At 42.1% G+C, this 57,671-nt stretch carries 49 protein-coding genes, 1 pseudogene and 1 riboswitch; of the genes and pseudogenes, 16 read left to right on the top strand and 34 right to left on the bottom strand.

The genetic code is table 11. From position 1 onward, the window contains the following. The first annotated feature begins 147 nt into the window (after positions 1-147). Positions 148-558: a lactoylglutathione lyase gene (gloA, locus tag L884_RS0118050; RefSeq protein WP_028768805.1), complete on the top strand. Its 411-nt coding sequence runs from the start codon at positions 148-150 to the stop codon at positions 556-558. Positions 559-640: 82 nt separating this feature from the next. Here the strand turns inward: gloA and L884_RS0118045 are convergent, their stop codons facing one another. From L884_RS0118045 to L884_RS0118025, 5 genes are all read right to left on the bottom strand, one after another. Further along, entirely contained in the window at positions 641-3,157 is a 2,517-nt protein-coding gene (locus L884_RS0118045) for a TonB-dependent receptor (protein WP_028768804.1), read from the bottom strand. Positions 3,158-3,735: 578 nt separating this feature from the next. Then, positions 3,736-4,155, bottom strand: coding sequence for a hypothetical protein (locus L884_RS0118040; RefSeq protein WP_028768803.1), 420 nt, complete (start codon positions 4,153-4,155; stop codon positions 3,736-3,738). 125 nt (positions 4,156-4,280) lie between these two features. Then, on the bottom strand, positions 4,281-7,325 hold the full coding sequence (locus tag L884_RS22370) for a hypothetical protein (RefSeq protein ID WP_051435689.1): 3,045 nt from the start codon (positions 7,323-7,325) through the stop codon (positions 4,281-4,283). 6 nt (positions 7,326-7,331) lie between these two features. Continuing rightward, entirely contained in the window at positions 7,332-8,111 is a 780-nt protein-coding gene (locus tag L884_RS0118030) for a fimbrial biogenesis chaperone (protein WP_028768802.1), read from the bottom strand. Positions 8,112-8,237: 126 nt separating this feature from the next. Next, positions 8,238-8,705: a hypothetical protein gene (locus tag L884_RS0118025; protein WP_028768801.1), complete on the bottom strand. Its 468-nt coding sequence runs from the start codon at positions 8,703-8,705 to the stop codon at positions 8,238-8,240. Between the two features lie 587 nt (positions 8,706-9,292). Between L884_RS0118025 and L884_RS22365 the strand changes: the two genes are divergently transcribed. Next, complete coding sequence (locus tag L884_RS22365) at positions 9,293-9,817, top strand: hypothetical protein (RefSeq protein ID WP_051435688.1); 525 nt, start codon at positions 9,293-9,295, stop codon at positions 9,815-9,817. 48 nt (positions 9,818-9,865) lie between these two features. Here the strand turns inward: L884_RS22365 and ruvB are convergent, their stop codons facing one another. The 6 genes from ruvB to L884_RS0117990 form a co-directional block, all read right to left on the bottom strand. Then, entirely contained in the window at positions 9,866-10,879 is a 1,014-nt protein-coding gene (ruvB, locus tag L884_RS0118015) for a Holliday junction branch migration DNA helicase RuvB (RefSeq protein WP_028768800.1), read from the bottom strand. A 9-nt stretch (positions 10,880-10,888) separates the two neighbouring features. Beyond that, positions 10,889-11,506: a Holliday junction branch migration protein RuvA gene (gene ruvA, locus L884_RS0118010; protein WP_028768799.1), complete on the bottom strand. Its 618-nt coding sequence runs from the start codon at positions 11,504-11,506 to the stop codon at positions 10,889-10,891. Then, positions 11,503-12,024: a crossover junction endodeoxyribonuclease RuvC gene (gene ruvC / locus L884_RS0118005; RefSeq protein WP_028768798.1), complete on the bottom strand. Its 522-nt coding sequence runs from the start codon at positions 12,022-12,024 to the stop codon at positions 11,503-11,505. The genes ruvA and ruvC overlap by 4 nt, the downstream gene beginning before the upstream one ends. 7 nt (positions 12,025-12,031) lie before the next feature. Beyond that, a complete protein-coding gene (locus tag L884_RS0118000; protein ID WP_028768797.1) occupies positions 12,032-12,775 on the bottom strand; it encodes a YebC/PmpR family DNA-binding transcriptional regulator in 744 nt (247 codons plus the stop codon). A gap of 111 nt (positions 12,776-12,886) precedes the next feature. Then, positions 12,887-14,668 (bottom strand): aspartate--tRNA ligase, encoded by a 1,782-nt coding sequence (gene aspS, locus L884_RS0117995; protein WP_028768796.1) that lies wholly within the window; start codon positions 14,666-14,668, stop codon positions 12,887-12,889. 270 nt (positions 14,669-14,938) lie between these two features. Beyond that, on the bottom strand, positions 14,939-17,749 hold the full coding sequence (locus L884_RS0117990) for a diguanylate cyclase domain-containing protein (protein WP_028768795.1): 2,811 nt from the start codon (positions 17,747-17,749) through the stop codon (positions 14,939-14,941). A 150-nt stretch (positions 17,750-17,899) separates the two neighbouring features. Between L884_RS0117990 and cmoA the strand changes: the two genes are divergently transcribed. The 8 genes from cmoA (at position 17,900) to L884_RS0117950 (ending at position 26,594) form a co-directional block, all read left to right on the top strand. Next, positions 17,900-18,631 (top strand): carboxy-S-adenosyl-L-methionine synthase CmoA, encoded by a 732-nt coding sequence (cmoA, locus tag L884_RS0117985; RefSeq protein ID WP_028768794.1) that lies wholly within the window; start codon positions 17,900-17,902, stop codon positions 18,629-18,631. Continuing rightward, positions 18,628-19,620, top strand: coding sequence for a tRNA 5-methoxyuridine(34)/uridine 5-oxyacetic acid(34) synthase CmoB (gene cmoB, locus L884_RS0117980; RefSeq protein WP_028768793.1), 993 nt, complete (start codon positions 18,628-18,630; stop codon positions 19,618-19,620). Before cmoA ends, cmoB begins: the two co-directional genes overlap by 4 nt. Positions 19,621-19,642: 22 nt before the next feature. After that, entirely contained in the window at positions 19,643-20,398 is a 756-nt protein-coding gene (locus L884_RS0117975; RefSeq protein WP_028768792.1) for an ATP-dependent zinc protease family protein, read from the top strand. Between the two features lie 11 nt (positions 20,399-20,409). Next, entirely contained in the window at positions 20,410-21,918 is a 1,509-nt protein-coding gene (locus L884_RS0117970; RefSeq protein WP_028768791.1) for a UUP1 family membrane protein, read from the top strand. Next, positions 21,918-22,868: an alpha-L-glutamate ligase-like protein gene (locus L884_RS0117965; protein ID WP_028768790.1), complete on the top strand. Its 951-nt coding sequence runs from the start codon at positions 21,918-21,920 to the stop codon at positions 22,866-22,868. Before L884_RS0117970 ends, L884_RS0117965 begins: the two co-directional genes overlap by 1 nt. Further along, the gene (locus L884_RS0117960; protein WP_245603164.1) at positions 22,855-24,594 is read left to right on the top strand and encodes a M3 family metallopeptidase; all 1,740 of its coding nucleotides are present in this window, start codon (positions 22,855-22,857) and stop codon (positions 24,592-24,594) included. Before L884_RS0117965 ends, L884_RS0117960 begins: the two co-directional genes overlap by 14 nt. Next, positions 24,539-25,624, top strand: a complete 1,086-nt coding sequence (locus tag L884_RS0117955) for a DUF3541 domain-containing protein (protein ID WP_028768788.1) — start codon at positions 24,539-24,541, stop codon at positions 25,622-25,624. The genes L884_RS0117960 and L884_RS0117955 overlap by 56 nt, the downstream gene beginning before the upstream one ends. A 76-nt stretch (positions 25,625-25,700) precedes the next feature. Beyond that, entirely contained in the window at positions 25,701-26,594 is an 894-nt protein-coding gene (locus L884_RS0117950) for a LysR family transcriptional regulator (protein WP_028768787.1), read from the top strand. A 3-nt stretch (positions 26,595-26,597) separates the two neighbouring features. Here the strand turns inward: L884_RS0117950 and L884_RS0117945 are convergent, their stop codons facing one another. Beyond that, positions 26,598-29,036 carry an ATP-binding protein gene (locus tag L884_RS0117945; protein ID WP_028768786.1) on the bottom strand — a complete coding sequence of 813 codons (2,439 nt, stop codon included), beginning with the start codon at positions 29,034-29,036 and terminating at the stop codon, positions 26,598-26,600. A 151-nt stretch (positions 29,037-29,187) separates the two neighbouring features. Beyond that, positions 29,188-29,439 carry a hypothetical protein gene (locus L884_RS0117940; RefSeq protein WP_028768785.1) on the bottom strand — a complete coding sequence of 84 codons (252 nt, stop codon included), beginning with the start codon at positions 29,437-29,439 and terminating at the stop codon, positions 29,188-29,190. 215 nt (positions 29,440-29,654) lie between these two features. On the opposite strand from L884_RS0117940, the gene L884_RS0117935 reads away from it, so the two are divergent. Next, the gene (locus L884_RS0117935) at positions 29,655-30,017 is read left to right on the top strand and encodes a response regulator (RefSeq protein ID WP_028768784.1); all 363 of its coding nucleotides are present in this window, start codon (positions 29,655-29,657) and stop codon (positions 30,015-30,017) included. Between the two features lie 44 nt (positions 30,018-30,061). Here L884_RS0117935 and thiH read toward each other — a convergent pair whose 3' ends face one another. The 7 genes from thiH to L884_RS22670 all read right to left on the bottom strand — a co-directional run bounded on the left by thiH (position 30,062) and on the right by L884_RS22670 (position 38,379). Continuing rightward, positions 30,062-31,213, bottom strand: a complete 1,152-nt coding sequence (gene thiH, locus L884_RS0117930; RefSeq protein WP_051435686.1) for a 2-iminoacetate synthase ThiH — start codon at positions 31,211-31,213, stop codon at positions 30,062-30,064. Continuing rightward, positions 31,206-31,970, bottom strand: coding sequence for a thiazole synthase (locus tag L884_RS0117925; RefSeq protein WP_028768782.1), 765 nt, complete (start codon positions 31,968-31,970; stop codon positions 31,206-31,208). The genes thiH and L884_RS0117925 overlap by 8 nt, the downstream gene beginning before the upstream one ends. A gap of 1 nt (position 31,971) precedes the next feature. After that, positions 31,972-32,187 (bottom strand): sulfur carrier protein ThiS, encoded by a 216-nt coding sequence (gene thiS, locus L884_RS0117920; protein ID WP_028768781.1) that lies wholly within the window; start codon positions 32,185-32,187, stop codon positions 31,972-31,974. 9 nt (positions 32,188-32,196) lie between these two features. Continuing rightward, on the bottom strand, positions 32,197-33,075 hold the full coding sequence (locus tag L884_RS22360; protein ID WP_051435685.1) for a HesA/MoeB/ThiF family protein: 879 nt from the start codon (positions 33,073-33,075) through the stop codon (positions 32,197-32,199). A gap of 2 nt (positions 33,076-33,077) precedes the next feature. Next, the gene (gene thiE / locus L884_RS0117910) at positions 33,078-34,667 is read right to left on the bottom strand and encodes a thiamine phosphate synthase (RefSeq protein WP_028768780.1); all 1,590 of its coding nucleotides are present in this window, start codon (positions 34,665-34,667) and stop codon (positions 33,078-33,080) included. 2 nt (positions 34,668-34,669) lie between these two features. Next, positions 34,670-36,667: a phosphomethylpyrimidine synthase ThiC gene (gene thiC, locus L884_RS0117905; RefSeq protein ID WP_028768779.1), complete on the bottom strand. Its 1,998-nt coding sequence runs from the start codon at positions 36,665-36,667 to the stop codon at positions 34,670-34,672. A 145-nt stretch (positions 36,668-36,812) separates the two neighbouring features. Continuing rightward, a riboswitch (TPP riboswitch) is annotated at positions 36,813-36,911 on the bottom strand. Positions 36,912-37,116: 205 nt separating this feature from the next. Next, positions 37,117-38,379, bottom strand: coding sequence for a hypothetical protein (locus L884_RS22670; RefSeq protein WP_028768778.1), 1,263 nt, complete (start codon positions 38,377-38,379; stop codon positions 37,117-37,119). Between the two features lie 258 nt (positions 38,380-38,637). Between L884_RS22670 and trhA the strand changes: the two genes are divergently transcribed. Beyond that, positions 38,638-39,333 (top strand): PAQR family membrane homeostasis protein TrhA, encoded by a 696-nt coding sequence (trhA, locus tag L884_RS0117895; RefSeq protein ID WP_028768777.1) that lies wholly within the window; start codon positions 38,638-38,640, stop codon positions 39,331-39,333. An 18-nt stretch (positions 39,334-39,351) separates the two neighbouring features. On the opposite strand, the pseudogene L884_RS0117890 reads toward trhA, so the two are convergent. Together L884_RS0117890 and def are read right to left on the bottom strand one after the other, a co-directional pair. Further along, a pseudogene (locus L884_RS0117890) lies at positions 39,352-39,900 on the bottom strand (tRNA-uridine aminocarboxypropyltransferase); the annotation flags it as partial. Positions 39,901-40,246: 346 nt separating this feature from the next. Then, entirely contained in the window at positions 40,247-40,738 is a 492-nt protein-coding gene (def, locus tag L884_RS0117885) for a peptide deformylase (protein ID WP_028768775.1), read from the bottom strand. A gap of 254 nt (positions 40,739-40,992) precedes the next feature. Between def and L884_RS0117880 the strand changes: the two genes are divergently transcribed. Then, positions 40,993-42,711, top strand: a complete 1,719-nt coding sequence (locus L884_RS0117880; RefSeq protein WP_028768774.1) for an MFS transporter — start codon at positions 40,993-40,995, stop codon at positions 42,709-42,711. 63 nt (positions 42,712-42,774) lie between these two features. Here L884_RS0117880 and L884_RS0117875 read toward each other — a convergent pair whose 3' ends face one another. Continuing rightward, entirely contained in the window at positions 42,775-43,446 is a 672-nt protein-coding gene (locus tag L884_RS0117875) for a hypothetical protein (protein ID WP_028768773.1), read from the bottom strand. Positions 43,447-43,658: 212 nt separating this feature from the next. On the opposite strand from L884_RS0117875, the gene L884_RS0117870 reads away from it, so the two are divergent. Both L884_RS0117870 and L884_RS0117865 read left to right on the top strand, forming a co-directional pair. Further along, a complete protein-coding gene (locus L884_RS0117870; protein WP_037411189.1) occupies positions 43,659-44,012 on the top strand; it encodes an MGMT family protein in 354 nt (117 codons plus the stop codon). A gap of 114 nt (positions 44,013-44,126) precedes the next feature. Continuing rightward, the gene (locus L884_RS0117865) at positions 44,127-44,867 is read left to right on the top strand and encodes a DUF3108 domain-containing protein (RefSeq protein ID WP_037411229.1); all 741 of its coding nucleotides are present in this window, start codon (positions 44,127-44,129) and stop codon (positions 44,865-44,867) included. A gap of 66 nt (positions 44,868-44,933) precedes the next feature. On the opposite strand, the gene L884_RS0117860 is transcribed toward L884_RS0117865, so the two are convergent. Then, entirely contained in the window at positions 44,934-45,710 is a 777-nt protein-coding gene (locus L884_RS0117860) for a class II glutamine amidotransferase (RefSeq protein ID WP_028768770.1), read from the bottom strand. Positions 45,711-45,950: 240 nt separating this feature from the next. On the opposite strand from L884_RS0117860, the gene fadE reads away from it, so the two are divergent. Further along, positions 45,951-48,398, top strand: a complete 2,448-nt coding sequence (gene fadE / locus L884_RS0117855) for an acyl-CoA dehydrogenase FadE (RefSeq protein WP_028768769.1) — start codon at positions 45,951-45,953, stop codon at positions 48,396-48,398. Positions 48,399-48,469: 71 nt separating this feature from the next. On the opposite strand, the gene L884_RS0117850 is transcribed toward fadE, so the two are convergent. The 10 genes from L884_RS0117850 to L884_RS0117805 form a co-directional block, all read right to left on the bottom strand. Then, positions 48,470-48,754, bottom strand: a complete 285-nt coding sequence (locus L884_RS0117850; RefSeq protein WP_028768768.1) for a DUF3861 domain-containing protein — start codon at positions 48,752-48,754, stop codon at positions 48,470-48,472. Between the two features lie 42 nt (positions 48,755-48,796). Continuing rightward, on the bottom strand, positions 48,797-49,237 hold the full coding sequence (locus L884_RS0117845) for a GNAT family N-acetyltransferase (protein WP_211239213.1): 441 nt from the start codon (positions 49,235-49,237) through the stop codon (positions 48,797-48,799). Between the two features lie 81 nt (positions 49,238-49,318). Then, entirely contained in the window at positions 49,319-50,617 is a 1,299-nt protein-coding gene (locus tag L884_RS0117840; RefSeq protein WP_028768766.1) for a coproporphyrinogen III oxidase family protein, read from the bottom strand. A gap of 345 nt (positions 50,618-50,962) precedes the next feature. After that, positions 50,963-51,433, bottom strand: coding sequence for a GNAT family N-acetyltransferase (locus L884_RS0117835; RefSeq protein WP_028768765.1), 471 nt, complete (start codon positions 51,431-51,433; stop codon positions 50,963-50,965). Further along, complete coding sequence (locus L884_RS22350; protein ID WP_051435683.1) at positions 51,426-52,064, bottom strand: dienelactone hydrolase family protein; 639 nt, start codon at positions 52,062-52,064, stop codon at positions 51,426-51,428. The genes L884_RS0117835 and L884_RS22350 overlap by 8 nt, the downstream gene beginning before the upstream one ends. After that, complete coding sequence (locus tag L884_RS22345; RefSeq protein ID WP_037411187.1) at positions 52,039-52,905, bottom strand: DUF6999 family protein; 867 nt, start codon at positions 52,903-52,905, stop codon at positions 52,039-52,041. Before L884_RS22345 ends, L884_RS22350 begins: the two co-directional genes overlap by 26 nt. After that, positions 52,895-53,581, bottom strand: a complete 687-nt coding sequence (locus L884_RS0117820) for an iron-containing redox enzyme family protein (RefSeq protein WP_028768764.1) — start codon at positions 53,579-53,581, stop codon at positions 52,895-52,897. Before L884_RS0117820 ends, L884_RS22345 begins: the two co-directional genes overlap by 11 nt. A gap of 3 nt (positions 53,582-53,584) precedes the next feature. Next, the gene (locus L884_RS0117815; protein ID WP_028768763.1) at positions 53,585-54,691 is read right to left on the bottom strand and encodes a beta-ketoacyl-ACP synthase III; all 1,107 of its coding nucleotides are present in this window, start codon (positions 54,689-54,691) and stop codon (positions 53,585-53,587) included. Beyond that, complete coding sequence (locus tag L884_RS0117810; protein WP_028768762.1) at positions 54,688-55,254, bottom strand: hypothetical protein; 567 nt, start codon at positions 55,252-55,254, stop codon at positions 54,688-54,690. Before L884_RS0117810 ends, L884_RS0117815 begins: the two co-directional genes overlap by 4 nt. A gap of 269 nt (positions 55,255-55,523) precedes the next feature. Further along, positions 55,524-57,368 (bottom strand): cation:proton antiporter, encoded by a 1,845-nt coding sequence (locus L884_RS0117805; RefSeq protein WP_028768761.1) that lies wholly within the window; start codon positions 57,366-57,368, stop codon positions 55,524-55,526. Between the last annotated feature and the right edge of the window lie 303 nt (positions 57,369-57,671).

The raw sequence follows: 57,671 nt of genomic DNA, 5'->3' as shown, positions 1-57,671 counted from the left end.
AATGCGACTTTCTCAGCCGATTTTAGAGCTTTTGTGATCTAGTGCTTACTAATAAAATTGATCTAGCGCAATTTTTACAAAATGTATCCAGCAATCAGAAAATAGTTATAATTCAATTATAAATAACCACAATAAATAGGAAGCAAAATGGCCCAGTTACTCCACACTATGTTAAGAGTCGGCAATTTAGAGCGCAGTATCGAGTTTTACACTAACGTCTTAGGCATGAAGCTACTAAGACAAAGTGAAAATGCGGAATACAAATACACATTAGCCTTTGTAGGTTATGGCGAAGAATCAAGCGGCAGTGCTGTGATCGAACTGACTTACAACTGGGGTACAGAGTCATATGATCACGGTAATGCCTTTGGCCATATAGCCATTGGCGAAGAAGACATCTACGCCCGTTGTGAAGCTATTGCCGCAGCCGGTGGCAAAGTTATTCGCCCTGCAGGTCCTGTTGCAGGTGGCACAACTGAAATTGCGTTTGTTGAAGATCCTGACGGCTATAAAATTGAGTTCATTCAAATGAGCTCTGCTGAAAACGGTTTAGGTTAATACCAATTAGTATACCTCCCCGTTTTAAGCCCAATAAAAAAGCGCCTTACGGCGCTTTTGTTTTAGCTAAATAGCATAGCTATTAGAACTTCATTGTCACACCAGCGAAGTATGTGCGACCAATTACGTCGTAAACTTCTGGTACGGTACCACCGTCACTACCGTTAGACACTTTTGATGGCTCTTCATCAGTAAAGTTCTTAACACCAGCACTTAGCATCCAAGCATCATTGATGAAGTAAGATGCTGATAGGTTGTGGTAAAGAACTGAATCTACAGTATCACCTGTTGCTAAGTCATCCATTTCGCCGATGTAACGGTTGAAGTACATAACACTCCAATCATCTTGACCAGCTTTAATGCTAAAGTTGTTACGAACTTCTGCGTAAGCACCGAAGTTACCGTCGATAGTACCAGTGTACTCTTTACCGTCTTGCTCAAAGTTCAACAAGTAAGTGGTATCGTTACTCACAGTCCAGTCAAGGTTTAGTGCTTCAAACTTATACGCTAAGTTGAAATCAATACCGCTTGTATCTTGGAAACCAACGTTAGTTAGCGAGTTAGTCAAGTTAGACAGATCACCATCAGGCCCAATGTTGAATGTTTCACAAGCCGATGCATCACCCGCAAAACATGCATCTAAACCAGCTTGAGTATCAAGACGCGTGATTGCGTTCTTCACTTTAAAGCGCCAGTAATCGACTGTTAGCGACATACCATCAATGTAGCTTGGTGAGTAAACCAAACCGGCTGTATAAGACTCTGACTCTTCAGGCTTAAGATCTTCGTCTGATGAGTAGTTAACTAAGATCTGAGGATCTTTCTCATTACCCCATGGATCCACTAGGTAATCGTACGAGCCTGAGTTACCACCGTATAGCTCACTTACACTAGGTGCACGGAAGCCTGTTGCAGCTACTGTACGAAGCATTAACTCATCAGTCGCTTCATAAGTAAGACCAATCTTCCAAGTTGATGCGTTACCGAATGTTGAGTAGTCATCAAAACGTAGTGCAAATTCACCGGTTAGCTTATCTGTAAACGGTACGCTCACTTCTTGGAATACAGAAATAACATTGTAGCTACCATCAGTTGGATCTTGCTGCGCCGCAGTACTTTCACCCGCTACAACAATCGGATCTGGATTGTAGTAACCACTTTCATAACGGTATTCTGCACCAATTGCGAATGCTACTGCACCTGCGTCTAAGTCAAATAGCTCACCATTTAAACCAGCAGAGAATACATGCTGCTCGTTACCACCATCAGCTTGCTCATCATAAGATACGCTATCAAGCAGATCTTGATCTGTCATAGGTTGACCTGTTAGCCACGGATCCTGATCAGCATAAATAGCTTCTGCCATTAGGTTTGCATTAATTGAGTTTTCTACACCTGTTTTAGCTTTGTTGTTGCCGTAGGTATATGACATATCCCAGTTCATGCCAGTATTGATATCTAAAGAACCTTCAAGGCCAGCAGAAACACGCCAAGTATCAGTATCTTGAGTATAGATACGTGGACCAACGTCATTCATACGTTTTCTGTAATTAACTTGGCCGTTTTTATCCGGTGTAATACCCGCATCGATCATGTCTTGATCAAGCTCAAAACAGGTCGCAGGATCATCACCAGCTTCACAAACATCAAGCATGATATTAGCTGGCTGAGGAGCTAGCTGCTGGTTTGACTTACGCTTAGTATATAAAATGTCACCAGTCATCACGATGTCATCACCAAGCTCTTGCGTCATGTTTGCAAATAAACTGTAACGCTTACTTGGCGTTTGATAAAAACTGTCTTGAGTAAAGTCGTAACCTTCTTCACGGTCTACCCAGTTACCATTTTCATCTTTAACTTTGCCGCCTAAAGAGCCATTCGGAATGAATGAGCTGCTACCTGGATCAGTCCAATCACGATCCGATTGGATTACACCTTTACGCTCTGAGTACGCGGCACCGAAAGTGAAGTTACCCGTATCAGTGTTAAAGCCATATAGCGCACTAACTTCAACGTTTTCACCATCGCTTTGGTCGGTCATGCCGCCTTGAACATCAACTTGGAAACCTTCGAAATCTTTCTTGGTGATAATGTTCACTACACCAGCAATAGCATCAGAACCATATACTGCAGAGGCACCATCTTTTAGAATTTCAACGCGAGCGATCATAGCTACAGGAATTGAGTTTAGATCCACAGCACTATCTGCGCCCGAGCCTGAGTTCACCATACGGCGACCATTTAACAGTACTAAGGTGCGTTGTGAGCCCATACCACGTAGGTCAACTTGCGCTACACCGTCTGAACCATTGTTTGTGCTTGAACCAACTGCCTTACCACCCATTGATGTTTGAGCTTGTAGCAATTCATCTACAGTGGTAAAACCTTCAGCGCGGATCTCTTCTGCACCAATAACGGTAACTGGAGAAGCTGTTTCCATATCTTGACGCTGGATACGGGAGCCGGTAACAGCGATGCGTTCTACATCTGCGCCTACTTCTTCTGCAAAAGCGGTATTAGATGCTGTGAATGCCGTGGTTGAAACCGAAGCGATCAAGCCAAACTTGATCGCAGAGGCCAATTTAGATGGTCTGTTCATTATGTTGTACTCCCTAACCTAATTATTTTTATATACGTCATTTGTTATGCCTGACGTTGGTATCGATACTGCAATTTCACGTTTAAAGCGTCAATCGAGCAATTCTTTAACCATCAAGCCATTCCTGTTAATAGGCAGTAAACAAAAAGAAAACTAACATGAACTGATTACGTGCAATTAATGTGAGCAATATCACGCACCAGTGTTTTCCACTAAAATTCACCAAAGGAGTAGCTTTTTAAACCAGAACTGATGCAACCTTTTATTAACGCGCAAGAAGTTAATAAATGTGACGCACATCACAAAACGCACATCAAAAATCTAGTAAAGGCTTAAAGTTTGCAGCTGATTATTTGAGATTGCTCATGTTTTTATAGACAAAATTAGGCTAGCAGTAAGCTGGGGTTAAGCTAAAAAATGCAGGGAGTCGCATATTTGTGAATAAATGTTACAGTGAGATTGTTTAGTTGCTGTCAAATTCGCAATCATAAAAACCAACGACATATTGATAACAATAATCATTAACAATAAATGATTGTTGAGATTTCATTATGGTCGTCAGATATAACCGGGCAGGTTTATTGATAATTAACTTCAATTAAATAGCTAATTGATTGAGGGCCCAAATCGGCGCTTTCTGCTACTGTGATTGAACCTCCAATGGATATTTCTGTCGCTCTGGACGACAGGGAAACTGATAAGGTTTGCTTGCCATTGTCGAAAATGGGGGTAAAAGATACGCTATTGTTTGTAACTGGAGTCACCGTAATAAGCACTTGCTCAGCTTCATTACCTCTGAGCATTAGCTTGCCGAGCGAGGTATTGGAACTGGCACACCCTTCTCCTTGGCTGCCCTGAGCAGTTAACTCACAATGAATGTTGGCAATATTATATATATCCCCCATTTCGATAGGCTTTGTTTGCTCGATAGATAAAGGCACCACTAAATTAAAGTGTGCCTGTGCAATCGCGGTTGCGAGGCCAAAGAGTAACTTCATATCAATTTCACAAAGCCAAGTTAAGTTATTGCTTTAGTTTAGTTGCCTAAAACAGATAAACAAAATTGCCAAAGCTTAAAACTCGATACAAGTCAGTGAAATGCGACTTTTGAATGACGACAAGCTTAATTACTAACTATCAGTTGCGGTAATTGTAGGAACTCGCCAGGCATTAACTTAATGCTGCGGATCAGCTCTGCGTCCAAAAATAGCTGATATTCACCTGGACGGATTTGCTCAAAAATAAATACACCATCATATTCCACTCGTGTTTGATAGGTTAAAGCAGACGTTACTGATCGCAGTTCCAATAACTTGCCAGTTGCCGCGATGCCACTATCGAAGTAAACCACTTCCCCCTCTAGCTCTGATGTAAACATGACTGGAAACAAAATGGGTTGAATATGCCCGGGATGGGGGTTAACACTGATGATATGCGCTGCCGGAATTAAAAAGGGATCTTTTAAGCTGTTTTCATTAAGGACCAACTTTTGCTGTCTATTGGTTTGTAACTGAGTAATTAGCAGCTCGCCATTTTCATCGGTTTGTTTGTTTGACTGACTGTGGCCAGAAAATCTCAACCCCGAAATCGCTAGCTCATCTTCTTCAAACAAGCCATTAGCATTATCGTCTTGAAAAGCGATAATCTTTACGGCTCCGGTATTGATATAGCTCATTCGGTCAACTAGCCAACGATCAGGTTTAGTATCCCACAATATGGCGCTATTCCACTTCATTTGTGCAAACCAATCACCGTTAGAAGCATTATCAATATCTAGCCGTAGACTTCCGAAATCAAAGAAATAAGCGATGGAGTTGCGCATACTAAATTCAGTATCGCTATTAGGCTGATATCGTAACTCAAGTTGATAGTTTGCATCATCGTTAATCGCAGTATTAATATTCGATACCCACTGATTTAACATTACATCTGGCACAAGCTCTAAATCAACATAACTGCGCAACTGCCAGTTATTTAACCTACCAGATAATGCAATTCTATCGCGCCATTGTTCACGCTTGTTTAAACTCGACCAGCGCAGTTCATTACTGACTGTTAAAGTATTAACCCGCCCAGATAAAAGAAAATTCATCTGCGCATTATCACTGCCAATATTTAATGCTTGCCAACGTCCATTCAGCCCCCAATTAATCCCGAGCTCATTGAATCCGCCACTTAGACTGACAAACGCTTGCTCATTGATACGCCCATCAACATTATCCCATGTTGAGTAATTGCTATACTTTTGCCATTCTGCTTGCCAGTCGATATAACTTTGACTTCCCTGTATAGCTGCACTGGTTGCATAGCCTTGTTGGCTTTGAACATAGTTAAGTTCAACAAGTTGAGCATCGCCAACAAAGTTAACCGCTAAACGAGGTAAAAATTGCCATTGCTTTTGCTCATCTTGTTGTTGCACCAATGCCATACCTAGAGTCATATCCTCTCTTACCGCCCAATTAATATCGGCGTAGTACTGCTTTAAATCATCCTGCTCTCGAGTAATGGCACCGACATTAACGCCAACACTGCCCTTTTCTAAGACTGAGTTATCAAGTAACTTACTGAAGGATTCGATTCGGCTTTCACCATTGGGGCCGAAAAATCGCAACTGATATTGGTTTAAACCTATGTAATAAGGCACATCACTAAATCGATATAGGCCATCGGACTGCACTCGCTGAACACCAATAAGGGTATTATTACGATATAACTCTACATCCCAACCGGGTTCCAATTCACCATCAACAACTATCGTACGCAAATCGGCATTAAATCCATCGCCGGCGCTAACAACAGCCCCCGTTCCTCGAGTTGAGTCAGCAACCAAAGATAAGTTATGAGAATCAACATCACCTAAACGGTAAAAATTAAACCACTGATCAGTTAAAATTCGCTCTAGATAACCATTGAATGTCGTTCCATTAGCAGTGTGAGAGTATGCTACATAGCTATTGTGACTAAAAATGTCTGTTCTTGCCTGAACATAACTGTCCGTTTCAGTTTTAACATCATCTTTAATCGATTGCGTTCTCACTCCTACATCGATATTCAGTGCTAAATCCCCCACAAGGGCATATTGTTTATTAATCTCTTTAATCGGGCGTTTATCTGCACTGTTTTTTTGTGCATTAAATAACTGATATTTTTTCTGCCTTTCTATTAGTTGGCTAAGTGGAATATTATCGGAGGCCGCAATATCAAACTTTTGCCTTGCGGGATCAAATGTGACCTCAACGCCAAATAACTGCTGTAAGATCTTAGTGTCTAAATAGAGATCCCAACTATCATGGAAGATAACCGATGCTGTTGTGCTGCAATCAACACCTTGGTTCCAAAACAGCATCAACTGCTGATCAATTTGTATTGTTTTAGCTTCATCAACAAACCAGCCATGGGCAGAGAAAGTGTCGATATCAACTTGTAGCGGCAATAACAGCTGCTCAACAATAAACTCTAGCGGTAAATAAAAACGGCCATCAACGTGATATGCAAACATCTCATTGCTTAACAGCATGTCTGCATAGAAAAGCTGGGTAACGAGAAATAACGCTTCATCAGCCACCTCTCTTGTATAGGGAATAGCCAGTTGATGATCACAAGCGCCTATGTTGCTTTGAGAGGCCTGCAAGGGTTGAACTGGCAACGACTGGTTTTGGCCTGTTTTATAAACCGATCCATCGGCTGTTTTTAGTTCATCTTCAGAAGCTGTTTTTGACAGCCCTGCTATCGGCTGAGATGACATTCTACTTTTATTAGCTTTAGGGGGCTCAATAGTACTTTCAAGAGCAACACCCGTTGCTGCCACACTAACAATTGATTGAATTGCTTTCTCTTTTGTTACCTCAGCATTTTTATGGGAAAGCTGCTGCTCTAAAATAGCATTATCAGGCTCATTCAGTGTCACCTCAGTCCGCAGGGCTTGAGATAATTGCTCTACTTGAGAGTCACGCGGTTTTTCACGCTCTAGCTGATGAGTTATAGTCGCTATCTTGGGAGCATTTACTGTGAGTGCTAGTGCAGAATATGGGTTAAGCGTACCCTCGAGATCAGGCGAGTCAATTGAGGATACTTTTGATGCAGGCTTCGATGCTAATAGCGCGATCAGAAATATCGCTGCTAAAGTAAGCCAGCGACAAAACTGTAATAGTCGAAGTAACGCGTTCAAAGTCGGCTAGAGTATTAAACTAGCCTCTACGGTTTGCGCTTGAAACAGCGAATCATTTTCTTGATAACGAACAAGTAACTCAGTCCCGGCGGCAACCGGTTGATTCAGAGGAATGGAAAGCTGTCGCTGATTAACCTCAGTGTATATAGCAATATTTTTCATCGCCCCGATGACTTGCTTGGTTACTGGGTTAATAACCTCTATATCACCAATGCTGCTGCGCTCTCCTGTGCGTTGCAGTGTCACTTCAATTGATTGCCTACTATCATTCGCATTGCTATCAATTTTGAGCTCACTCGTTAAATCGCCGACTCGCATCAATACTGGAATTGCCACTTTCATAAAGGCAGAAATAGATAAACTGAATGTATCGGCATCCTGCTCAGTGCTATTTGTTTGCGTTGTTGGCGTTAAAGGTATTTGATGAAAAACCATATAACTACGATATTCACCATTAGCGATATCACGGGGTAACCTTGCCGCCAAACGAACTCGAACCCCTTGCTCTGGCTCAATATTAACCCTGCGTGGTGAATAGCGTACAAAACTTGCTAACGAGTGAGTCGCTTCTTGCTTTGATAAGGTTACATACTCACCATTAGCCAGCATCTTTTTATCTTCAAAATAGATATTGTAACGAGCTGGGGTACTTCCTTTATTAACTAAAGAGAAAACAGCGCTAGTATTTTTGCGATCAAGCTCTACGCGAGTGGGGTTCACAAGTAGATTGGCAGAAGCATTAAATGCTAAAAGTGCTGCAATACAGCCAAGTAGAAATTTTTTCATATCGTCGCCTAGCTAATGTGCGAGGTTTACCCTCTTTTATTATTTTGAATAGCTTACTTCGGCATCGACTCTCGTCGATTAAAGCAGGGGCTATGAATTCATCTTATTCATAGCCCCTTAATAGATTTAGTAAGTCACGCTCAATGTATAAGATAACGCGTGAGTACCTGCCGTCGCGTTTGCAGCAGTAATAGCAAGGTTACCAGCAACATTAATCGATGCTGTGTTACCTGCAATTGTTTCAGACGCATTAGCAACACTAGGAGTAAATTCAACGCCAGGTATACTAGTATCTGCGCCAGATACAGATACGTTAACTAGACCATTAGCACCAGAAACGGTAAAAGCACCTGCTGCAGAAGTCGCCCCACCAGCAACACAAGCTGAACCTGTAGTTGCTCCGGCAAAATCAACAGCACAGTTAGCGTCAGCAGCAATAGAAACGTCACCAAACTCCATCGCTGTCGTTTCAGTTACAGTCAGTGGATATACTAAATTAAAGTTAGCTGTACCTGTTGCGTCTTCTGCAATGGCGCTAGTAGAAAGTAGTAGAGAAGATGCAACAAGAGTAGAAAGTAGTATTTTATTTGTCATTATCCAGTTCCTATAGGGTATCGATTATTTTTATATTTTCGCTGCACCAATAAAAGATTCATTAAACCACTGTTCTACAGGGGTAATTCTCTTTAACGTGAAGCTTGGAATTGAACTTATAACAATTTTGTTACATTTAGCAACATGCTTATTTATCAATTCATAAAACTGTCATCTAAGCAAAAACAGTAAAAATTAACCCTTTAGTTTTTTACGACTTGGCAGACCGCTACAAAAAAGATAAAAACGCCACAATTAACACTCAATAAAAACTAATCAACCAAGTTAATCATAAATCACAGTGTAAATAATCACTTATTCTTGTTGTGGTTAAACAGATATATATAACAAAAAGGGATAGTTTATAACCACTATGAATAACCCTTTAGTCTAGAGTGAATGCTCAAAACTAGACTTTATTACTACAAAAAAATCAGCAAAGCCCTGCATATGTACTGCTATCAAAATTCGAGTTATTACAAAATCCATCAAATTCAGCGCAGTGCTACTTCCGCAACAGCATCATATTCAGTAATCTAAATAATACTAATTGCTATACCCCCCAAAGAATAATAAAAGGGAAAATAATGCTTTTTCATCAACTTACTTTTATAAATAACAGCGTGCAGCTTGCTTTACTTCAAGCGATGTTAATTATAGCCATCGTTTTTGGGGTCAGTTCTCTAGGCATATCAAACGCATCGGCCGCGATTTTTATTACTGAAATTCAGCCACTAAAGTACCCAACCACAGTTAAAAACCTAAATAAGTCGACTGTGGTGATCGTTAATTGGAAAGGAAACTTAGGTGGTGGCACTAACGCAACTTTGCTCGATAACGATTATTACCAAGGTAAATATCTAGTGCGTTCGGATAGCAACAGACCCATTACCATTGAGTTTTTTCAGCTTGCAAACGAAACCAAGGTCAATTTAAAAACACTGCGAGTAAGGTACAAAAACAAAACTTATAAAAATTTCCCAACGGTTGCACTGGATAACCCTGGAGTTGATGGTGAAGTGATTTCAATTGGTGCTAAGGTCGTGGCTGGGAAAAAAGCCACTGCTGGAGAGAAGTTTCCGCAATATGTATTAAGAATAATTGAGCAGTAATTATAATTAAAAATAGCCCATGTTAACTGGGCTATTTTTATCTCTTACTTAAGCTTCAGGCTTTATCAAGTTAAAGTGGCTGTATGCCCTATTCGTAGCTATACGTCCCCGCGGAGTGCGCTGGATAAAACCTTGCTGAATTAAAAACGGCTCAAGTACGTCTTCAATGGTTTCCCGCTCTTCGCCAATGGCTGCGGCCAAGTTATCTAAACCTACTGGACCACCCATAAATTTATCAATAATGGCCAACAATAGCTTCCGATCCATATAGTCGAAACCCTCAGCATCAACATCCAGCATGTCTAATGCTTCATCAGCTATCATTTTAGTGACCGCGCCACTATGCTTAACTTCAGCAAAATCTCTGACACGCCTGAGTAACCGGTTAGCAATACGTGGTGTACCACGAGAACGACGAGCCACTTCAATAGCGCCGTCCTCATCGATTTCAAGCCCCATAACTTTGGCGCTACGCGTCACGATACTTGCAAGATCTTTAACGTTATAAAACTCAAGTCTTAGTGGAATACCAAAGCGAGCACGTAAAGGTGAAGTTAACGCCCCTGCACGAGTCGTTGCACCAACAAGGGTAAAAGGAGGCAAATCCAATTTAATCGAACGTGCTGCAGGCCCCTCTCCTATCATAATATCCAGCTGATAATCTTCCATTGCTGGATATAAGATCTCCTCAACAACAGGACTTAAACGATGAATTTCATCGATAAACAGCACATCGTTAGGCTCAAGATTAGTCAGCAAGGCAGCCAAATCACCCGCTTTTTCAAGTACAGGACCTGAGGTAGACTTAATATTAACGCCCATTTCATTGGCAACGATCATAGCTAATGTGGTTTTACCTAAGCCTGGTGGCCCGTAAATCAACATATGATCTAAGGCTTCACTGCGCTTTTGCGCCGCTTCAATAAATATTTTTAACTGCGCACGAGTATCATCTTGACCGGTATATTCATCAAGTAGTTTTGGTCGCATCGCACGATCAACCGCTTCGACTTCATCTCGGTCTAATATGTGCGGTTGTATTAATCGGTCGGCTTCAATCATCTACATTCCTTAAAGCATCGATTTTAGAGCAGATTTAATCAGCATCTCTGATGTCATATCAACCGTATAAACTGAGGACACAGCTTTACTCGCTTGAGCAGGCTTGTATCCCAATGCTAATAATGCCGCTATTGCATCTTCTTCTGCAGTATTTACGACTTCAGGCGCTTTATAGTTAGATTGAAGTACAAATTCACGCTCAGAACCGACCGATGTTTCCATTAGGCTCTTTAGCTTGTCACGCATCTCTACTAACAAACGCTCTGCAGTTTTTTTACCTACACCGGGTAACTTTACTAATGTTGCAATATCATCGCGCTCAACACAGGCAACAAACTCACCTGCAGTCATGCCAGAAAGAATAGTTAGCCCCAGCTTTGGCCCAACACCATTAGCTTTAATCAATAATCTGAATAAGCTGCGCTCTTGCTTTGAAATAAAACCATAGAGCAGTTGAGCATCTTCTCTGACAACAAAATGAGTAAAGATAACAGCTTCTTGGCCAAGATCCGGTAGTTCATAAAAGCTGGTTAATGGCATTTGAATTTCGTAGCCAACACCTGCAACGTCAACTAAGACTTCTGGTGCTTGTTTTTCTACTAATACACCACGAATACGACCTATCATTTATATCGTCCATATGTTCTTACATTGGCTCGTCCGCCCAAGGCGACTAAGCTTTGGCAAGTATGATAATGACACACTGCAACCCCCAAAGCATCCGCTGCGTCAGCTTGTGGTGCACTTGGTAATTTAAGCAATTGCTGGATCATATGCTGTACTTGTGTTTTTTGCGCGCGGCCTGTACCCACAACAGCGCTTTTTATTTGAGTCGCGCTATACTCAGCAACAGGTAAGTTAGCAGCTGTTGCCGCAACAATTGCTGCGCCACGAGCCTGACCTAACTTAAGTGCAGAGTCTGCATTTTTAGCCATAAAAACCCGCTCAATAGCAAATTCATCTGGCTGATATTGTCTGATTATCTCTGAAAGGCCATCGAAGATCTGTTTTAGCCGCAGCGGTAATTCATCAGAACTGGTGCGAATACAACCGCTTCCAAGATAAATTTGCTGGCGACCAACACAGTTAATTACACCATAACCGGTGATCCGAGAGCCGGGATCGACTCCCAAAATAATTGCCATAGATTATTTATTCCAAACTTTCCATGACTTCGTCAGAAATATCGGCGTTATGGTATACCTCTTGTACATCGTCATGATCTTCCAAGTTATCAATCAAGCGTAAAAACTTAGGTGCTGTATCTGCATCAAGTTCCGCTTTTGTTGAAGGCACCATGGTCACTTCAGCATTAATAGATTCAAGACCTGCGGCATCGAGTGCATCTTTAACGCTACCAAAATCTTCAGGAGAGGTCAGTACATCAATCGAGCCATCTTCATGGGTAACCACATCTTCAGCACCGGCTTCAAGCGCAGCATCCATTACCGTATCTTCATCAACACCTTCGTATGAGATGATACCTTTCTTATCAAAAAGATAAGCAACAGAACCATCGGTACCTAAGTTACCACCAGACTTACTAAAGGCATTTCTTACACCTGATACGGTACGGTTTTTATTATCGGTCATGGTTTCAACCAACACCGCAGTGCCACCCGGTCCATAACCTTCATAAATAATGGTCTCTAATACTTGGCCATCAAGCTCGCCTGCGCCACGTTTGATCGCTCTTTCAACTGTATCGCGAGTCATGTTGTTCGATAATGACTTATCTATGGCTGCTCGTAAGCGGGGATTTGAATCGGGATCTGAGCCCCCTTCTCTTGCCGCTACCGTTAACTCTCTAATAAATTTAGTGAATAACTTACCGCGCTTCGCATCTTGAGCTGCTTTGCGGTGCTTAATATTGGCCCATTTACTATGACCTGCCATATCTAACTCCTTAATGTATACCCAAACAACCTACAGGCATTGTATAAGTTTCTTGGGTATATTTTATCGAAAAAAAAGCCGAGTCTTCACTCGGCTCTTTAATGCTTGATATTACTCTGCGTCTTTAGCGTCAGCTTCAACGACGCTAACACCTAATTCTGCTAACTGTACTGGATTAGCAAACCCTGGTGCGTTGGTTAACGGACAAGCTGCAGTTGTTGTTTTCGGGAACGCCATTACGTCACGAATAGAGCTTGCACCTGTCATCAACATAATGATACGGTCAAGACCAAATGCAAGACCTGCATGCGGTGGTGTACCATAACGCAACGCTTCTAATAAGAAGCCAAACTTCTCACTTGCTTCTTCGTCGTTAATACCCAAAATTCTAAATACTGCAGACTGCATCTTGCTATCGTGAATACGCACTGAACCGCCGCCTAATTCACAGCCGTTTAGTACCATGTCGTATGCATCAGAAATCGCAGCAGTAGGATTAGCTTCTAGCTCTTCTGGCGTCATATTGCTTGGCGCAGTAAATGGGTGGTGCATTGCATGCAAACCACCATCTGATGTGCGTTCAAACATTGGGAAGTCAACAACCCATAGCGGCTTCCACTCACCTTCAAGTAAGTCAAAATCTTCACCCGCTTTTAGACGTAGTGCACCCATAGCTTCTGCTACAATATTCGCTTTATCGGCACCAAATAGGATAAGGTCGCCAGTTTGTGCACCAGTGCGCTCAAGTAATGCTTTAACAACATCTTCACTTAAGAACTTAAGTACAGGCGACTGGATGCCTTCAATACCTTGGTCTAGGTCATTAACCTTCATCCAAGCTAGACCTTTCGCGCCGTAGATAGTGACATACTTAGCGTATTCATCTAACTGCTTACGTGAAAGCTTAGCACCACCAGGAATGCTTAATACAGCAACACGACCTTCAGGATCGTTCGCTGGGCCATTAAATACTGCAAACTCAACATCTTTTACAATATCGGCAACATCAATTAGCTCAAGTGGGTTACGTAAATCAGGCTTATCAGAACCAAAACGACGCATCGCTTCTGCAAATGTCATTTTAGGGAAATCGCCTAAATCAACATTCAACAGATCTTTAAATAGGCCACGAACCATCTCTTCAGTCTTGTCCATCACTTGAGCTGATGTCATGAATGAAGTTTCGATATCAATCTGAGTAAATTCTGGCTGACGATCAGCACGTAAGTCTTCGTCACGGAAACACTTAACGATTTGGTAGTAACGGTCAAAACCAGACATCATCAGTAACTGCTTAAACAGCTGCGGTGATTGTGGTAGTGCGAAGAACTGACCTTTATAGGTACGGCTTGGTACTAGGTAATCACGTGCACCTTCTGGTGTCGCCTTAGTTAGAATTGGCGTTTCAATGTCTAAGAAACCATTACCGTCTAAGAAACGTCGTACAGCGCTAGTGACTTTAGAACGGAAGATAATGCGATCTGCCATTTCAGGACGACGTAGATCTAAGTAACGATACTTAAGACGCTGCTCTTCAGTATTGTGCTGATTTTTGTCCATGTTAATTGGCAATGGTGCAGAGCTGTTTAAAATTGTTAGCTCTAAACCTAAAATCTCAATTTCACCAGTACGCATGTCAGGATTAACTTGACTATCAGGTCTTGCTCTTACTAAGCCTTTAATCTGAACACAAAACTCACTGCGTAGTGTGCTTGCAACATCAAACACTTCTGGAAGGTCTGGATCGTAAACAACTTGAACAACACCTTCTCTATCACGTAAATCGAGAAAAACTACGCCGCCTAAATCTCGGCTGCGGTTAACCCAACCCACTAGGGTCACTTCTTGACCTACGTGAGACTTATTGACGTCTCCACAATAATGACTGCGCATTTAACTCTTCCTTTATTCCGCAAAGCGATGCTTGAGGATCTGGTTCAAAACAAGACAAAACGGGCATTATAGAGAAATATTGCCGTTTTCCAAATAACTTATCGACTAGTCGGCTAACTATCCATCAATTTAGATTAAAAAACAGCTTAACCCACATAATTAGTAGCTAATAGTTTACTCACAATTAATTGATATCGTGCAGACATACTGCAAATTTTTCGAGACAAATTAAAACTTGCTGTTTAAGTGTCTAATAACTCAACGCTAGCGCTATAAACTACGGTAAGTTTTACCACCTGAATTTTTGGCCCGATACATCTGCTTATCTGCCGTTTTTAGTAAGCCGTCTATACTATCACCATCCTTTGGAAATACAGCAATGCCTATGCTTGCCGAGGCCGATAGCCTGTTATCTTGTAAATAAAAAGGCTCAGCTAAACTATTTAATAAGTTTTTTGCAACCTCATACACCGACTTAATATCCTTTATATCATTTAATATCACTACAAACTCATCGCCACCAAGCCGTCCTACGGTATCTGATCTACGGATCCCCTGTTTCAAAACGTCGCTGACATGGACTAAAAATGTGTCTCCAGCATGATGACCGTACTGATCATTAATTAGCTTAAATCCATCTAAATCGATGAAGATGACCGCAAACTGTGCAGTGCTGCGGCTATGCAATAAAATCGCTTGCTCTAACCTATCTTCAATCAATGAACGATTAGGTAATTGAGTTAAACTGTCATGCTTAGCAAAGTGAGCCATTTTATTTTCGGCATCAATACGACGCTCAACTTCTTTACGTAAATGACGAATAGCAATTAGTGCAACAATAACGATCAGCATCAGCAGCAGAAAAACAACCAGTCCTATTTGTACATTCTTAAGATATTCATCGCGTCCAAATTCGATTGTTTGTCCTACCCATTTTTGATGGATCTGCTGCTGTTTATCTGGATCAATACTGGCTAGCACTTTATTAATTAATGGCAGCAGTGCACGTTTATCAGGGTGCACGCCTATATGACTGCGTTGCTCAGCAAAATCGACCAACATCGACATTTTCAAATTAGCATAATCGTCATCGCGTAATCGGCTACTCAAATTAACCACTTTGTCAATGAACACATCTGCTTTGCCTTCACTAACGACCTTTAACCCTGATTGGCTACTCGGCACTAATACAAGCTTTAAACCAGGATATTGTTGGATTAATTGCTGAACAATATGATATCCCTCAACGACCGCAACACGTTGGCCAGTAAGCTCTTCTAAGGCAAAAACATTAATATTATTATATTGAGTAACAATCCCCCAAGGAGACGGCCAGTAAGCAGATGAAAATCCAATTTTCCCCAATCTATCAGGCGTCTCTGCGACGCTAGCCACCATATCAACATCGCCTGAAATTAACGCATCTAACAAGTTTTGCCACTCGTCAAAAGCCACTGTTGTCACCGTTAATCCTAGCTCTTCAGCGATAATACCTATGATGTCACTATTGATACCGGCGTATTCACCGTCTACTGCAAACTCCATCGGCCGCCAATCTCTTAGAAAACCGACCTTTAGCGGACCACTTTCAGCAATTATCGTCTGCTGCTCAGGCGTTAATTTAATTATTCCGGCTTGTTCTCGATAAATCCTATCTTGCGGATTGAGCATCCATTTACGTTCTATTTGGGCCAATTCTGCCATTGAGATCTGTTGAAAGCCTGCCGCTACACGCTCTGAAAAACCGACATCTTTATTGCGGTTCAATACATAAAGATCTGTATTAAAATTAAGGCCTTCATACTGATAAAATTGATCCCAACTTTGGTTTAAAAGTAAATAGTGTTGCGTCCATGCCCCTGCCGCAACAAATGCGCTAATCTGACCTTCTTTAGCCTTTGTAATCATCTCACTAACAGAAGTGTAGTAACGTATCTCAGAGTCAGGTAATGCATCTATAAGCTCGGTTAAATAAGGTGAAGTAGGCGCAACGCCTACCACTTTACCTTGCAAATCCGACAGCGTTTTCAACGGCTGCTGATAAGAAAACAGTCGGCTAGTAACTTGATAAATCGTATGGGCGCGATTGAGTCCCGTTTGAATCGAGGCACTCTCAGGATAACCAAGATGAACATCTGCAATACCCCGCTTAACATAGTCCACACTTTGCTTCATATTGCCGGCTACAAAACGTATTGGTAATCCCGTTTTGTCAGACCATAACTTCCAGATATCAATCAACAAACCATGTGGCAAACCATCTGCGCCGATATCCACATATGGATCAACACCTGACTGCATTGCAACAACAATATCATTTTGATAGCGCTTATCACCAAGCCACTGTTTGATATAGCCATCCATAACACTGGCTGGGATTGACTCAAATCCTGCTGAGATCTGTTGCGATAAAATGAGGTTTGATTTTAGTATTGCTGGATAAAATGCCATTTTGGCAATTGATATACGACGCTCTAATGGGAATTGAATAGAGATAGCATTGTTGATTTGGCTCTCACGTAAAAACCCCTCTAAGCTAACAAAAACTAAGATCTCTTCATTTATGACCGCATTGAGTAAATCGCTGCGGTTTTCAAAATAACTAAAACTTAATCTTGGCTCCTGCTGTTGCAACAAGGATATTTGTGCCGCGCCCTTCACAACACCAATCTTGTAAGGCAGTAAGTCTTGTAAACGGTCAGCTTTAGGAAGTTGATAGTTAACGTATAAAAAACTTTGGAAATTTAATAAATTAGGCCCAAATCTATATTGGGTTTCACGAGCTGCGGTTTTCGCCATCCCCATATGCACATCAGCGATGCCTTGCTCAAGGTTTGCTGTTGAGCGCACCCAATTGCTTGGTTTGAAAATAACCTTGGTGCCAGTACGCTGGGCCCATTCAAGCCAAAGGTCGACTAACAAGCCACTAGGCTGGTTATTTTCGTCAACAAATTGAAAGGGATAAGTATCATTACTCATTGCAACAACGAGCGGAGGGGACGGTTCGGGCTCACTCGATGTAGCACACACTGAGACAAGCAAGGTCACTAAGGCAAGCAACACACAAGTGATAGTTTTCAATTACATTTCCCAAAAAAGTTACATTTTTGCTTAATTTTTGTTTTACAAATGCTATTAGACAAAATTTTATAGGGAATTTCCAGTGCTAGCCTTGCTGCTAACGGATATGTTTAGCTAGAATAAAGAGTTGAACTTCCACGATCTGATCACATGAACTCTTCACAAGATAATCTTTTTGCCAAGCCATATAAACATGTCAGCGATTTTCAATTCGATGACAAAGTCGCGGGTGTCTTTAATGACATGATTAGACGCTCTGTTCCCGGCTATGGACAAATTATTAATACTATTGGTGATCTAGCAGATAAATACGCTACACCAAACACAAAAATATATGATTTAGGCTGCTCATTAGGTGCGGCAACATTAAGTATTCGTCGCCGTGTTGAAGGACGTAATTGCCAAATTGTCGCCATTGACAACAGTGAGTCCATGATCGAGCGCTGTCATGAAAATCTCGCCGCATACGTAAGCGAGACACCTGTAGAATTAATTTGTGGTGATATTAGAGATATCAAAATTGAAAATGCATCACTTGTTGTACTTAATTTTACCATGCAATTTCTAGCGCCTAGCGACCGTGAAAATCTACTGCGTAATATTTATCAGGGACTGGTTCCTGGCGGATTATTAGTCCTTTCTGAAAAGTTATATTTTAAAGAAGATAAAATTCAAAGCACATTAGATGACTTACATCTCGATTTTAAAAGAGCAAATGGTTACAGTGAGTTAGAAATAAGCCAAAAGCGTAGTTCACTCGAAAATGTCATGAAGCCTGATACCCTAATCGAGCACGAAGCAAGAATTCGAGCTCAAGGATTTGGGCAGTTCAGCGTATGGTTCCAATGTTTTAATTTTGCATCAATGGTGGCAATTAAGTGATTAGCTTCAGCTCATTTTACAAACAAATTTCAGATTCAAGCCTGCAACATTGGCTAGAAACTTTGCCTGCTATCCTTGGTCAATGGCAACGTGAACATAAACACGGCTCATTACCTAAATGGGAAAAGGTGCTTAATAAGCTGAACTATCCAGAAGCAGATCTCATTGACTTTAAGACCAGTGTCAAGATCGGTTCAGGTGAACAGCTCAGCGAAGGTGAAAGAGAAAAGCTCGAAAACCTGTTAAGCATTTTCAAACCTTGGCGTAAAGGCCCTTACTCGTTACATGGCGTTGAAATCGATACCGAATGGCGCTCTGATTGGAAGTGGGATCGCGTTGTCCCTCATATTTCTCCATTAGCTAATCGTACCGTCCTTGATGTTGGTTGCGGCAGTGGCTATCACATGTGGCGTATGTTGGGAGAAGGGGCTAAACACGTGGTGGGTATCGATCCATCCCCGCTATTTATGTGTCAGTTTGAGGCGGTTAAACGCTTAGCTGGTAACGAACAACCAGTACACTTCTTACCTATTGGGATTGAAGATCTACCACCTTTAGACGCTTTTGATACCGTATTCTCAATGGGTGTGCTGTACCACCGCCGCTCACCAATCGATCATATTTATCAATTAAGAGATCAATTACGTACAGGCGGTGAGCTGGTACTTGAAACCTTGGTTGTAGACGGTGATGAAAATACCGTTCTAGTTCCGAGTGACCGTTACGGTAAAATGAACAATGTTTGGTTTTTGCCGTCAGTAGCAGCACTCATGCTGTGGCTAAAGAAGTGTGACTTTACCGATATTCGTTGTGTTGATGTTGATGTCACTTCACTTGCAGAACAAAGACGCACAAAATGGATGCCAAATGAATCATTAGTTGATTATTTAGACCCTAATGATGTTAGCCTAACAATTGAAGGTTACCCGGCACCAAAAAGAGCGACAATTATCGCAACTAAAAATCAGCCAAACAAAGACTTAATCTAGCAAATAGTAAATGGGAAGCACTATGTTCAAGCAGATAATTTGTATTGCCGCAATCGCAACCGCACTTGGCGGCTGTGCAACGACTAACGACAAGAATGCACCAATTCCAGTTGATGCTACTGCGCTTGATGCCAGTTTAACAAAACAAGAAACCAAGCTTATCGCTGCAATTAACCAATGCGATGAAGCCCAATCTGCAGGCTTTGCAGCATTAACCGCCAAAATTGACGACCTCAATGCCAAGGTAGCTGACATCAATGTTAAGCCAGAACCTGCGGTTGTACCTGTTGTAGCCCCAGTTCAGTGCCCTCCTTCACCGATTGGTGACAAATTTATGCTAGGTGCGGTTGAGCATGTTTATATCGATGAAGTGAAAGCTAGCTTCGAAACCCGTATCGACACTGGTGCAGAATCATCATCTCTTGATGCTCGCAACATTATTCTATTTGAAAGAGACGGTAGTCAGTGGGTTCGATTTGATGTTTTCACTCAAGGTAAACAACAACCTGCGAAAACTTTTGAATCGAAAGTTGAACGATTTGTGCGTATTAAACAAGATGCTGAAGATAAAAGTGATCGTCGTCCTGTTATCCATGCTCACTTAGAAATTGGTGAATACAAAGCTGAAACCGATTTAAACCTCAGTGATCGTAGCCACCTTGAATATCCACTATTGCTTGGCCGCAAGTTTATGCAAGATATTGCCGTTGTCGATGTTGGACAAACCTTTATCCACGGAAAAAAACAAGACGCTAAACCGTCTAAAGAAAATAAATAGGATAATTGCAAATGCATTCTAGAAAACCCTTTTATATTTTAGTCGCCTTACTGTTTATTACCGGTATCGCCGCCAGTGTTTATCGCGGTATTGAACATAGCGTGCCTTTTTTACCTGGCAAGCAAGTTCAAAGCTGGGCAGTTGATGCCAAAGTCAGTTTTCGTGGTACTGGCGAACCTGCTGAAGTGTCATTTTCATTGCCGGAAGATCCTGCCTACGAAATTTTAGTTGAGAACGCGACCTCACCCGGCTACGGCTTGACCATCACCAACAATGCAATAGATCGTCGTGCCATTTGGTCTATTCGCAGTGCCAGTGGTAAGCAAGATCTTTATTATAAAGTTACCCTTATCCCTACTGGGCAAGATAAACTTTTAGCTGATAAAGAACCACAAATTCCTACAGCATATACTTGGCCTGCTACAGAGCAAGCGGCAGCTGAACAAACTATTGATGAAGTCTGGTCAAAAAGCGCCACCAACCTTTCTTTTGCTCAACAACTGAATAAAGAGCTAAATGCCAACGAACGTAGCCAAAATATTGAACTACTGCTGACCGGTAACTCTCCGAGCCAACTGTTTATTCGTATGCTGCATAGCAAAGGTATTCCAGCAAAAGAAGTCAGCGGTCTTTATTTAGAAGATCAGCGCCGTAGACAACAGTTGTCGACTTTCGTTGAAGTTTATAATGACGGCCAATGGCATTTATTTAACGCAGAAGAAGGCAGCCAAGGCCGACCTGAAAATCTACTTTTATGGGATCGTTCAGGCACATCTGTGCTTGATGTGATTGGTGGAGTAAATTCTCAGGTTAACTTCTCAATGTTGCAAGATACGCGCTCAGCGTTGGCAACGGCAATTGATGTAATGAAAAATGACAATGCGTTAGATTTTTCGCTATATCAATTACCACTTGAAGAGCAAAGTCTATTTAAAGGGATTTTACTTATCCCAATTGGCGTATTAATGGTGGTATTTCTGCGCGTACTTATCGGTATTAAAACTTCCGGTACTTTCATGCCAGTGCTTATTGCCCTCGCCTTTATTCAAACCACACTGTTTACTGGTTTAATTGGCTTCCTGTTAATTGTTGCATTTGGCTTGATGATCCGCTCATATCTCTCGGATCTCAACCTATTGCTCATATCACGGATCTCGGCAGTTATTATTGTTGTGATAGGTATTATCGGATTATTTACCTTGCTGTCTTATAAGTTTGGTTTAAGCGAAGGCTTAACCATTACTTTCTTCCCGATGATCATCTTGGCATGGACCATTGAGAGAATGTCTATTCTTTGGGAAGAAGAAGGCCCTAAAGAAGTAATCGTTCAAGGTGGCGGCAGCCTATTTGTTGCAACACTTGCTTATCTTGCTATGAGTGCTAGCTGGGTACAACATTGGGTATTTAACTTCTTAGGTATTCATTTGGTCATTTTGGCATTAGTTCTGTTGATGGGCCAATACACAGGGTATCGCTTGCTTGAATTAAAACGCTTCAAGCCACTAGCTGGAGACAAATAATGTTCCTAGCAAATCCAGCAACTTTACGACGCAACGGCGTTCTTTGCATGAACAAGCGCAATATCGACTATATCGGTCGATATAATCCGCGTAAGTTTTATAAGCGAGTCGATGACAAGTTAACCACTAAACAGTTAGCACTGGCGAATAACATCGCCGTGCCAGATTTAATTGGTACCGTATCAGAGCAACATGGTATTGCAGAGATCCCCGGTATGGTTGACAACACAGATGGTTTTGTAATTAAACCTTCTAAAGGTTCTGGCGGTAAAGGCATTTTGGTAGTGACCAAAGTCGAAAATGGACGCTACTATAAACCTAATGGACAGGAAGTGACCCCCTCAGAGGTCGATCGCCATGTATCGAACATTTTGAGTGGCCTGTTTTCTTTAGGCGGCAAGCCAGATGTCGCGATTGTAGAAGGCTTAATTCAATTTGATCCCGTTTTTGATGGCTATTCCTATGAAGGAGTACCTGATATCCGTCTGATCATTTTTAAAGGCTTTCCTATTATGGGCATGTTACGCCTTTCTACTGCAGCATCTGACGGCAAAGCCAATTTACACCAAGGTGCCGTTGGCGTTGGGATTGATATTGCAACAGGTAAAGGCTTACATGCGGTGCAGTTTGACCAACCTATCGACCTACACCCTGACACCAAAAAGGAGCTTATTTCGATACAAGTCCCTCAATGGGATACGTTATTGCACACAGCTTCAATGGCTTATGAAATGTCGGAGTTAGGTTATCTTGGTACCGATATGGTATTAGATAAAAATAAGGGACCGCTTTTACTTGAATTAAATGCACGTCCTGGTTTGGCAATACAAATCGCTAACGGCCGTGGTATTTTGCCGAACCTTCGTCATGTGGAAAAAATGGGCAACCATAACATGACAGTCGAAGAACGTGTGGCTTACGCAAAAATCCATTTCAGTGCCAATAGCTGATTGTCGAAAGTGGCTATTACAGCCTATATTGTACTTGCTATTTTGCGTTAATACGGCAGCTTATGCTGCCGTATCGCCAATTCCCCTTCTCGTTGAACAATGCCTAAGCTATCAATTCCCAATTAATAATGACTTAGCCAATAGTCCAACTCAGCAAGCAATTCAGTTTGAACGTAATTTAATTGGTTTCTTTAATATCAACGATAGACTCAAATACTATCGTCAATTTCCGCTCACTTATGCAGATAGAGAACGTGTTTTACAGTGTCAGCTATATTTAGCCGACGAGCTCGCGCTATTTTTTAAATCAGCAAAGTTTCAATCGCTTCGATTCAACTTAGCTGCAAGCAAAGATCCTAATATCCAAGCACTTATTCAACGCCTAAATAGACTTGCTCAAAATACTGAAAAACCTTATCACAAAGCGCAATTGCACACTGCGCAAGCAGCATTTAAACAAGGTATCGCCAGCCAAGCGTTAAGCATTAACTTTACTGGTGAAAAGTGTCAAATTAATCCCGAGACAGTAAATGTCGACCAAATGGGGCAAAAACAAGCTAAAACATTTGATGACACCTTAGCTAATTATCTGATTAATCAGCCAGATGAACTTTGTAGAAAACACGTATGGCAAGCCTATCAAGGACGGGCATCGGTAAAAAACCAAACGGTATTAAACCAGATAACAGAACTTAGAGCGCTGCAAGCAACGCAGGCGGGCTTTAATGATTATGTTGAGCAAATAACCAGCCAGCAATGGCTTTCAACGCCTAGCGCTGTGATACAGTTTTTACACAATCAAACTCAGGCTATAAATATTGCGCCTTGGGATTTAGGCCGTAAATTGGCGCAATCAAACTCTACCCCAGTGACAGCTTACAGTTCAACAATGTGGTTAGAGCAAGTGGCTAAAACATTAACCACATTTGCAATTAGCTTTTCCAAGGTCAATAACAAGCTCTACCGTGTTTACCATGAAGGAAGACTACTCGGCGAAATTTATCTCAACCAAGGCAATAGAGCCAAAGCGAAAGCGATCCGCCACAGCGTCGTTGGCCAGCAATTTGGTCAATTTGAGTTGTCACTGCCTGAGAACTTAAACCGTTATAGTCAACAAAACAGAGCTATTGAGGCCATCGCAAACATTATCAGTCAGCTTGGCAGAGGTGACAAATTCTACTTAAATAACACGCTTGGCGAGACCCAAGATAGTGCCAAAATTGACCAACTATGGTTGCAGACTTGGCTTAAAGCGCAATTACTTCCTACACCAATGCCCGATAGCAAAGAAGCCATATTGCAGCGCTATTCAGTTCAGCTTCAGGTTTTTCGAGCTAAAGTCGCGTTTAACACTTATATGGCGCCCGATAATGGCAACCGCTTTGATTTAAATAGCGAGTTTACTTTAGCATTTGGAAAAAGCTGGGATAATATTACTGATTCAGCATACAGTTTTAGCGGTATCGTGTATCAAGGGCCACTATATTATCAAACTATATGGCAGCAAGCTGTCGCTACAGCGGTTTACCTAGCAACTAAAGGCTGTCAAAATCAACAAAGTATTTTCAACTACTTAGTGGTAAATGAAACTGCCAGCGATCTAGCCACTCGATTGCAATTATTATTAGGGGAGCCAATTACCAATGACTCACTCATCAAAAGGACTCAATATGTCTTCAATCATCAAGATCAGCACCCTCGCCGCTGCACTTTTTTGCGCCAATAGTTTTGCCGCCGACCTTGCTGTTACAGAGTCAACTAAGGCTGAAGTTTATCAAGGCATAAAGAACAACCTTGAAACCCACCTGTTCGAATTACCTCCTCGTGTACAAGGTCACTACGGTATACGCCAATATCGTATGACTGGCGATGACAAATATGCCAATGCAGCACTTGTTGATTTATACGCTGTGACCGAAGCACAAGCGTTTTATGCTTGTAATCTCGATAAGCCGGGATTTATTACTGAGCAAGCAGAGCAAGCTATTTCTGTTTTAGGTAAAGGCCCAAGAGCCAAAGCTCGTAAAAAGGCGTTGCAGCCCTTCCCTGAATTTATTTTCTACACCGATGTATTACTGCGCTTCTCAAGTCGAATCGATGAGTTCGGTTTCACCGGCCCCTGTCATGACAAACTGACTTCAGCCCTTAAAAAAGCGGATTTAAAAACTGGGTTAACCGACAAGGCCATGATTGAAACTTGGGCTGCACAACTGATTAACTACGTATATTGGGCAAAACAAATTGGCGTAGGTGATTACCTAGCCGACTACAAACAAGCTTTTATCGATGTCTATCCTGATAGTAAAGATAGCAAGTTAAATAAAAAGCAGTATCGCAATAAGCTGTACGGCATGACTCACTTTATTTTTGCAGCCAGTGAATATTACCAGCACAATGTCGATGCAAAAGAGTTTGCCTGGATCTTAAACCACTTCGAGCGCAATATTGACCGTATTTTAAAAGACGCCACTGACGATATTATCGCTGAAGTTGGGATAAGCTTTTTGCTCGCTGGTCAAGCTGACAATCCGGTGGTGAAAAAAACCCAACAGCACATCATTAATGCCTTCGACGTAAAAGAGCAAATCATTTTGTCGCCAAGAGGCAACCCGGATCTTGTCATTGGCGAACATAGAAACGTACTTGCAATGATGCTACTTGATTGGCCTGAAAAGTTGCATAAAGGGCCGTATTTGGCTGAATTAAAAGCAACCAAAAAGTACTTACCAAAACAGGTCACACCGATTAAAAAGTAACAAGCTAAAGTTAACTCCCCCTCAAAGAGCCCGTTATCGGGCTCTTAATAATTACGTCTTTTTTCAGGCATTAAAAATGGATAGAGCAAAATCAACGCTAGAACAATGGCGTATTCTTCAAGCTGTAGTCGATTACGGTGGCTATTCACAGGCAGCAGAAAAGCTAAATAAAAGCCAATCTTCGCTAAACCATGCAGTAGCCAAACTACAGTCGCAATTGGGAGTACAACTACTTGAAGTTAAAGGGCGTAAAGCCTACTTAACTGAATGTGGTGAGGTCTTATTACGGCGTTCTAGGCATATCACACAGTCAGTGAATGAATTAGAAGCACTCGCAACGAATCTTGAAACTGGCTGGGAGCCCACATTAACTATTGCCCGTGAAATAATCTATCCTATGGAACACCTTGTCGACGCTCTCAGTGAGTTTCTTCCACAAAGTCGAGGCACGAGAGTGACTATTATTGATAGTGTGCTTACAGGTACAGCAGAGTTAATTGAACAACAAAGTGTTGATCTTGCTATTTGTGGCGGCGCTGCGCCAAAAGGTCAGCTAGCTGAGCCATTAGTCGATATTGACTTTATACTCGTCTGCCATCCTGAACATCCATTAGCAAAAATGGGGATTATTGAGGATGAGCAAACCTTAGCTCAACATCTTCAAATTGTCATCAAAGATACGGCATTAGTGCCAAATACTGATCTTGGTTGGCTGAAAGCCGAACAACGCTGGACAGTCAGTAACTTTCATGAAGCAATGACGATACTGCGAAAAGGCATTGGCTTTTGCTGGATCCCGCAAAACCTATTAACCGACGAGCTTGAACTGCAACAACTCACTAGATTGCAGCTCAAAGGGGCAAGTAAACGCCAAGCGACATTAAGCTTAGTGATCCCCAACCGGGATAAACAAGGCCCAGCAAGTCAACTTCTTGAAACGCTGATTAAACAGCGTCATCAAGTTGGTTAAGCCTTAATGTAATTTAGCCAGTTTATCGACCAAGACTTCGCGTTTAAATGGCTTAGGCAAGTAATCATCCATGCCTGAGTCAAAACATTTCTGAATATCGTCATCTAAAATAGAAGCGGTTAAAGCAATGATTGGCACGGCTTGAGCAGCAGCCTGCCTCTCGAAATTCCGAATCGCCTTAGTCGCTTCAAACCCATCCATAACCGGCATCATGCAATCCATCAAAATAACCGAAAATTTCCCTTGATGCTTTTTATATTGCTCTAACGCTTCTTGCCCATCATTTGCAATAACGTAGGCCAAGTTCAATTTATCTAGATTTAACGAAACCACTTTTTGATTTACTTTGTTGTCTTCAACCACTAACACCAGTTTAGATTGTTGAGCTGCTGAACTAATGCCAAGCCCTGAGTTATTGTCAACCCCACTCGGCTCCCGTGCAAATTGTTGTGTTACTGATTGCAATAAATTGTCTAAACGCACACCGAGCAGGGGCAAGGTAATATAACCCGCCACCAGATCGCCAAACTCTTTTTTATCGCAATGATTCGCTCTAGCAATCAAAATCGGCACTTTATTATAGCGAGCAGCTATCTTCGCCAACATTGTCATATCGGCAACGTCTTCAGCATGTAAAATTATCAGCGCCGATTGCGATAACTCGATTTCGATATCATTTGTAGAGCAAACAACAGATAACGGGTATCCAAAGCCGGTTAAGTTTTGGATCAGCAATGGACTTGGTGTCAGAGCGCTGTATACAACCTGCGTACTGCGTTTGGCTACTAATTGCACCTCACTGGTTTTTATGTCAAAAACTAATGAAAAATAGAACTCACTGCCCTCGCCCTTTGCCGAGTTCAAACCTATTTGGCCTCCCATCATACTGACTATTTTGCTAGAGATTGATAGACCTAGGCCTGTGCCGCCAAAATTAACCGCGGTATTGGCGGCTTCCTGCTTAAATTCTTCAAAAATATGTTGATGCTTATCAGCCTCGATGCCAACCCCAGTATCTTTAACTGAAAACAATATCTTAATTGAATCAGGTGTTTGCAACTGGCTCTTCATAGTAAATAGTACCTGCCCACTCGCGGTAAACTTTATCGCATTAGAGGCTAAGTTCATCAATACTTGACGCAATTTCTGCTCATCAGCCCGAATATAATTAGGGATAGACTCATCAATCACGATATCAACGCAGATATTTTTTTGTTGAGCTTTAGGCGCAATTAATGCGGCGGTATCGTAAATAACTTCTTTTACTGCACAAGTATGAGGACAGATCTCTAGATGTCCCGACTCAATTTTAGACAGGTCTAAAATATCATTTATAAGCATCAGCAAAGTTTGCGAAGAGGAGTTTATGGTACTTAAGTAGTCTTTTTGGGGCGCTGATAATTTGGAGTCATTTAAGATCTCTGTCATGCCGATAATGCCATTTAACGGCGTTCTGATCTCATGGGACATATTGGCTAAAAATGCACTTTTTGCGCGGTTAGCACGCTGCTCCTTCTGACGAGCATTGATTAATCCGGTTTCCATTTTTGTAATTGATACATAGATATAGCCTAGAATCGCAATAATAGATAAAACAAGTAGCGCCTCACTGATAGCCTGAAGCAACACGAGAGCTGCGATATTTTTTTCTACTTTAACTGGGACTGTTTCGAACAGCGCCTTTAAATTATTTTCAACATTGTGGGCATTTTCCCTTAATGCACCGTGGTAGCCTAACTGCTCTGTATAACCTCTTTTCTGCATTGATTGTTGTAGTGTAAAAAATGACAGCCTAAAGACATTGAACGCTTGTTGAAGTGACTGATTTGGCGAAACCGCCTGTTTAATGAGCTGCTCCAATTCATCAAACTCTTGCTCTATTTTTAGTAATAATTCATCCTCAAAACTATTAAAATAATCAAATATAGTTGATTGATTTATAATAATTAAATTAAATATCTTAGGTTGATTTGCTTGATTAACAAATAACTGTAACTGCTTAGCATTATGCTCAAACTGCTGCAGTAAGCCGAGCCTTGTACTTGTTCCATGTAACCTATAAATCTCATCAGATAAATGTGTAAACGCTACCTGATAATTATCGAGCTCATTCATGGCTTGTTGGCTATTAAATGACACCTCAAGCGAGCTTCGATTTAGCAACTGTTCAATTTCAACCAGTTGTTTAACCAACAATTTATTCTGCTGTTCAACTTGCTTGATATATTTGGCGTCGAAGCGGCTTATAAAGTCTTTTTCGTTACGGCGGATCATTAATAGGGTTTTAGCTGACTCAAGCACTTTAGTCTCAATTTTGAGCAAATTAGCTTTTGTTTCAAAGACGTATTGTGTGAGTAGTACATTAACGATGAGCAATAGAAGAATTGCAGCGCTACCCGCGATTAAAAACTGTTTAATAGACCAACGTCCTTGTTTAGCCATACTGTATTGCTCTCAAGTCCTTTAATCAGCTAACAATAGGCTAAAAACCAATATTCCTCCAGATTACAGCCAATTAGTCGAGTAACGGATTGGCTTTAAAGGGCAAAAACAAAAAAGGCGTTCTAATGAATGCCTTTAGCAATAAATCGAGTCACACTGTTATATCAATTAAGCTACCGATCATATCTGATGATGTTTGAATCACTTCGGCAGATGCTTGTGCTTGGGTAACGGCGAGATTGGCATCAACTAATGCTTCAACAGTTGTAGCACCTGTATTACTGACTGTGGTGCCACTGGTAGATTGACTCACACCAGCAACATCAATGGTTGCTTGGGTTAAATCAGACTGCGCCGCTTGAAAACCATTTTGGCCTGAAATAATACTCGGTGGGATCTGCATATCCTGTACCTTTATGAATAGAGGTGTTCAAATTATCAACCATCCAGCGATAGATGTATAGTTAATTACTATTAAAAACATACAATAATCGACCAAATTGTGGTTATCTTTACTACAATAACAAAAGCGTTAGAAATAGCCTTTGCTATATGAAAATGATAGCCTAATCCAATAAAAATAACGCATAATACCGATATATTGAAAGGGGCACCAATATGGAAAAAGTAAGAATACTTATCGTAGATGATGACCCATTTTGCTCAAGCCTTCTATTGTCGATTCTAGGCGATGATTATCAAGTAACCACCGTAAACTCAGGCTTAGATGTCATTGATATCTCTACAATTCAAAAACCCGACTGCATTTTTTTAGATATTATGATGCCCGGTAAAAACGGTTATCAAGTACTAAAAGATCTCAAAGATAATCCACTAACCACGACAATACCTGTGATTATTGTCAGTGGCTTAGTTGAAGAATCAGATCAAAACTTGGGGCTAAGATTAGGCGCGAGTGGTTATATTGGTAAGCCGATTAACCCAGCTGAAGTGTTTAAGGTTTTAAAAAGCTGTCAATAGTGACAGCTTTTTCTCATTCTCATCTGCTATAAACAATCGCTAAACTACCAACCCGTCTCCCAATCTTTCCATACTGGATTTAAACCACGCGCTAACATAGCATTTGCGACTAAATCGGGGCTACGCTCATCACTTATCTCAAATTGATCGAGCTCAGTATTTGGCTCAACGTAACCACCGGGCTGAGTCGAACTCCCTGCACTCACATTAGTCACTCCAAGTGCAAATAAGTTATCCCGTAGCTTTGGTGTTTCTCTAGTCGATAAACTAATTTCTAGCTGCTGATTAAAAAGTCTAAAAGCGCAAATCATTTGCACTAGGCCTTTATCAGTAAGCTCCACTTTAGGTGCAACACCGCCAGTACATGGTCTTAATCTTGGTAAAGAAATACTAAAGCGACTGCGCCAATAAGTTCGTTCAAGGTAGGCTAAATGGTGGCCCATTAGCAAGGCGTCTAGGCGCCAATCATCAAGACCAAGCAATACGCCCAGACCAATTTTATCGACCCCAGCCCTAGCTACTCTATCAGGTGACTCAAGCCGATAAGCAAAGTCACTTTTCTTACCTCGAGTATGGTGCGCTTTGTAAGTTAGCGGGTTATAGGTTTCTTGGTATAGCATTACAGCATCAAGCCCTTCAGCAACCAGCTCCCGGTAGTCTTGCTCCTCTAACGGCTGTACTTCCATCGCAACATAGCTAAAATGTTGGCGAATTAACGGCAGCATTTGTTTAAAATATGGCACGCCAACTTTAGTTTCATGTTCACCGGAAACCAATAATATCGAATCATAGCCCATCGACTTTATTGGTTTAATTTCATCTAAGATCTCACTTTGTGACAGCGTCTTACGCTTAATCTTATTGCTCATTGTAAAACCGCAGTAATCACACTCATTGGCGCACAAGTTTGACAAATAAAGCGGAATATACATGCCGATACTTGCGCCAAATCGTTGCCGCGTAAGCGCAACAGATTGCTGCGCCATTTGTTCTAAATAAGGCTCTGCAGCAGGCGACAGTAGCGCTAATAAACTATCTAGATCACCAGTCGGCTTCAGTAGCGCTCTTTCAACATCCTCTGCTGTTGATGAATACAGCTTAAGCTTCAAATCGCTAAGGGATAACTGCTTAAATACGTCAACAAAACTCTTAGTTACCGTTTGTTGTTCGGCGCTTTTTGCATCTGGATTATTCATTTAGAAAACCCGTTAATGGGCTAGTATTGTGCGCTTGATGACTCACTGCACCTAAACCAGCAAGATAGGCTTGTCTACCCGTATTGACCGCTTGTGCAAAACAATGCCCCATAGCAACTGGATCTGCGCTGCTAGCGATTGCAGTGTTGACTAGCACAGCATCAGCGCCAAGCTCCATTGCATGAGTCGCTTGTGACGGCGCACCAATACCCGCATCGACAATCACAGGCACATTGGCTTGTTCGATGATAATTTTTAAAAATGTTTCAGTCGCTAAACCCTGATTTGATCCAATAGGGCTTCCTAGCGGCATCACCGCTGCGCAGCCAACCTCTTCAAGGCGACGGCATAGCACAGGATCAGCATGCACATAAGGCAGTACCACATAGCCTTGCTCACATAAAATTCGCGCGGCCTCCAGTGTTTCAATGGGATCAGGCATTAAATACTTAGGGTCGGGATGAATTTCTAGCTTAACCCAATTTGTACCTAGCATCTCTTTAGCGAGATGGGCAGCAAAAATCGCTTCCTTAACGTTTCTTGCACCAGCGGTATTGGGCAGTAACTTAACCCCACTATCACGCAGTGGCTGCAATATATTGTCGCTGCCGGTATTTAAATCGAGGCGCTTTACCGCCAAAGTCACTAGTTGTGACTCAGATGCCGCTATCGCGGCTAACATGAGATCTGATTGTGCAAATTTGCCAGTACCGGTAAACAAACGTGACTGAAATTGATGATCTGCTATGGTTAACATATTAGCCTCCGGCTACCACTGAAAACAGCTCTAACTTATCGTTCGCTTGACATTGAGTTGTATGCCAAGTAGCTCTTGGCGCAACACAATTGTTTATCGCCACGGCAATAGCAGCGAGCTGAATATCGTTTTCTAAACTGTATTGTTCAAGAACCTTGGTTAAACTCGCCCCTTGTTCAACCTGTTTCATTGCATCATTAATAAAGATTGTAATCATCAAAGCGCCTTAATATTCATGTTGATTCTGGTTTGCAGTCCCTGCGCTAGTCACACACTCATTGTAGTGGCTAGCTTGACCGCAAACCGAGCAGCTTTCATCGCGAGTAATGATTAATTGTCGCCAACTAAATTGCTTGCCATCAAAGCGATATAGATTTCCTACTAATTGCTTATTTCCAAGCAATAACTGCAGTGCCATCAAACTTTGCATCGACGCAAGAGTGCCAACCATAGGGCCTAGTACCCCAATAGTTTGACAGGTCTGATTGACCTTCATATCCGCAGGAAACAAACAGTGATAACAGCCACTATCAGGCTTGTACTGCTGCTCAATACATAAAAGTTGACCTTGGAAATGAGCAGCAGACGCCGATACCAGAGCAATGTTCTGACTAACAGCGATTCGGTTAACCAACTGACGTGTTTCAAAGTTGTCGCTGCAATCGAGTAAAACATCGTATTGCCTATCAAGCTTGAAAAGTGGTTGCATGCTGGTCGCGGTTAAGTGCTCAGCAACCGCACTAATCCGCACTTGTGTGTAGGCCTTGGTTAATTTAGCTGAAGCTGCAACCGCTTTATTAACACCGATATCGCTATCGTGAAATAACAGTTGTCTAGGTAAGTTAGACACTTCAACCTTATCACCGTCCACCAGCGTGATATTGCCGACACCTGCTGCTGCAAGGTATTGAGCAACCAAATTACCTAATCCACCAACCCCAATAACAATGACATGGGCATTAGCAAACTGGGCTTGGCCAGATTCGCCAACTTCAGCTAACAACACCTGGCGCGAGTATCGTAGAAAGTCACTATCGCTCAACGCTTTAGTGCCACTGTTAGCTTTATTGCCGCTTGCTGTAGAGGTGAGTTGCTCCGTTACCACAATTACACCTCCGCCTGCCAAGCCATATTTAGCGCTTTAAAAGCGGCTTGTGGATCAGTTGCTTGTGTCAACGCCCGCACCACGGCAATATCATCAACTTGAGTCGCTTTAACGCTTGCAAGAGTTGTTGCATCTATGCCACCAATTGCCACAATAGGTAACTCCCCTTTCATCAAGGATACGTAGCGCGCAAGCTTAGCTAATCCTTGAGGTTTAGAAGGCATCACTTTAGTCGTGGTTGGAAAAATATGACCAAAAGCGATATATGATGGCTGGTGCTGATTTGCTAATAAGATCTCGAAGTAACTATGACTCGACAAACCAAGCGCGAGGTTAGCACTTTGCAATTGAGCTAAGTTACTCGCAATAAGATCTTCTTGTCCTAAATGCACACCATAAGCCTGATGCTTAATCGCTAGCTGCCAATGGTCATTGATAAACACCCGCGCTTGGTAATCACGGCCAAGGGATATCGCTTGAATAATACTTTGTTCAAGCTCAGCAGCATTAGGATCTTTAATCCTTAGCTGGATTGTTTTAGCCCCAGCTTTAAGTAAGGTTTCCAATATATCGAGATCGGCAACCACAGGGTAAAGCCCTAGCGCTTCATCAATCCGTTTAAAACCCTTGTCACTCGCCTTTACCTGAATCGTCTCCAGCAAAGCTGGCTTTGGTTCAGATATGCTAACCATCTTAATGTATGGAAACTCGCCTAAATCTTGTGGCCAAGCGGTTCTTGCCAAACAACCCGGCCCCTGACCTACCTGATAGCTAGCCTTAAGACCAGCATTGACATAAGCCTTAGCGACGACTACAGCATCATTAAGTACAAAACCATGGGCCATCACTGCAGCAATTGCTGAAGATAATGTGCAGCCGGTACCGTGGTTATTAGCCGTTTCTACTCGCTTACTCGATAACCAAAAGCTTTGCCATTGATGCTTATCAGAAATCCCGTCAACACCGACACAGACCAATAAATCATTTGCTTGTTGTTGGCACCAAGCTGGCCCGTTATCGCCACCTTTTGCTAACACTGATGTGCTCAAGGTTTCTGATAGGTTTTTAGCAGCTAAAATGCATGACTCAACACTGCTAAGCTCAGTTGCAGCAAGCACAGCTAATTCACACACATTCGGCGTGATTAAGGTCAGTAAGCCTTTAAAAGGGCTAAAGTCTAAACCTTCGCCAGTGGCTAATGCATCGCCACATGTAGCCACCATGACCGGATCTAAGATAACCGGCACTTTAATGCCTAATTGCAACCAATTGGCTAGCTGCTTAGCCAACCAGTCGGCTAATAAATCGATTTGACTTTGGTTGGCCAATAAACCAATTTTTATCGCTGCTGGCGGCAAGTCACTAGCCAAGGTATCAAGTTGTGATAACAACATTTTGCTCGATACTGACTCAACCAATGCCACGGTAACCGAACTTTGCGCCGTTACCGCAGTTATCACACTACAAGCGTGGGCATCAAGATCTGACATCGTTGCCAGATCTGCTTGAATACCCGCACCACCGCCACTATCTGAACCAGCAATTGTCCATACAATTGGACGCTCCACAGATAACGCATCTGGATTTGCCATGATTAATCCTCTAGTACTGCATCAGATTGCTTATGGCTGGCTTCATGGTACAACTCTGCACCTTTGGCTTTAAACTCAGCAGACATTTTGGCCATCCCCTGTGCTCGCTCAGTTTCGAGGTTTTCAGCGTCACTGCCCATGTATGACTGATATTCCGCAGCCGATTTAATATCAATCGCGTTTGGATTAGCATCCCGTTCCTGCGCTGCAGCATAGTCACGTACTTCTTGGGTAATTTTCATCGAGCAAAACTTAGGGCCGCACATAGAGCAAAAATGTGCAACTTTAGCCGACTCTTGCGGCAGTGACTCGTCGTGATACGCTCGTGCAGTCTCTGGATCTAACCCTAGGTTATATTGATCTTCCCAACGGAACTCAAAACGTGCTTTTGATAACGCATTATCGCGAATTTGGGCACTTGGGTGACCTTTAGCAACATCACCGGCATGAGCGGCAATCTTGTAGGCAATCAATCCTTGCTTAACATCTTCTTTGTTTGGTAAGCCTAAGTGCTCTTTAGGGGTGACATAACACAACATTGCGCAGCCATACCAAGCAATCATTGCAGCACCAATACCCGAAGTGAAATGATCATATCCTGGAGCGATATCTGTCGTTTGTGGGCCTAAGGTATAAAACGGCGCCTCATCACAAGCCTCAAGCTGCTTATCCATATTCTCTTTGATAAGGTTCATTGGAATATGGCCCGGGCCTTCGATGATGGTTTGCACATCGTATTGCCATGCAATTTTGACTAACTCACCTAAGGTTTCAAGCTCAGAGAATTGCGCTTCATCATTGGCATCAGCAATCGACCCCGGACGCATACCATCACCTAAAGATAGTGATACATCGTAAGCGGCACAGATCTCACAGATCTCTCTAAAATTCTCGTAAAGGAAGTTTTCTTTATGGTGGGATAAACACCACTTAGCCATGATAGAGCCACCGCGAGAAACAATTCCGGTTAAGCGCTTAGCCGTCATCGGTACGTAACGCAGCAACACCCCTGCATGAATGGTGAAGTAGTCAACGCCCTGCTCCGCTTGTTCGATTAAGGTATCGCGGAATGTTTCCCAGTTTAGATCTTCGGCAACACCATTGACTTTCTCTAGTGCTTGATAGATAGGCACAGTACCAATTGGCACTGGTGAGTTACGAATAATCCATTCACGGGTCTCATGAATATAGCGACCTGTAGACAAGTCCATCACTGTGTCCGCGCCCCAACGGGTCGACCAAACCAGCTTTTCGACTTCCTCTTCAATCGATGAGGTCACAGCAGAATTGCCAATATTGGCATTCACTTTAACCAAAAAGTTGCGCCCGATAATCATAGGTTCAGCTTCGGGATGGTTAATATTGAGCGGGATAATCGCACGACCACGTGCCACTTCTTGCCTAACGAATTCAGGGGTAATTGGCTCGCCAATCGCAGCACCAAAACTCTCACCTTTATCCTTTTGCGTCAGCACTGGATCTGTCACTTCAGCTCTTGCCATGTTTTCACGAATGGCAATATATTCCATTTCAGGTGTAATAATACCTTGGCGGGCGTAGTGTAATTGGGTAACCCTTCTGCCCTCTTTTGCACGACGTGGCGGCAGTAAGGATTCAAAACGTAGATGATCTAATCCATCATCAGCAAGACGTTGCTGAGTAAAACCGGAACTGGCACCAGCCAATTGTTCAGTATCATCACGCTCAGCAATCCAGTTTTTACGGAATTTTTCTAGGCCTTTACGTACATCAATCTCAGCATCTGGATCAGAATATGCACCAGCGCAGTCATACACTTTTAGCGGTGGGTTAGCTTCGAATACAGGATTGTGCTCATCACCACCAATCAAGGTATCCGACTGATGAATTTGGCGCATACCCACTTTAAGATCCGCGCGGCTGCCTTGAAGATAAATTTTCTCAGAATTAGGGTGCTGTAATGGTTTTAGGTTATCAATAAACTGTTGTGCTTGGGCACGGGTTTCGCGACGATTTGACATTAGCAAACTCACTTTTTTGTATGAAATGAAGTTGCTTGTCAGGAGAAATGAGAATCTGAAAAGTTGAACATATAGCTGGTGCTCAAACACCAGTTACACGTAACCACCGAAATGCTGCTTTTAGTTATTTTCAAAGTCACTTTATGCAGTTATTTCGCTTGTTTCCTTCGCAGGTTCTAACCTGATCAGGTTCAACGGATCCCGAATTAACGGTCTCAGCCATATGGCACTCCGACAAGATGAGCTGGCAGTATAGATCTATCGGCAGGTGAGATACAAGCACTTAAAAAGTTATTAGACCAGAGGTGCTCACAAAGTAATTTAATCACAAGCTATTGAAGTATATGACTAAAGTGAATACTTGAGCTAAAGCGCCTCAATGCATATGAATTTTAATCAATCGCCATGTTGCTGGTAAATACAAGTTTTTAATCTTTTTAAATTACGCTTTAGCGGCTTATCATGCGCTGCTGCAAGCGTTTAGCAATGGCATCATTGATTGCTTGTTTGACTTTATCTTCACCGCAGTTAAACGGAAAGCCAATGGTTTCTGCATAAGGATTTATTTGATCGCCAATGTTTACGATTCTGTAGCAAGTATCGCCCTTTTTAACGATTCGATTAGGATCCAACTTATGGTCTGTGGTTTCCACCTTGCTATATAAATCAACCTCCGGAAATACCAACTCCTGCATATCGCCATCCATCTCACTCAATGAACGTTTTTGAGTATATTCAGCGCCACTTTCAGAGGCGAGTTGCTGTAACTTTCCAGCCTGCTGTTTTTGTAAATATGACTGAGTAAACCTATCAGACACAGAGCTAAAATCTAATTGTTCTGCCTGATTATTAATTTGAGGTTTAGTTTCAAAATACGTAGCTGCGCTAGATTTTCGTTGCTGCCAACTTGGCTGTTCAATACGCTGAGGCTCAGCCTCAAGCAACGGCGGTTGCTCATTGGTTGCCTGCTCATCTGCAACTTGCAGCTTAACTGCTGCTAACTTTTCAGAGGCAGGCTTGATTGTCTCTTTGTTTATCGACTCTGACTCTACTTTGTCTATAAGTTGAAGCTTGTTGTTCAACTCCTTATCTTGTTGCGCAATATCCGTTTGCGCTTCAGTCACACTTGGCTTTACTAGCACGCTTTTGGGGGCAACATACAAGTAAGAGCGGATCTTCGGTAACGCCTGCTTTCTATCAGGATGTTGTGGAGCAACCCAAAAATAATTAATTAATACGATAACTAATGAATGTAGCACTAATACCGGCAACATAATCCAAAACAGCCGTAACTGGATAGGCTTCGAATGAGCTGGTAATGGCGTATCAACCGCAACATTTATCTCATCCGTATGTGTGCTATTTACATACAGTGCTGTACTCGATTCTGCAGTTAACTCGCTGATATTTAAACAACCGCTACTTACACAATGATTGTTCGAATGGTTAGCATTGGTGCCAGCAATATCGACAGCGGTTATTGTTAAGGGAGGATCGCTCGGCATACATTTGCTTGCAGTCGCGACACAATCTTTTGGCTGACGCTGACCGGCACCATAAAACACAGTGATAACGTCAAGGTCACTATCTAATTGATTATCAGTAGTGCTAGCCGTAAATGGCTTAGCCTGACTAGGAATGTCTGCACTTGCTTGCACTTTTCTCGTTGTTGTAGCTTGTCCTAACTTCCTGTTAATTTGACCTTGCTGCATCCCTTTACAATTCCTAGTTAACTATCTTATGACATCTACTGCAGTATTCACTATTGGTTACATCTGCCGTAATCATCAGATTTATCGGCTGTTTTATTTAGAGCAAGCTCATTTATATTAGTTCCCGCAAGACTGGCTATTTACCACAAAGCCATTGATAAATATTTTAGCGTACACTTGTTAGCTAAAACTATAGCTTTTCAATTCAAAGCTGTTACACTGCAGCTAATTGTGGTCTAACCAGAAGTCTTTTATACGATGGCAGTAGAACAAGCAGTACTAGCAGAGAAGCAATCACCCCAAGCTGCCGGTCAAACAATCACCAAAGCAAACTATTGTGCTCGTGAAGAGCTAGCTAATAGCATTAGTCATGGTTTGGGTGTACTCATTGGGATCATTGGTCTACTACTGTGCATATTTAAAGGATACGACCACCTGAGTTTTATTCAGTTAACAGGTGTGGTTGTTTACTGCGCAAGCTTCATCTTGTTATTTCTTTGCTCAACGCTATATCACAGTGCCACATCACCACTTTTAAAGCACAGATTAAAGATTGCCGATCATTGCGCGATTTATCTGTTAATCGCAGGCACGTATACACCTCTAATGCTTATCACGCTGACAAATAGTGATGCAGATTGGGTACTCATTGCCATCTGGTCATTAGCCATAGGCGGAGTGCTATTTAAAACTTTGTTTATTGGCCGTTTTAAAGTATTTAGCTTAATTCTATATCTGGTTATGGGGTGGCTGTGCGTAACTGTAATGCACGACCTCATTGCCAATATGTCAGATGTTGGATTTTATTTACTGTTAGGCGGTGGGTTATTTTATAGCTTAGGCGTGATATTTTACGTAGCGAAGAAAATCCCCTTTAATCATGCGATTTGGCACCTGTTTGTATTAGCTGGTGCCGTGTGTCACTTTTTATGTATCTACCTAACGGTTATTTAATTGGCGCTACTAGCCTTTTCAGCGTGAGTTAGGATAATGACAAAACTGAACGAATTCGGCATGTAACCGCTGCGCCTCATCGTTCATGCCTGCTTGTTTAAATAGCTCAATAATGCATTCCACGGTACATAGCCCGCCTTCAACTTGATTACGCCGTAAAGTAAATTCAGATTTAGCCGTTTCAGTTAACGAGTAACGCCTAGCTGTTTTTAAATAAGCACTCTGACGCAACATTTTACGGGCTTCTTGCCATGTAGCATCTAAGATCACTACAGTTTGTGGCAGATTAGCAACCTCAATGGCTTCTAGAGCCGATGGCTGTTTGTTTATTTGCTCGACCTGCGAAGCAGAGGTATCAGCTGTATCGTTCAACTCATCTGCAGTATTTTCAGGAAACAATAACACTGTGTCGGGCAAAGACAATGCTTTTAGTAAAGCGGGATCTGGCCTCACCCTTGACCAAACAATCCTTTGGCAATGCTCACCTGCATGGTTAACTGCGATATGGCCAGTATTAGTTGGGCGAGTGACTTCCCGCTCGTGGGTCAACAGAATAATCTTCACAACTGGTTCTCTTAGATCTCTTAGCGCGGCAGTATATACTCAAAGTTAACTCTGCCAAAGCACAGAAACTTAATGAAAATCACAGCAGCGTACAGACAGTTTTTCAAGCTCATGAGAAATGTCTTCAATTTTGCCTACAACAACATGTGTGACTCCTGATTGACGCTCTAACACGCCTGAAACAATGCTTTGTCGTTGCAGCCTGCAACTAACCCGCCACTGTGACAATTTGACCACTGTTAGATCGCAAGCGATTTTAATTGCAAAAAAAGCGCCCCTCTAAAAGAGTAGCGCTTTGTTGCTAAGTTTATCGCCAACTGGTTTAAGCTGTGCGGGTGAAATTAATAACTTATTTGTATTTTTTCACTTTTTTCAATGCAATTTGCTGTTTAAGCATAGATAGGTGATCTGTAAATACCACACCGTTTAGGTGATCCATTTCATGCTGTAAAACAATCGCTAAAAACTCATCGGTATCAATCTCGAACGCTTTACCTTCACGATCAAGCGCTGTCACTTTAACTCCTTGGTGACGATTAACTTTAGCGCGGTAACCAGGAATAGATAAGCAGCCTTCTTCGCCTTGATATTGACCACGAGACTCCACTATTTCAGGGTTGATTAGCACCATAGGTTGATCACGTTCTTCAGATAAATCGATAACCAAAATAGCATGTAAACTGCCAACTTGCGTCGCTGCTAAGCCGATCCCATCATCGGTGTCATACATGGTTTCAATTAGATCATCGATAAAGCCTTGCACAGACTCAATATCTGTTACCGGCACAGCTTTACGCTTCAAGCGCTCATCGGGGATCGTTAAGATGTCTAACACTGCCATACTTTTATCACACTAATGTTAACTAAAAAATTCGCGCTATTATGACCGAATAACCAATAAAGGCAATCTTGAGTACGATATAAAGTCTCTCATCCCCACTCTATTAGGCTTATTCGCTCATTTCGTCTCTGAGTTCCTCTGTTTTAATACACCATATAATCAAACGAATGCGTCGCTATTTTGCACAATTAGCTCCACTTTTTATTAACATGTGGTAGCATGAATAAAAATGTATACAATATACGGATAATGATATGACCTCAGCAGGACGCACCCCGTTGCCCCCTACCTTCTTCGTTGCCAATACAATGGAGATCTTTGAACGTTTAGCGTGGTATGGCTTTTTTGCTTTATCGTCTTTATATATGACCTCGCCGCAAAACCAAGGCGGATTAGGCTTTTCAGAACAAGAGCGAGGTCTGCTACAAGGCATGATCCCCTTCTTTCTTTATCTATTCCCGGTATTGACTGGTGCCTTGGCTGATAGATACGGTTACCGGAAAATGTTTCTGGTTGCTTATGCCATCATGTGCCCTAGCTATTACCTGCTCGGCCAAGTTGACAGTTTTATGGGCTTTTTTGTGGCCTTTATGGGAGTTGCTGTTGGCGCGGCCTGCTTCAAACCCGTTGTGACCGGAACGGTAGCCCGAACAACAGATGAAACCAATCGTGGCTTAGGCTTTGGCATTTTCTATATGATGGTTAATATCGGCGGTTTTTTAGGGCCGTTTATCGCGGGCTACGTTAGAGCGATTAGCTGGGACTGGGTATTTATCATGTCGGCCTTTTGGATCGCGGTTAACTTTATTCCCGCTTATTTCTTTTATAAAGAGCCAACAGATCAAAGCTTACAAAAAGGTAAGCCGCTTAAAGCTGTATTTAAAGATATCCAACAAGTATTGGGTAATGCCCGTTTCGCTATTCTCTTCTTTGGCACCTTAATTATTTTAATGTCTTACGGCGCCAAATGGATAAGCGGCGAAACCACATTAATCACTTATGCCATTTGGTTTAGCCTACATATTATTTGGGACAAACTCGCAAGCCCTAATGTCAAAGCACCTTGGTACGCCCAAAAAGTCAGTCTAGGTAACAAACCATTTGTGATTTATTTACTGATCCTTTCAGGAATGTGGATGGTTTATCAGCAGATATTTATTACTTTGCCTATTTATATTCGCGACTTTGTCGATACCAGTGATCTGGTGTTAATGCTGGCTTCTTATCCTGATTTGCTAGAATTTTTTGCCCCGGTTGATGTTAGTTTACTGCAAGCAGAACTGACGCGTTTAGCAAGTGAGGTTGCTAACGAAACACTCAATGCCAAGCAAGCTTACTTTGAACTGGTGCACACCAAAGTGATGGTGCCAACAGCAGAAATCAGCCAAGCACTCACAGCGATAACACAAACACCTACGCTTGCTGCGCAATATGCGCAAACTTGGGCGGTAGAATATCGCCAAGTTAACCCTGAATACCTTATCGGACTCAATTTTTTATCTATTGTTGTCATGCAACTGATGATCAGCCGAGTTGTTGAGCGTTTCCATGCTCTGCCAGTATTGGTTGGTGGCACCATCATCCTAGCGCTTGGCACTGCTATTGGCGGAATTGCTCACGGTGCAATAATGGGCGGCGCTATGGTACTAACCTCAATTTTAGTGTTCTCAATCGGTGAGATGGTTGCTTCACCAAAAAGCCAAGAATATGTGGCAAGCTTTGCGCCAAATGATAAAAAAGCCATGTTTATGGGATATTACTTTGTCTCTTCCGCAATTGGCTTTTTATTAGCTGGCCCACTATCGGGCTACTTGTATTCTGAAGTGGCGAAAGGCGCTGATCGTCCTGAGTTGATGTGGTACATCATTGGCGCATTAGGCGTACTCACGGCTCTTGGTTTAGTATTATTTCATAAATTTGGTACCACACCGCAAGCCGAAGATAGTGAACTTGAACTGGCTGAAATAAACTAAAACCAAACTAAAAAGCCCATATTGATAAACAATATGGGCTTACTTTATCTGTGCTAACCTGTATTAAAATTGTGAGCGAATAGCAAATACCCACTGGGTATCTTCATTCTCAATCCGCGCTAATTTTTCCCAATCATATTGGTAGCGGATCACCCAAGACCATTGTGGGTTTATTTGATAGCCAAGGGCTAACCAACTTCTCGCATCATAACGCTCTACTCCGTCAATGCCTGCGTTACCTTGCAAGTAAAGTTCGCTATACCAATGCTCGGTCATTGGTTTTAATACTGTTATGTTAGCATTAGCAGCCGTACTGTCTTTGTAATGCTTCACAGCCAAATGGTTCACTGCAAGCTCAGTAAAGACTTGAGTCGCAAACCAACCTTTATGCTCTGTCATTAAACCCATTTGGTATTGATAATGGCTAGATTTACCTTGAGGAGTGTCGGTTTTACCATGCTCGACTGAAGCTCTAAAGTTAAGGTCACTGGCAGAGTACAAGTAACCTAAATGCCATTTATCACCATCAAAATTGGTATTGGCTGAAAACTTTTGATGACTGGTTGCGAAACTACCACCGACTTTAAAGGTGTCATCATCAAAGCCAATATAAAGGGAGTCGCTCAACTTCAATGGATCAGCGATATGTCGAAAATCACTAGCCCAAGTGGGCAGAGACACCGCTGAGAGTACTAACAAACACCCAATACTCGACCGCAAAGCCTTTACTGACATTATATATACCGTAAAAAAGGCGCTATTATTACTTTAGTGCTAAGTAGCAGCAAGAGTTTTTACCTTATATTACAAGCGCGTAACCACACAAAAACATAGCGCGCAATAATTAACAGTTGCAACACTTATTGCGGTGTTTACTGAGATTTAACCTCTTCGACAGTTGATCTCATCACTGTGAAAAACTACCGTAATAACAGGAGGCAAATCCAATGCAACCCAGTAATAAAGCTTCACCAATGACGCAAATTTGGCATATTGTGTCTATGATCCCTGAAGGTAAAGTATGTTCTTACGGTAAAGTGGCTGATTTAGCAGGCCTGCCAGGTAGGGCACGTTATGTGTCTAGAGCATTAAAAGCGGCACCGAGTGAACTTGCACTACCATGGCACAGGGTCATTAATAGCCAAGGGAAGATCTCGTTTGCTGAACATAGCGAAGCGTTTATAGAGCAGATGCAACGATTACGCAGTGAAGCAATCATAGTGAATCGTGGCAGAGTAAAGTTAGCTGAATATGAGTGGCGCCCAGATCTAGCAACCTTAGTTTTGTCTATGCCTTTTTAACTAGCAACAAGATGACAAATAGCTAATGACCCCGTTTTGAAAAAGGAGCTGCCTTTGCTAAAAGTACTGACATCAAGATTACCCACAAAGTTAGCACCGCTATTTACGCTTGGTTTGCTATTAACTACACCCAATAGTTTTGCCAATACCACGGCTTTAACTCCTCATATGGCGGAGTATGAAGTTTATTACGGCAGCATAGAACTTGGTCGCGCGCGCTATATTTTACAAGCCCCAGAAGGCAACCTGTACCGCTACCGGTTTGACAGCGATGTGAGCCTACTCATGCTATCTGATAAACGCCATATTCGCAGTGAATTTAGTTTAGAAGATGATAATCACCTTGTGCCAATGCGCTACAGTGTTGAACGCACAGGAACAGGCCCCAATTTTCGTGAGCAAGCTGCTTTTGCGAAAGCACAAAATGTCGTTCATAGCCGCTATAAAGATGAACGCGCAAAGTTTCCCTACGACACAAAACTATTTGACCCACTCATGGTACAACTGCAGTTTAGGCTGGACATGGAGGCTAACAGAGATAGCTTGCATTACAGTATGGTGAAAGAGGGGGAAATCGATGACTATGACTTTAAAATTGTTGGTAAAGAACGAGTAAATATTGACAGTGGCAGCTATCAAACCGTCAAATTTGAAGTGGTACGCAACAGTAAAAAACGCCAGACATTTTTCTGGATGGCACCGGAATTAGGTTACTTACCTATTCGACTGTCTCATTTTGAAAAAGGCAGTAAACAATTAGATATTAAGCTACTTAATTATCGTTTTGAACCAGTAAACACGGAACAAGCACTAAACAAAGACACAGCTTCCCCTGACAATAATAAACAAGGGTAATAATGAGCTCAAAGTAAACCATTAAAAAAAGCTCGCTTAGTAAAACTTAGCGAGCTTTTTACTAACCTACGAACTGACTAACTCACCCTTTTTGAACAACTTCCACTCGCCAGGGCTAAGAACATTCCACTGTTCATCTTTCGTTAGCGGCCGCGTAGCAATTACGGTCACTATATCATTTGGTGTGGTTTCTTTATCAAAATCTATCACCACATCGGTATCAATTAACTTAGCTTTACCAAATGGTGCTCGTCGAGTGATGTAACATAAGTTATTGGTACAGTAACTCATCAAATGCTCACCATCACTTAAGATCATGTTAAACACACCTAACGCACGAATTTCATCGGCTAAAGTCGCAATATAATCATAAACAACTAATCGATCTTCAGGGGCTGTGTCACCAAATCGTTCAACCACTTTATCCATGATCCAACAAAAAGCCATTTCACTGTCTGTATCACCCACAGCAGTAAAGCGCTTAGCGACGAACTTATCTTCATAGCCAGTTAACTGACCATTATGCGCATAGGTCCAGTATTGCCCCCACAACTCACGAGTAAATGGATGGGTGTTCTCAAGTGACACACAACCTCGATTTGCTTGGCGAATATGACTAACCACAACTTCACTTTTTATCGGATAAGACTTAATAAGCTGGGCAACATGGGATTCACTGCTTGGACGCGCATCTTTAAAGGTGCGGCTACCTTTGCCCTCATAAAAAGTAATGCCCCAACCATCAACATGTGGTCCGGTTACGCCACCTCTTTCAGCTAATCCGGTAAAACTAAATACAATATCTGTCGGAACATTGGCACTCATGGCCAGTAACTCGCACATTAATCTTCATCCCGCTCAATTTACAACTTGATGCCTTTTATTCTAACCACTTGAGCGCCATTGGGGAATCTAAAGCGTTGCAAATAATTTAAACATTTGTTTGAAAAATGCTTGTATTAAAATTAACTAAGGTTTAGATTTTATGAGACACAGGTCTGACCACACACTATAATTGTGAGGTAGAACCCAAAAACAGTGCCTTTAGGTCAACTTTAGGTCACACATAAAAGGAGAATTACAGTGACGACCCTACTTTGGATCTTGGCGATAATCGTTGCGATAGGTGCTTTTGCTTATCTCAGAGTCTCTCTACTGACTGCTAGCTTAGGCACTGCAGCTGTATTAGCAATAGCAACCGGATTGGGTAATGCTAGCGCCCTACTTTGGCTAGTTTTTGTTGCAATCGCTCTGCCGCTTAATATCAGCTCATTTAGACAAAACGTTATTACCCGCCCTCTACTAAAAATGTACCGCGGGATCATGCCTGAGATGTCGTCAACTGAAAGAGAAGCGATTGAAGCAGGCACCACCTGGTGGGAAGCAGATCTATTTGCAGGTAAACCAGACTGGAGCAAACTGCATAACTACCCTAAAGCCACCCTTAGTGCGGAAGAACAAGCCTTTTTAGATGGACCTGTTGAAGAAGTTTGCCGTATGGTGAATCAACATCAAGTGTCACACCAGTTAGCAGACTTACCTGAAGAAGTATGGCAATACCTAAAAGATCATGGCTTCTTTGCGATGATTATTAAAAAGAAATACGGTGGTTTAGAATATTCTGCTTATGCACAGTCCCGCGTATTACAAAAGCTTGCAGGTTTAAGCAGCGAATTAGCATCAACGGTTGGTGTACCTAACTCACTTGGGCCAGGCGAACTACTGCAGCACTACGGCACCAAAGACCAACAAGACTACTACTTACCCCGCCTTGCTCAAGGCCTTGAAGTTCCTTGCTTTGCCTTAACTAGCCCAGAAGCTGGCAGTGATGCCGGTGCGATCCCCGATTACGGTATTGTCTGTAAAGGCGAATGGGAAGGTGAAGAAGTCTTAGGTATGAAGCTTACCTGGAACAAGCGTTATATAACCCTCGCGCCAATCGCAACTGTGCTTGGTCTAGCATTCAAACTAAAAGATCCTGATCAGTTACTTGGCAATCAAGAAGATTTGGGTATTACCTGCGCACTGATCCCTACTGACATTGAAGGTGTAGAAACCGGTCGCCGTCACTTCCCACTTAACTGTATGTTCCAAAATGGTCCGACTCGCGGTAATGAAGTCTTTGTTCCACTTAGCTTTATTATTGGCGGTGCTGAAATGGCCGGCCAAGGTTGGAGAATGCTGGTTGAATGTCTGTCTGTAGGTCGCGGTATTACCTTACCATCAAACTCTGCTGGCGGTATTAAAACTGCGGCGCTGGCAACGGGTGCCTATGCGCGTATTCGTCGTCAGTTCAAACTACCTATTGGTAAGCTTGAAGGTATTGAAGAACCGATGGCGCGCATTGGCGGTAACGCTTACTTGATGGATGCAGTAACCTCACTGACAACGACCGGTATCGACTTAGGTGAAAAGCCATCAGTGATCTCGGCTATCGTTAAGTATCATCTAACCGATAGAATGCAAAAGTGCGTTATCGATGCCATGGATATTCACGGTGGTAAAGGGGTGTGCTTAGGCCCAAATAACTATTTAGGTCGTGGTTACCAAGCTGCGCCAATTGCCATTACCGTTGAGGGCGCAAACATTCTTACCCGTTCAATGATTATCTATGGTCAAGGTGCAATTCGTTGTCACCCATACGTATTAGCAGAAATGGAATCTGCATTTGATGCAGATGCCAACAAAGGCTTACGCGACTTTGATGCCGCTATCTTTGGTCATATTGGCTTTACTACCAGCAACCTAGTACGTAGTTTATGGATGGGTCTAACATCTAGTCACTTCTCTAACGCGCCGTACTCGGATAAAACTAAGCGCTATTATCAACAGATGAACCGTTTTAGTGCCAATTTAGCACTATTATCAGATCTAGCGATGGCAACCCTTGGCGGTAACCTTAAGCGTAAAGAGCGTATTTCAGCTCGTCTTGGTGATCTGCTCAGCCAGCTCTATCTCGCTTCAGCAACGCTTAAGCGTTATGAAGATGAAGGCCGATTAACAGAAGATCTGCCGCTAGTGCAGTGGGCTGTTGAAGATTCCCTGTATAAACTGCAATCTTCACTCGATGAACTACTGGATAATTTCCCGATGGGCTTAGGTCTTGCACTGCGTGCAGTGATCTTCCCATTTGGTCGCCCACTAAAACGTCCAAGCGATATCCTTGACCACAAAGTGGCGAAAATAATGCAAACACCTTGCGCGAGTCGTGACCGTTTAGGTAAAGGTCAATTCTGGACTGCTAGTGAGCACAACACAGTAGGTATTCAAGAGCAAACCTTTAAAGATATTTTGGCGTCAGAACCTATCTACGACAAAGTCTGTAAAGCAGCGGGTAAACGCCTACCTTTTATGTGGCTAGATAAAGTGGCTGCTGAAGGCAAAGCCTTAGGTGTATTGAGCGAGGCTGAAATCGCCCTACTTGAACGTGCAGAAATCGGCCGAATGAAGTCTATCAATGTCGATGACTTTGACCCAGAAGAGCTAAAAGCTCGCACGCTTGAATATGCTAAGCAGTTTGAAGCGGCTTAATCGTTAACGCATTGCAACATAACAAAAAGGCTTAAGTGAATTCACTTAAGCCTTTTTATTTACCGTTATATTTACTGTTTTTTCAATTGCTTCATAAAATCTGTCATATGCGGTTTAAACTGCTTAAACAGCTCAACATCACGATTGTTCAGCATAACTTCGCCAAAAAGCTTTAAACCCACAGCAAAGGCGATAGCATCTGTTTCGTCTATATCCATTTTCCCTTTCATCATCTCGACAATTTTAAAAATATCGTCATGATTACGCGTTTCAAACACCAACTTACTATCATCAACAGCCTGCCCTTTCGCGTCTTGTAAATGCTCTAAAGTTACCTTATATAAATGGCCTTTCATGATTAACTCCTAATGAATAGGTTTAAATAGTGTTAATAAAAGCTACTCGCTAGCCGCCTTATTGAACTGATATTGCATATAAAAAAATCGTTCATCCTGTTGCTGTACACTGTAACCCAAACGTGTATACAGCCTAACCGCAGGGCTAACTTTAAAAACTTTTAGTTCAATAAATTTCACAGCCGCTTTCTCTGCAATGCCTACAACTTCAAGTAATACTAACTTGCCAACACCTTTATTTTGAAAACGACTATCTATCTGCAAATCTCGAAGCTGACAAACCTCATCCGTAAACGATAGCCTTAAAATGCCAACTGGCTCACCGTTAAGTATGATCTGCAGATTACTCAGCCCCTCAGTCATAGTTAAGATAGTTGTACTATCCCACTCTAGCCCGTACTTTTTATAATATGGTTGCATATTGGCTAAGGTAAGCTCGGCTGCAGCCGTCAAATCCGTGGCGGTTAATAACTCAATCAACACGACTCTGCTTTGCATGCATTTAATTGTATACCGCTCGTCAAGTGCGTAAAAACTATTCAGTTGGCAACATATTGACAGAAATTAAGCCCAACGAGTATTTGCAAGTTGCAATGCCTGTTCACGCAAGTAATCCATCCCCGCCAAGAAACCACTAAACATTTTTAACGCGATAAACTGGCCAGCTTCAGTAGTGCGGTAACTGTTTCCATCCTTAATCAAGGCTCCTGCTGCTAATAAATAGCCCAACTCTAACGGGAACGCCTGCCATAAACTTTTACCTGTATGTGCTTTAAAAAGCGCATGATCTAAACAGCCTTTACCCATCATAATCATCAAATGATGTTGGTTTATCGATTTGTTACTCAACATCTTATGATGACTTGTGCCAACATTGCCTTGATTAATAAGCTCAATATAGCCATCAATATCAAAACTAGAGATCTGAAATTGCTGGCCAAAACGTCCAAAAGCACCGGAGCCCACGCCAAAACAGTTTTCACCATCAAGCACATACTTATTTTCAACTTTATCACCAAAATTGCGGCTATAGGTCCAAGGAAACTCCATCATATAGTGCTCAGCCATTGCCTGTTTAACCGCCAAAAACTGTGGCCATAAATCCTTTGATTCACCTGCAAGACATTTTGATTTTTTGCGATTCTTACCTATTCCCAATGTTAATGGATAGGTGGTGATTTGGTCGGGTTTAAGCTGGATCATTCGTTCGATATCATCCACCACACTAGCCGGTGTTTGGCCCTTAAAACCATACATTAAATCAACATTTACAGTTGGAAAAAGCTCAATGCCTTTGGCAATATCAATTTCTTGTTCATCACCCGAGCCAAATTTTTCAAATCGGCCGCTGGCTTTTAATATATTGTCATCAAAGCTCTGTAAACCAATAGACATTCTATCCACTAAACCATTGAGCATTTCAGGTTTGCCGGTTTTAAAGTAGCTAGGATCTGTTTCGCAAGAAACTTCGCGAACATTGGTCAGGCTCTTTATCAGTTCAATAGTCTTAACCAGCTCATCTTCTAAAATAGTCGTTGTACCGCCGCCAATATACACTCGATTAAAGCGCAAACCTGCGGCAATCACTCGCTTTATCTCTTTACGTAATGCCTCAAAGTAAACTAAGGCTTTCTCTCGGTTATATTTTATTTTATGGAACGAGCAGAAACGACATTGTGTGTGACAGAAAGGAATATGAATATAGAGGGTTTCTATATGCTGATCGCAGGCCAAACCAACTGAGGTTTGTCCCGGTGAAAATACTGTTGCATCCGCTAAACTCAGCGACTGCATGATGGTTTGTTGCATAACAAGATCAAGACTTTGTGTTGCTAAAGATAAACGTAAATCGGCAAATGGCATAACTCACCTTTCAATGATGAATTGACCTGTTTTCAGGCACTAGGTAATGATTACCTTACCCCTGAGCAATAGAGAAAAGTGTGTTATATGACTGATGTTGATATTTTTTTTTAGATTTTACGCCAGCTAGATCACATAACAGCAATCAAGATTTCAACTGTGATTTTTTGTATCTTGCTAAAGGTTATCGCACCTGTTTTACGTCAATTAAAAAGGCAGTGATTTTCTAGGTAAATAAGTCAAATAAAAGCCAATTTAAGCTAGATTTTTGCATATCTGAAATCGCTAATTGACGACTCTCAGCATACAGAATTAGAAGATGATGTCGACATTAATAGCCAAGCTTCACACTGACAAGTTTTTATACATAGGCACGCAATCTAAGCTTATCCCTCTTGGTGAGTGATAGGTTGATACTTGCTCTCCGCTAAAGCCACAACTGCGGTAAAATGACGCTGCATTTAAGGTAGAATCAAGCTTAAGACTGCTAAGTTGATGTTCGATAGCCAGTGCCTCTAAAAATGCTAACATTTTTTTAGCTGCACCTTGGCCGAAACACTCCGGCTCAACAAAAATTGCATCCAACATGCCAGTCGCAGTATTGAGTTTACCGCTGCCTATTACTTTATTATCTATTACTGATACAAAGAAGTTATCGACAACATCAGCGATAAACTCGTTAGTGACGCTACCTTGAGTCCACATCTGAAGTTGTTGTGCAGAATAAAAGTCAGCGCATTTAGCTAAAATGCTACGACTACGAATGCTATAAATCGCCTCTACATCAGATGCCCTTGCTTTTCTTATGCTAATCATTTTGAAACGACACCTTAAAAACCGATAAATCCATAATATGTAAAATAGTCCCCATGCCCAATTGCAAGCCAGTTTCATCATAAGCGCTAGAAGCTTGGTTCATAAAGCCATGTTTATATGGCATGTGCAGTTGTTCAACACAATGCAACTGACTAATAATGTCACTCACCTCAGTAACATCAAAGCCCGGTTCATATTCAGGAAAAACCACTTGGGTCTTGGCAACAGGTTCCACGGTTAAATATTGATGGATGCGAGTCGGATAAAAACAGCAAAAAACTTTGCCTTGTGCTTTTGGATCTGATGCTAAACGCCAGCAGGCATTACCACCAGCACTAAAGCCTATGACCACATCCGGCTCAAGCTGCTCAAACGCCGCTTTTGCTAATACATAATAATCTTCATGACCGCAGCGCTCAATAAATTCACTGTAAGCAATCTGTTCACTCGCAAAATGATTTCTTACCCCAGAATAAGGATCGATAATATGAACTGTCGCTTGAGAGCCCATAGTTGCCGTCAATTGTTCTGTTGCTTCACCAACGCCAAAGATATCAGTGATCAGCATAACGCTTATTGACTGACAAGACTCACCTGCCAAAGGATCAAGACTCATTTGCGACTTGTTCATTATCTGCTTCCTTGCCTACCGCCGAGAGCCGGATCTGTTCAAGCTCTGCATATAGATATTCAGTAAAAAAGCCATGCATCAGAAAGCGCTGGCTCAGGTTCCAAGGACCCACTAAATAGTGCGGGTACTTGTTATAGGCCATCTCAACAATTTCAGGTTTATTGATAATACGGCCGATGCGAATAGCGATAGACTGATCTAAATTAAAGCCATTAATGGCATCGCGGTATTCATCACGCTTAAGTAAAAAGCAAAACAAACACATAAATAAAGCATGAGCGGTTTCAAAATCGATGACTTGGCTAGCTTTACGCTCAAATTTAAAATCAGCCATATTAATTGTTTGCCAACGCTGCCAAGTTATTGCCGAATAGAATTTATTCTGGGCATTTTTCACGTCACCAAGATGCAAGAATGCATCAAATAACTCTTGATCATGTTTAACAAACGAATCTTGTAGCATGTCATCGATCCGTTTCGGATATAAATCTACAACAACGGATTGCCCAGAGTTTTCTGATAGAAAATTGAGGATATTAGATTCAGTTGCAAAATGGCGCAAAATTAACAAATTAGCTTCTGGTGACACCAGGTGCTTACAAAACCAGCAAATCATCTTTTGCAATAGGCTGTGACCGCTAAACTGCGGTAGTGGTAAACGCTTTACAAACCATGTCACATGCAATAGCAAAGCAAATATTAACTGTAATAATGGTCTAAGCGTCCAACGAAAAGGATTCTCTAAATCTTTAATCCATAGCTCAAGTGCGACTTTTTCTATTGGCAGCGAATTGTCGTTGGCAATGGCACGTATAAACGCACTTTGATTTTTAATTGTCACTGTCAACCTCCTCAAGCTGCAAGATATAGAGCCGTGCAACCACTTTTGCCGTTCTCACTATCGCTTTAATCGACAGCTCATCAGTAGCGACGCGATCAATTAACTTATAGAGTTCAGCTATATGCTGCTCATCATTATCTCCGTGATAACGCATAAACTGAGTCGCTGTTTGCGGCAAATCAAGCTGCTCTTCGACTAGTTGTGTCCACTTACTGGCCATCTTGTTACCTAAGCCTTCGATGATCCACATCGCACCGATCAAATCGATAGGGTTTTCTTGGCTAGCGCGATACATCAAAAAGCCATGTAAAGCTTCAGAGCCTATATTCTTACTAGCACTTTGAATAACGCTCAACTCACCACCGCAAGCAGCATAATCACTTTCTAAAAGTAAAAAGTCTTGGTGCTCATCTTTAGCATGGCCAATCACTATCGAACGCACATCGGCATAATCGCGATTAAAACTTGACGCGCAACGGGTGATCCAGCGCGAACCTTCTATTACTTGCTGGCGTAAATTAAGCAGTAATTTCAGATAGTCTTGCTGGCTAAGTCTATTCTGCTCTAACCGCTTAACAATGGGTGCTTTAGAAAGCGCAAGGTCGAAGTCAAACCACACCTTGAGTAATGCCTGCAAGCATGCTTGACCCGATGCTGTTAATACCTGTTCAGCCATAACTTACTCCACTACAGTTAGGTGCATATAAGCACAATTAAATCGACCGCTCTCTGGCACCATACAAAATAGAGTTTGCCCAACGGTTAACGCGTGAGTTGCTAAGAATTCATCCAACATAATAAAAATTGAGGCACAACCGGTATTACCCCGCTCATAAAGGTTGGTATACCATTTATGTTCTGGGATCTGCACTCCAGCCACATCAAGCATATCGACAATTTTGCTTTTAAAGTAAGCCGATGAAAAATGACAAAGTACGTGGTCAATCTCCGGCACATTAAATAGGCCTTGTTGCTGAAGTTTTAAAAAACCATTGACGCCAACAGAGACAATATTATCGAGCAAACGCACATCTTGACGCAGCAGTAATGCTCCAGCCTGCTCAGCCTCACTATAAGTTGCGAAATCCTGCCAACTTTGCTCACTTGCCTTTGGCATTCCCACTGACATACACACAGGATAAACATCTGCATGAGAAAAACTTTTAATCCAGTCGATACGTAAGCTTTTGCCAGTTTTTCTAGGCTGGTTTTCAAGTAATAGCGCACCGGCACCATCCGATAGCATCCATCGTAAAAACTCGGCGTTAAAGTCCACTTCATTACCAGAGACTTGTTCATAGCGTGTATGCTTAAATAAGCGCGATGCTAACTCACTAGTAATCACTAAGGCGTTAGCAGACTCTTGAGCCTTAATATTGGTAAAAGCGGCTTTTAACGCCATCATAGAGCTTGAGCAGATCCCATGACTGGTATGCAATTCAACAGCTGATAGATCTAACTCTGCCTGCACCATACTGCCAAAACCGGGGAGTACTAAATCCCCCTGACTGGTCGCGACACTGAGCATTTCTACTTGGTTAGCAGCTAGATAACTAGAATCTAAACAACGCCGACCTGCATGAGCCGCCATCTCGCTATTTGAAATCTGTGTTTGTTGTTGCTTATCGATCGCGTAATGCCGAGTCTTGATGCCATTAGACTGTAAAATCTTATGCTTTAAACGACTTTTTTTGCCATTAACTAAGCCCAAAACAGCTTCAATTTCATCATTACCTATCGCGGGGCCAGGAAGAAAGTGCCCGCTACTATTGATATAAACGCTCAACTAACCGCCCTCTTTTTCAATGCAACTCGAATACAGCGAATGTTCTCTTCGATATAAGGAAACACGCACACCACAGCCATAAAACTGACATAACTAACGAAATAGCCACTGCCACCATGAGGCGTTGCAACTGGTACTAGTGACATATTGCCTTGCCAATTAAAGCTAATTAAATTAATAAATTGTGGCCAATTAATAATGACTATGGTGATCAGCATATACATAGGTAGCGTGCCTAGATAGTTATGGGCATGCATCTCCCAAATGGAGATCTCGCGTTTAGGTGATGCATATCTCACATCGGCATGCGCAACGAGTTCATGTAATATCCAAGTGAAAAAGCAGATGATAAGGATAAGTACATTGACGGTATAAAGTAGACACAGCACCAATGGGATAGCTATTTGGATCCCCATGACCGAGTGCATTAACGTCTCTTTTACCCCGGAGGTATGTTCAATTTTGGTGGCGCGATGGCAAAACCAATCGGCTAGACCTGCTATGCCCCAGATAGGCAATAGCATAAACAGCAGAAAGTTAATCAGTAACTGTGACGTATCCATGTCACTAATCCCTTTTATCTATTAACTAAAAATAAAGCTGGGCAGATTAACATTTAGCAGATTATTTGTAAGTACAATCGTTAATAAAAAGAGTTTTCTCTGTAAAGACCAAGCCTATTTCAACAACTTGGCTAAGGGCTAAGAATTAGCTCACTGTGCTATAAGAAATTCATCTGTTAGTTAAATATCAAGCTATACTCATCGCAGCACAGCTTGATAATATCGTCGCAACACACAGTATGAGCGAGTTAACAGCTTGGGCTTCCCTGCTATTCACTGTCACTATTTAACTGATTTAAAATAACTTTGTCATCACTAGGAACCGTTTTTTGCAGTTCTGCGGGGATCAGGCTAATTAGCTCAACACCTGCTGGCAGGGGCGCTTGCGTTTCAGCACTAATAACCCTGACTTTTCCATCTTGCAAATATATTAGTGGAATAGCTGATTGACCATATTGCTCCATAAACATGGTGTAGCTAAAACTCTCAGTCAGGCGAGTACTTTTAATACTCGCTCCTTTTGCCATAAGGCTTGCCAGTTTAGAATAAGAAACGCCTTCACCGAACAGACATAAGCGCTTCAAATAGGATTCTGATAGTTGGTGTCTCGCACTGGAAGCTTCACTGTTATTAAGTCCAAATACTTTCTCACCACCAAATACATCTTGAAAGTAAAAGCTTACTAGAGGATTAAGTTGCCGATAGGGAGACATAATCAATACACGTCCGATCCCTGCCATATTCATGTGGTTTTCCGCATGCTCTGACGCAGGATTGCCAAAATATACTGGAATATTATCCATTCTAGCGAGACGAATATTGTCCCAGTTATTATCAGCTAATAAAACAGTAACCCCTTTTGATTGCAGGGTTTTAGCTAAGGCACGTGGGAAACTCGATGCGCCAAAAATCAGCAAACCTTGCGAAGAATCTGCTGTAACCCCCAGCACTTTAGCCCAGCGCCCAGCGGTTAAACTTTGAATGACAACAGTGCCAATAATAATTAAAAACACTAGCGGCACAATCATTTCAGCGCCTTTTATTCCCATAGCTTCCAGCTTAATCGCAAACAGTGATGACACTGCAGCGGCAACAATACCACGAGGCGCAACCCAACTTAAAAACCACTTATCACCGCTAGAGAGCGATGTACCTACGCCACAACACCAAATGCTAAGGGGACGAGCAACTAACATCACTACCGCAAGCAAGGCTAGCCCTTCCCAGCCTAGGTTTAACAACGCGTCAGCATTGAGCCTAGCAGCAAGCAAAATAAATAGTGCTGAGATCAGCAGCACAGTTAAGGTCTCTTTAAACTCAAGAATATCGGCAATATCAACGCCTTTCATATTGGCCAGCCAAATCCCCATAACGGTTACGGAAAGTAACCCCGCTTCTTCTTGTAATAAATTAGAGCCAACAAAGACTGCGATCATTAAGGTCAATACTGCAGTATTGCGTAAATAATGTGGTAATAGGTTATTACGTAAAACCAGTCCGACTATATAACCACTCATTGCGCCGAAGCCTAGACCAATTGCCAACATTGCACTTAGCGCATGAAGCACGTGGGTTGTGGGATCAGCTGCAACTGCAATGTATTCGAATACAAGCACAGCCAATAACGCACCAATCGGATCAATCACTATGCCTTCCCAGCGTAAAATACTAGCAAGCTCTGTTTTAGGCCTAACACTTCGCAACATAGGCACAATCACAGTTGGGCCAGTTACCACGACTAAGGCACCAAATAGCAAGGCCATTGACCACTGAAAATCGAGCAGATAAAAAGTCCCTACGGCAATACAAGCCCAAGTGATGACAGTGCCAAGCGTCACCAAGCGCGTAACCATTATTCCGTGCTCTTGGATCTCCTTAAAATTAAGGGTTAACGCACCTTCAAATAAGATCACAGCAACGCCCAGTGAAATAATGGGAAATAACAGATCACCAAAAATCACATCAGGTTGCAAAAAACCAATACCTGGGCCAAGTAACAGGCCGCACAGCAATAAAGGTAAAATTGCCGGTAATCTCAGCCTCCAACCTATCCACTGACAAAATAATGATAAAACACCTAGCAAAGCAAGCATCGCAGTGATCTGCTCCAGCATAGCCTATTTCCTTATCTGAACGTTTCAATCGAAACACTATTTGTTAAAACATGTGATTGTGTGTAAATAAACACTATAGACAAACTTGAGTAATACCAATTAGTACAAAGATTTGGTCGCTCAGCGAGAGTTTAGCGGCACTGAGACAAGGCAACGAGTGAAGAGCATAGTTGAACTAGGTTCAAGCTTCCTCTTTATTATCAAGAGTCGCAGGATCAGAGCCGCTAAAACTCGCCATTCTGGAGCGTTTTTGGCTGCCTACTTCTGCGTTGAATAACTTCACAAGGGAACAACCATTCTTTC

The sequence above is a fragment of the Shewanella fidelis ATCC BAA-318 genome, assembly GCF_000518605.1.
Taxonomy (GTDB): Bacteria; Pseudomonadota; Gammaproteobacteria; order Enterobacterales; family Shewanellaceae; genus Shewanella; species Shewanella fidelis.
This window is presented reverse-complemented; position numbering and strand designations above follow the sequence as displayed.

Excerpts from the sequence above, each read along its gene's own strand:
- gloA (WP_028768805.1), top strand. The coding sequence starts at position 148 with ATGGCCCAGTTACTCCACACTATGTTAAGAGTCGGCAATTTAGAGCGC.
- L884_RS0118045 (WP_028768804.1), bottom strand. The coding sequence starts at position 3,157 with ATGAACAGACCATCTAAATTGGCCTCTGCGATCAAGTTTGGCTTGATC.
- L884_RS0118040 (WP_028768803.1), bottom strand. The coding sequence starts at position 4,155 with ATGAAGTTACTCTTTGGCCTCGCAACCGCGATTGCACAGGCACACTTT.
- L884_RS0118030 (WP_028768802.1), bottom strand. The coding sequence starts at position 8,111 with ATGAAAAAATTTCTACTTGGCTGTATTGCAGCACTTTTAGCATTTAAT.
- L884_RS0118025 (WP_028768801.1), bottom strand. The coding sequence starts at position 8,705 with ATGACAAATAAAATACTACTTTCTACTCTTGTTGCATCTTCTCTACTA.
- L884_RS22365 (WP_051435688.1), top strand. The coding sequence starts at position 9,293 with ATGCTTTTTCATCAACTTACTTTTATAAATAACAGCGTGCAGCTTGCT.
- ruvB (WP_028768800.1), bottom strand. The coding sequence starts at position 10,879 with ATGATTGAAGCCGACCGATTAATACAACCGCACATATTAGACCGAGAT.
- ruvA (WP_028768799.1), bottom strand. The coding sequence starts at position 11,506 with ATGATAGGTCGTATTCGTGGTGTATTAGTAGAAAAACAAGCACCAGAA.
- ruvC (WP_028768798.1), bottom strand. The coding sequence starts at position 12,024 with ATGGCAATTATTTTGGGAGTCGATCCCGGCTCTCGGATCACCGGTTAT.
- L884_RS0118000 (WP_028768797.1), bottom strand. The coding sequence starts at position 12,775 with ATGGCAGGTCATAGTAAATGGGCCAATATTAAGCACCGCAAAGCAGCT.
- aspS (WP_028768796.1), bottom strand. The coding sequence starts at position 14,668 with ATGCGCAGTCATTATTGTGGAGACGTCAATAAGTCTCACGTAGGTCAA.
- cmoA (WP_028768794.1), top strand. The coding sequence starts at position 17,900 with ATGAACTCTTCACAAGATAATCTTTTTGCCAAGCCATATAAACATGTC.
- L884_RS0117975 (WP_028768792.1), top strand. The coding sequence starts at position 19,643 with ATGTTCAAGCAGATAATTTGTATTGCCGCAATCGCAACCGCACTTGGC.
- L884_RS0117970 (WP_028768791.1), top strand. The coding sequence starts at position 20,410 with ATGCATTCTAGAAAACCCTTTTATATTTTAGTCGCCTTACTGTTTATT.
- L884_RS0117965 (WP_028768790.1), top strand. The coding sequence starts at position 21,918 with ATGTTCCTAGCAAATCCAGCAACTTTACGACGCAACGGCGTTCTTTGC.
- L884_RS0117955 (WP_028768788.1), top strand. The coding sequence starts at position 24,539 with ATGTCTTCAATCATCAAGATCAGCACCCTCGCCGCTGCACTTTTTTGC.
- L884_RS0117950 (WP_028768787.1), top strand. The coding sequence starts at position 25,701 with ATGGATAGAGCAAAATCAACGCTAGAACAATGGCGTATTCTTCAAGCT.
- L884_RS0117945 (WP_028768786.1), bottom strand. The coding sequence starts at position 29,036 with ATGGCTAAACAAGGACGTTGGTCTATTAAACAGTTTTTAATCGCGGGT.
- L884_RS0117940 (WP_028768785.1), bottom strand. The coding sequence starts at position 29,439 with ATGCAGATCCCACCGAGTATTATTTCAGGCCAAAATGGTTTTCAAGCG.
- L884_RS0117935 (WP_028768784.1), top strand. The coding sequence starts at position 29,655 with ATGGAAAAAGTAAGAATACTTATCGTAGATGATGACCCATTTTGCTCA.
- thiH (WP_051435686.1), bottom strand. The coding sequence starts at position 31,213 with ATGAATAATCCAGATGCAAAAAGCGCCGAACAACAAACGGTAACTAAG.
- L884_RS0117925 (WP_028768782.1), bottom strand. The coding sequence starts at position 31,970 with ATGTTAACCATAGCAGATCATCAATTTCAGTCACGTTTGTTTACCGGT.
- thiS (WP_028768781.1), bottom strand. The coding sequence starts at position 32,187 with ATGATTACAATCTTTATTAATGATGCAATGAAACAGGTTGAACAAGGG.
- thiE (WP_028768780.1), bottom strand. The coding sequence starts at position 34,667 with ATGGCAAATCCAGATGCGTTATCTGTGGAGCGTCCAATTGTATGGACA.
- thiC (WP_028768779.1), bottom strand. The coding sequence starts at position 36,667 with ATGTCAAATCGTCGCGAAACCCGTGCCCAAGCACAACAGTTTATTGAT.
- L884_RS22670 (WP_028768778.1), bottom strand. The coding sequence starts at position 38,379 with ATGCAGCAAGGTCAAATTAACAGGAAGTTAGGACAAGCTACAACAACG.
- trhA (WP_028768777.1), top strand. The coding sequence starts at position 38,638 with ATGGCAGTAGAACAAGCAGTACTAGCAGAGAAGCAATCACCCCAAGCT.
- def (WP_028768775.1), bottom strand. The coding sequence starts at position 40,738 with ATGGCAGTGTTAGACATCTTAACGATCCCCGATGAGCGCTTGAAGCGT.
- L884_RS0117880 (WP_028768774.1), top strand. The coding sequence starts at position 40,993 with ATGACCTCAGCAGGACGCACCCCGTTGCCCCCTACCTTCTTCGTTGCC.
- L884_RS0117875 (WP_028768773.1), bottom strand. The coding sequence starts at position 43,446 with ATGTCAGTAAAGGCTTTGCGGTCGAGTATTGGGTGTTTGTTAGTACTC.
- L884_RS0117870 (WP_037411189.1), top strand. The coding sequence starts at position 43,659 with ATGCAACCCAGTAATAAAGCTTCACCAATGACGCAAATTTGGCATATT.
- L884_RS0117860 (WP_028768770.1), bottom strand. The coding sequence starts at position 45,710 with ATGTGCGAGTTACTGGCCATGAGTGCCAATGTTCCGACAGATATTGTA.
- L884_RS0117850 (WP_028768768.1), bottom strand. The coding sequence starts at position 48,754 with ATGAAAGGCCATTTATATAAGGTAACTTTAGAGCATTTACAAGACGCG.
- L884_RS0117840 (WP_028768766.1), bottom strand. The coding sequence starts at position 50,617 with ATGCCATTTGCCGATTTACGTTTATCTTTAGCAACACAAAGTCTTGAT.
- L884_RS0117835 (WP_028768765.1), bottom strand. The coding sequence starts at position 51,433 with ATGATTAGCATAAGAAAAGCAAGGGCATCTGATGTAGAGGCGATTTAT.
- L884_RS22350 (WP_051435683.1), bottom strand. The coding sequence starts at position 52,064 with ATGAACAAGTCGCAAATGAGTCTTGATCCTTTGGCAGGTGAGTCTTGT.
- L884_RS0117820 (WP_028768764.1), bottom strand. The coding sequence starts at position 53,581 with ATGGCTGAACAGGTATTAACAGCATCGGGTCAAGCATGCTTGCAGGCA.
- L884_RS0117810 (WP_028768762.1), bottom strand. The coding sequence starts at position 55,254 with ATGGATACGTCACAGTTACTGATTAACTTTCTGCTGTTTATGCTATTG.
- L884_RS0117805 (WP_028768761.1), bottom strand. The coding sequence starts at position 57,368 with ATGCTGGAGCAGATCACTGCGATGCTTGCTTTGCTAGGTGTTTTATCA.